This is a genomic window from Enterobacter cloacae complex sp. IR5459 (assembly GCF_049238005.1).
Classification (GTDB): Bacteria; Pseudomonadota; Gammaproteobacteria; order Enterobacterales; family Enterobacteriaceae; genus Enterobacter; species Enterobacter hormaechei_C.
In genome coordinates this window covers 1-57671 of the sequence record NZ_JBMKIG010000001.1, presented here as the reverse complement: position 1 = coordinate 57671, position 57671 = coordinate 1, and the positions used below count along the sequence as shown (strand labels likewise).

At 55.0% G+C, this 57671-nt stretch carries 50 protein-coding genes, 1 tRNA gene and 2 rRNA genes (1 of these 53 running past the window's edge); 25 read left to right on the top strand and 28 right to left on the bottom strand.

What is annotated here, in order from left to right; genetic code table 11:
• Positions 1 to 3806 carry the 3' portion of a glutamate synthase large subunit gene (gene gltB / locus ACOTX4_RS00265; protein ID WP_003860454.1) on the top strand. Its footprint begins 655 nt before the window's first position, so only the last 3806 of its 4461 coding nucleotides appear in the window; the start codon falls outside the window, past its left edge; its stop codon occupies positions 3804 to 3806.
• A gap of 9 nt (positions 3807 to 3815) precedes the next feature.
• The gene (gene gltD, locus ACOTX4_RS00260) at positions 3816 to 5234 is read left to right on the top strand and encodes a glutamate synthase subunit GltD (RefSeq protein WP_017382721.1); all 1419 of its coding nucleotides are present in this window, start codon (positions 3816 to 3818) and stop codon (positions 5232 to 5234) included.
• Between the two features lie 34 nt (positions 5235 to 5268).
• Here the strand turns inward: gltD and nanQ are convergent, their stop codons facing one another.
• The 10 genes from nanQ to zapE all read right to left on the bottom strand — a co-directional run bounded on the left by nanQ (position 5269) and on the right by zapE (position 13855).
• Positions 5269 to 5736, bottom strand: coding sequence for an N-acetylneuraminate anomerase (nanQ, locus tag ACOTX4_RS00255; protein WP_022651920.1), 468 nt, complete (start codon positions 5734 to 5736; stop codon positions 5269 to 5271).
• The gene (gene nanK, locus ACOTX4_RS00250; RefSeq protein WP_023314915.1) at positions 5733 to 6602 is read right to left on the bottom strand and encodes an N-acetylmannosamine kinase; all 870 of its coding nucleotides are present in this window, start codon (positions 6600 to 6602) and stop codon (positions 5733 to 5735) included. The genes nanQ and nanK overlap by 4 nt, the downstream gene beginning before the upstream one ends.
• A 46-nt stretch (positions 6603 to 6648) precedes the next feature.
• On the bottom strand, positions 6649 to 8139 hold the full coding sequence (locus ACOTX4_RS00245) for an MFS transporter (protein WP_045332470.1): 1491 nt from the start codon (positions 8137 to 8139) through the stop codon (positions 6649 to 6651).
• Positions 8140 to 8251: 112 nt separating this feature from the next.
• Complete coding sequence (nanA, locus tag ACOTX4_RS00240; protein WP_022651923.1) at positions 8252 to 9145, bottom strand: N-acetylneuraminate lyase; 894 nt, start codon at positions 9143 to 9145, stop codon at positions 8252 to 8254.
• Positions 9146 to 9267: 122 nt separating this feature from the next.
• Complete coding sequence (nanR, locus tag ACOTX4_RS00235; RefSeq protein ID WP_022651924.1) at positions 9268 to 10050, bottom strand: transcriptional regulator NanR; 783 nt, start codon at positions 10048 to 10050, stop codon at positions 9268 to 9270.
• Between the two features lie 102 nt (positions 10051 to 10152).
• Positions 10153 to 10650 carry a ClpXP protease specificity-enhancing factor gene (gene sspB, locus ACOTX4_RS00230; protein ID WP_026080566.1) on the bottom strand — a complete coding sequence of 166 codons (498 nt, stop codon included), beginning with the start codon at positions 10648 to 10650 and terminating at the stop codon, positions 10153 to 10155.
• A 5-nt stretch (positions 10651 to 10655) separates the two neighbouring features.
• On the bottom strand, positions 10656 to 11294 hold the full coding sequence (gene sspA, locus ACOTX4_RS00225; protein ID WP_003860438.1) for a stringent starvation protein SspA: 639 nt from the start codon (positions 11292 to 11294) through the stop codon (positions 10656 to 10658).
• Between the two features lie 307 nt (positions 11295 to 11601).
• Positions 11602 to 11994 (bottom strand): 30S ribosomal protein S9, encoded by a 393-nt coding sequence (gene rpsI, locus ACOTX4_RS00220; protein ID WP_003860436.1) that lies wholly within the window; start codon positions 11992 to 11994, stop codon positions 11602 to 11604.
• A 15-nt stretch (positions 11995 to 12009) separates the two neighbouring features.
• Entirely contained in the window at positions 12010 to 12438 is a 429-nt protein-coding gene (gene rplM / locus ACOTX4_RS00215) for a 50S ribosomal protein L13 (RefSeq protein WP_003860434.1), read from the bottom strand.
• 292 nt (positions 12439 to 12730) lie between these two features.
• Entirely contained in the window at positions 12731 to 13855 is a 1125-nt protein-coding gene (gene zapE / locus ACOTX4_RS00210; RefSeq protein WP_022651925.1) for a cell division protein ZapE, read from the bottom strand.
• A 189-nt stretch (positions 13856 to 14044) separates the two neighbouring features.
• Here zapE and zapG point away from each other — a divergent pair, with 189 nt between their 5' ends.
• The 3 genes from zapG to degS all read left to right on the top strand — a co-directional run bounded on the left by zapG (position 14045) and on the right by degS (position 17141).
• Positions 14045 to 14443 (top strand): Z-ring associated protein ZapG, encoded by a 399-nt coding sequence (gene zapG / locus ACOTX4_RS00205; RefSeq protein WP_003860432.1) that lies wholly within the window; start codon positions 14045 to 14047, stop codon positions 14441 to 14443.
• Positions 14444 to 14613: 170 nt separating this feature from the next.
• Entirely contained in the window at positions 14614 to 15981 is a 1368-nt protein-coding gene (gene degQ / locus ACOTX4_RS00200; RefSeq protein WP_006812158.1) for a serine endoprotease DegQ, read from the top strand.
• A gap of 92 nt (positions 15982 to 16073) precedes the next feature.
• On the top strand, positions 16074 to 17141 hold the full coding sequence (degS, locus tag ACOTX4_RS00195) for an outer membrane-stress sensor serine endopeptidase DegS (protein ID WP_003860430.1): 1068 nt from the start codon (positions 16074 to 16076) through the stop codon (positions 17139 to 17141).
• Between the two features lie 51 nt (positions 17142 to 17192).
• On the opposite strand, the gene mdh is transcribed toward degS, so the two are convergent.
• Positions 17193 to 18131 (bottom strand): malate dehydrogenase, encoded by a 939-nt coding sequence (gene mdh / locus ACOTX4_RS00190; protein ID WP_003860429.1) that lies wholly within the window; start codon positions 18129 to 18131, stop codon positions 17193 to 17195.
• A 397-nt stretch (positions 18132 to 18528) separates the two neighbouring features.
• On the opposite strand from mdh, the gene argR reads away from it, so the two are divergent.
• Positions 18529 to 18999, top strand: a complete 471-nt coding sequence (gene argR / locus ACOTX4_RS00185; protein ID WP_003860428.1) for a transcriptional regulator ArgR — start codon at positions 18529 to 18531, stop codon at positions 18997 to 18999.
• Between the two features lie 378 nt (positions 19000 to 19377).
• Entirely contained in the window at positions 19378 to 19641 is a 264-nt protein-coding gene (gene yhcN / locus ACOTX4_RS00180; protein ID WP_003860426.1) for a peroxide/acid stress response protein YhcN, read from the top strand.
• A gap of 59 nt (positions 19642 to 19700) precedes the next feature.
• Here the strand turns inward: yhcN and ACOTX4_RS00175 are convergent, their stop codons facing one another.
• The 5 genes from ACOTX4_RS00175 to aaeX form a co-directional block, all read right to left on the bottom strand.
• Positions 19701 to 19973, bottom strand: coding sequence for a barstar family protein (locus tag ACOTX4_RS00175; protein WP_003860424.1), 273 nt, complete (start codon positions 19971 to 19973; stop codon positions 19701 to 19703).
• Between the two features lie 45 nt (positions 19974 to 20018).
• Positions 20019 to 21473 carry an NAD-dependent succinate-semialdehyde dehydrogenase gene (locus tag ACOTX4_RS00170; RefSeq protein WP_045332468.1) on the bottom strand — a complete coding sequence of 485 codons (1455 nt, stop codon included), beginning with the start codon at positions 21471 to 21473 and terminating at the stop codon, positions 20019 to 20021.
• Positions 21474 to 21559: 86 nt separating this feature from the next.
• Entirely contained in the window at positions 21560 to 23527 is a 1968-nt protein-coding gene (aaeB, locus tag ACOTX4_RS00165) for a p-hydroxybenzoic acid efflux pump subunit AaeB (protein WP_063938160.1), read from the bottom strand.
• A 5-nt stretch (positions 23528 to 23532) separates the two neighbouring features.
• Positions 23533 to 24465: a p-hydroxybenzoic acid efflux pump subunit AaeA gene (gene aaeA / locus ACOTX4_RS00160; protein WP_003860417.1), complete on the bottom strand. Its 933-nt coding sequence runs from the start codon at positions 24463 to 24465 to the stop codon at positions 23533 to 23535.
• A gap of 7 nt (positions 24466 to 24472) precedes the next feature.
• Positions 24473 to 24676, bottom strand: coding sequence for a p-hydroxybenzoic acid efflux pump operon protein AaeX (gene aaeX, locus ACOTX4_RS00155; protein ID WP_003860416.1), 204 nt, complete (start codon positions 24674 to 24676; stop codon positions 24473 to 24475).
• 179 nt (positions 24677 to 24855) lie between these two features.
• On the opposite strand from aaeX, the gene aaeR reads away from it, so the two are divergent.
• Entirely contained in the window at positions 24856 to 25782 is a 927-nt protein-coding gene (gene aaeR / locus ACOTX4_RS00150; RefSeq protein ID WP_003860415.1) for an HTH-type transcriptional activator AaeR, read from the top strand.
• A gap of 49 nt (positions 25783 to 25831) precedes the next feature.
• On the opposite strand, the gene tldD is transcribed toward aaeR, so the two are convergent.
• The 8 genes from tldD to csrD all read right to left on the bottom strand — a co-directional run bounded on the left by tldD (position 25832) and on the right by csrD (position 38105).
• Positions 25832 to 27277, bottom strand: a complete 1446-nt coding sequence (gene tldD / locus ACOTX4_RS00145) for a metalloprotease TldD (protein WP_003860414.1) — start codon at positions 27275 to 27277, stop codon at positions 25832 to 25834.
• An 83-nt stretch (positions 27278 to 27360) separates the two neighbouring features.
• Complete coding sequence (gene yhdP / locus ACOTX4_RS00140) at positions 27361 to 31167, bottom strand: AsmA2 domain-containing protein YhdP (RefSeq protein ID WP_022651930.1); 3807 nt, start codon at positions 31165 to 31167, stop codon at positions 27361 to 27363.
• Positions 31168 to 31209: 42 nt separating this feature from the next.
• A complete protein-coding gene (rng, locus tag ACOTX4_RS00135; RefSeq protein ID WP_003860405.1) occupies positions 31210 to 32679 on the bottom strand; it encodes a ribonuclease G in 1470 nt (489 codons plus the stop codon).
• A complete protein-coding gene (locus ACOTX4_RS00130; RefSeq protein WP_003860403.1) occupies positions 32669 to 33262 on the bottom strand; it encodes a Maf family protein in 594 nt (197 codons plus the stop codon). Before ACOTX4_RS00130 ends, rng begins: the two co-directional genes overlap by 11 nt.
• A 9-nt stretch (positions 33263 to 33271) precedes the next feature.
• Positions 33272 to 33760: a rod shape-determining protein MreD gene (gene mreD, locus ACOTX4_RS00125; protein ID WP_003860402.1), complete on the bottom strand. Its 489-nt coding sequence runs from the start codon at positions 33758 to 33760 to the stop codon at positions 33272 to 33274.
• A complete protein-coding gene (gene mreC, locus ACOTX4_RS00120) occupies positions 33760 to 34776 on the bottom strand; it encodes a rod shape-determining protein MreC (protein WP_003860400.1) in 1017 nt (338 codons plus the stop codon). The genes mreD and mreC overlap by 1 nt, the downstream gene beginning before the upstream one ends.
• Before the next feature lie 62 nt (positions 34777 to 34838).
• Positions 34839 to 35882 (bottom strand): rod shape-determining protein MreB, encoded by a 1044-nt coding sequence (mreB, locus tag ACOTX4_RS00115; protein WP_000913396.1) that lies wholly within the window; start codon positions 35880 to 35882, stop codon positions 34839 to 34841.
• Between the two features lie 282 nt (positions 35883 to 36164).
• Entirely contained in the window at positions 36165 to 38105 is a 1941-nt protein-coding gene (gene csrD, locus ACOTX4_RS00110) for an RNase E specificity factor CsrD (protein WP_003860399.1), read from the bottom strand.
• Between the two features lie 182 nt (positions 38106 to 38287).
• On the opposite strand from csrD, the gene ACOTX4_RS00105 reads away from it, so the two are divergent.
• From ACOTX4_RS00105 to ACOTX4_RS00040, 14 genes are all read left to right on the top strand, one after another.
• Positions 38288 to 39262 carry an MDR family oxidoreductase gene (locus tag ACOTX4_RS00105; protein WP_032608003.1) on the top strand — a complete coding sequence of 325 codons (975 nt, stop codon included), beginning with the start codon at positions 38288 to 38290 and terminating at the stop codon, positions 39260 to 39262.
• A 77-nt stretch (positions 39263 to 39339) separates the two neighbouring features.
• Entirely contained in the window at positions 39340 to 40341 is a 1002-nt protein-coding gene (gene msrP, locus ACOTX4_RS00100) for a protein-methionine-sulfoxide reductase catalytic subunit MsrP (RefSeq protein ID WP_003860395.1), read from the top strand.
• Positions 40342 to 40941, top strand: a complete 600-nt coding sequence (msrQ, locus tag ACOTX4_RS00095) for a protein-methionine-sulfoxide reductase heme-binding subunit MsrQ (protein WP_032660525.1) — start codon at positions 40342 to 40344, stop codon at positions 40939 to 40941.
• A gap of 234 nt (positions 40942 to 41175) precedes the next feature.
• Positions 41176 to 41628 carry a type II 3-dehydroquinate dehydratase gene (aroQ, locus tag ACOTX4_RS00090; RefSeq protein WP_003860391.1) on the top strand — a complete coding sequence of 151 codons (453 nt, stop codon included), beginning with the start codon at positions 41176 to 41178 and terminating at the stop codon, positions 41626 to 41628.
• Between the two features lie 21 nt (positions 41629 to 41649).
• Positions 41650 to 42114, top strand: coding sequence for an acetyl-CoA carboxylase biotin carboxyl carrier protein (gene accB, locus ACOTX4_RS00085; protein ID WP_003860389.1), 465 nt, complete (start codon positions 41650 to 41652; stop codon positions 42112 to 42114).
• 10 nt (positions 42115 to 42124) lie between these two features.
• Positions 42125 to 43474: an acetyl-CoA carboxylase biotin carboxylase subunit gene (gene accC / locus ACOTX4_RS00080; RefSeq protein ID WP_003860388.1), complete on the top strand. Its 1350-nt coding sequence runs from the start codon at positions 42125 to 42127 to the stop codon at positions 43472 to 43474.
• A gap of 108 nt (positions 43475 to 43582) precedes the next feature.
• Entirely contained in the window at positions 43583 to 43825 is a 243-nt protein-coding gene (locus ACOTX4_RS00075) for a YhdT family protein (RefSeq protein ID WP_022651933.1), read from the top strand.
• The gene (gene panF, locus ACOTX4_RS00070) at positions 43815 to 45266 is read left to right on the top strand and encodes a sodium/pantothenate symporter (RefSeq protein ID WP_023323805.1); all 1452 of its coding nucleotides are present in this window, start codon (positions 43815 to 43817) and stop codon (positions 45264 to 45266) included. Before ACOTX4_RS00075 ends, panF begins: the two co-directional genes overlap by 11 nt.
• Positions 45267 to 45277: 11 nt before the next feature.
• Positions 45278 to 46159 carry a 50S ribosomal protein L11 methyltransferase gene (gene prmA / locus ACOTX4_RS00065; protein ID WP_017382703.1) on the top strand — a complete coding sequence of 294 codons (882 nt, stop codon included), beginning with the start codon at positions 45278 to 45280 and terminating at the stop codon, positions 46157 to 46159.
• A gap of 137 nt (positions 46160 to 46296) precedes the next feature.
• Positions 46297 to 47037, top strand: coding sequence for a carbonic anhydrase (locus tag ACOTX4_RS00060; protein ID WP_003860379.1), 741 nt, complete (start codon positions 46297 to 46299; stop codon positions 47035 to 47037).
• Positions 47038 to 47366: 329 nt separating this feature from the next.
• Positions 47367 to 48332, top strand: a complete 966-nt coding sequence (gene dusB / locus ACOTX4_RS00055) for a tRNA dihydrouridine synthase DusB (RefSeq protein WP_022651936.1) — start codon at positions 47367 to 47369, stop codon at positions 48330 to 48332.
• 23 nt (positions 48333 to 48355) lie between these two features.
• Complete coding sequence (gene fis, locus ACOTX4_RS00050) at positions 48356 to 48652, top strand: DNA-binding transcriptional regulator Fis (protein WP_000462905.1); 297 nt, start codon at positions 48356 to 48358, stop codon at positions 48650 to 48652.
• A gap of 178 nt (positions 48653 to 48830) precedes the next feature.
• Complete coding sequence (locus tag ACOTX4_RS00045) at positions 48831 to 48995, top strand: DUF2556 family protein (RefSeq protein ID WP_003860373.1); 165 nt, start codon at positions 48831 to 48833, stop codon at positions 48993 to 48995.
• A gap of 140 nt (positions 48996 to 49135) precedes the next feature.
• On the top strand, positions 49136 to 51220 hold the full coding sequence (locus ACOTX4_RS00040) for a putative bifunctional diguanylate cyclase/phosphodiesterase (RefSeq protein ID WP_063938158.1): 2085 nt from the start codon (positions 49136 to 49138) through the stop codon (positions 51218 to 51220).
• Here the strand turns inward: ACOTX4_RS00040 and envR are convergent.
• Positions 51215 to 51862 carry an acrEF/envCD operon transcriptional regulator gene (gene envR, locus ACOTX4_RS00035; RefSeq protein ID WP_045332461.1) on the bottom strand — a complete coding sequence of 216 codons (648 nt, stop codon included), beginning with the start codon at positions 51860 to 51862 and terminating at the stop codon, positions 51215 to 51217. The two genes, ACOTX4_RS00040 and envR, sit on opposite strands and share 6 nt — an antisense overlap.
• A gap of 398 nt (positions 51863 to 52260) precedes the next feature.
• Here envR and ACOTX4_RS00030 point away from each other — a divergent pair, with 398 nt between their 5' ends.
• The 3 genes from ACOTX4_RS00030 to ACOTX4_RS00020 all read left to right on the top strand — a co-directional run bounded on the left by ACOTX4_RS00030 (position 52261) and on the right by ACOTX4_RS00020 (position 56995).
• Positions 52261 to 53400, top strand: coding sequence for an efflux RND transporter periplasmic adaptor subunit (locus ACOTX4_RS00030; protein ID WP_032660585.1), 1140 nt, complete (start codon positions 52261 to 52263; stop codon positions 53398 to 53400).
• 11 nt (positions 53401 to 53411) lie between these two features.
• Positions 53412 to 56525 (top strand): efflux RND transporter permease subunit, encoded by a 3114-nt coding sequence (locus ACOTX4_RS00025; protein ID WP_421635342.1) that lies wholly within the window; start codon positions 53412 to 53414, stop codon positions 56523 to 56525.
• 248 nt (positions 56526 to 56773) lie between these two features.
• On the top strand, positions 56774 to 56995 hold the full coding sequence (locus ACOTX4_RS00020; RefSeq protein WP_003860364.1) for a lipoprotein: 222 nt from the start codon (positions 56774 to 56776) through the stop codon (positions 56993 to 56995).
• 340 nt (positions 56996 to 57335) lie between these two features.
• Here ACOTX4_RS00020 and rrf (ACOTX4_RS00015) read toward each other — a convergent pair.
• The 3 genes from rrf (ACOTX4_RS00015) to rrf (ACOTX4_RS00005) form a co-directional block, all read right to left on the bottom strand.
• Positions 57336 to 57451 (bottom strand): 5S ribosomal RNA (gene rrf / locus ACOTX4_RS00015).
• A 43-nt stretch (positions 57452 to 57494) separates the two neighbouring features.
• A tRNA-Thr gene (locus ACOTX4_RS00010) sits at positions 57495 to 57570 on the bottom strand.
• Positions 57571 to 57584: 14 nt separating this feature from the next.
• Positions 57585 to 57671: ribosomal RNA gene (rrf, locus tag ACOTX4_RS00005) — 5S ribosomal RNA — on the bottom strand; the annotation flags it as partial.

Sequence of the window (57671 nt, the reverse complement as noted above, 5' to 3'; positions counted from 1 at the left end):
CCACCAACACCGTTCCACGCTGGCCGCTGGCTCAGCCGTTCCGCTACCTGGCGCACAACGGTGAGATCAACACCATTACCGGCAACCGCCAGTGGGCCCGCGCCCGTACCTATAAGTTCCAGACCCCGCTGATCCCGGACCTGCACGATGCCGCACCGTTCGTCAACGAAACCGGCTCGGACTCCAGCTCCATGGATAATATGCTGGAGCTGCTGCTGGCGGGCGGGATGGATATCGTGCGCGCCATGCGTCTGCTCGTGCCACCGGCCTGGCAGAACAACCCGGATATGGACCCTGAGCTGCGCGCGTTCTTCGACTTTAACTCCATGCACATGGAGCCGTGGGACGGCCCGGCGGGCATCGTGATGTCCGACGGTCGTTTTGCCGCCTGTAACCTGGACCGTAACGGTCTGCGTCCGGCGCGCTACGTTATCACCAAAGACAAGCTCATCACCTGCGCCTCTGAAGTCGGCATCTGGGATTACCAGCCTGACGAAGTGGTCGAAAAAGGCCGCGTCGGTCCGGGCGAGCTGATGGTGATCGACACCCGCGGTGGGCGTATTCTGCATTCCGCCGAAACCGACAACGATCTGAAGAGCCGCCATCCGTACAAAGAGTGGATGGAGAAAAACGTGCGTCGTCTGGTGCCGTTTGAAGATCTGTCGGACGAAGAAGTGGGCAGCCGCGAGCTGGACGATGACACCCTCGCGAGCTTCCAGAAGCAGTTTAACTACAGCGCGGAAGAACTGGACTCGGTTATTCGCGTTCTCGGCGAAAACGGCCAGGAAGCGGTCGGCTCAATGGGTGACGATACCCCGTTTGCCGTGCTTTCCAGCCAGCCACGCATTATTTACGACTATTTCCGTCAGCAGTTTGCGCAGGTCACTAACCCGCCAATAGACCCGCTGCGCGAAGCCCACGTCATGTCGCTGGCCACCAGCATCGGCCGTGAGATGAACGTATTCTGTGAAGCCGAAGGCCAGGCGCACCGTCTGACCTTTAAATCACCGATCCTGTTGTACTCCGATTTCAAACAGCTCACCACCATGACCGAGGAGCACTATCGCGCCGACACGCTCGATATCACCTTCGACGTGACCGAAACGAGCCTCGAAGAGACGGTGAACGCGCTGTGCGACAAAGCCGAGCAGATGGTACGTAACGGCACCGTTCTGCTGGTGCTGTCTGACCGCAACATCGCGAAAAACCGTCTGCCGGTGCCTGCCCCCATGGCGGTGGGGGCTATCCAGACGCGTCTGGTGGACAAGAGCCTGCGCTGTGATGCCAACATCATCGTTGAAACCGCGAGCGCGCGCGACCCGCACCACTTTGCGGTGCTGTTAGGCTTTGGCGCCACGGCGATTTATCCGTACCTGGCCTACGAAACGCTGGCACGCCTGGTAGATACCCGCGCGATCGATAAAGACTACCGTGCTGTGATGCTGAACTACCGTAACGGCATCAACAAAGGTCTGTACAAGATCATGTCCAAAATGGGCATCTCGACCATCGCCTCTTACCGCTGCTCGAAGCTATTTGAAGCGGTCGGCCTGCATAACGAGGTCGCCAACCTCTGCTTCCAGGGCGTGGTCAGCCGTATCGGTGGCGCCGGTTTTGCTGACTTCCAGCAGGATCTGGTGAACCTGTCGAAACGCGCCTGGCTGGCACGTAAGCCGCTGGAACAGGGCGGCCTGCTGAAATATGTCCACGGGGGTGAGTATCACGCTTATAACCCGGACGTAGTGCGCACGCTGCAACAGGCGGTGCAGAGCGGCGAGTACAGCGATTATCAGCAGTATGCTGAGCTGGTGAACAACCGTCCCGCGGCGACGCTGCGCGATCTCATTGCCCTCAATCCGGGTGAGGAAGCGGTCAGCATTGACGAGGTTGAACCCGCGTCTGAGCTGTTCAAACGCTTCGATACCGCGGCGATGTCCATCGGCGCGCTGAGCCCGGAAGCCCACGAAGCGCTGGCGGAAGCCATGAACAGCATCGGCGGCAACTCCAACTCCGGCGAAGGCGGTGAAGATCCGGCCCGCTACGGCACCAACAAAGTGTCCCGTATCAAGCAGGTGGCGTCCGGTCGCTTTGGCGTAACGCCTGCGTACCTGGTTAACGCCGACGTGATCCAGATTAAGGTCGCTCAGGGGGCAAAACCGGGTGAAGGCGGTCAACTGCCGGGTGATAAAGTCACCCCGTACATCGCTAAGCTTCGCTACTCGGTGCCAGGCGTGACGCTGATCTCCCCGCCGCCGCACCACGATATTTACTCTATCGAGGATCTGGCGCAGCTGATTTTCGACCTGAAACAGGTCAACCCGAAAGCGATGATCTCCGTGAAGCTGGTTTCCGAACCGGGCGTTGGCACCATTGCCACCGGCGTGGCGAAAGCCTATGCGGATCTGATCACCATCGCCGGTTACGACGGCGGCACCGGCGCAAGCCCGCTCTCCTCCGTGAAATATGCGGGCTGTCCGTGGGAGCTCGGCCTGGTGGAAACCCAGCAGGCGCTGGTCGCTAACGGCCTGCGTCACAAGATCCGTTTGCAGGTGGACGGTGGGCTGAAAACCGGCCTCGACATCATCAAAGCGGCGATTCTGGGAGCGGAAAGCTTCGGCTTTGGTACCGGCCCAATGGTTGCGCTCGGCTGTAAATACCTGCGTATTTGCCACCTGAACAACTGTGCAACGGGCGTTGCTACCCAGGACGAAAAGCTGCGTAAGAACCACTATCACGGCCTGCCGTTCAAAGTGACCAATTACTTTGACTTCATCGCCCGTGAAACCCGCGAGCTGATGGCGCAGCTGGGCGTGAAGCGTCTGGTGGATCTGATTGGCCGTACCGACCTGCTGAAAGAGCTTGAGGGCTTCACGGCCAAGCAGCAGAAGCTGGAGCTGTCCAAGCTGCTGGAAACCGCTCAGCCGCATCCTGGCAAAGCGGTTTACTGTACCGAGAACAACCCGCCGTTCGATAACGGCGTGCTGAACGCACAGCTGCTGCAACAGGCGAAGCCGTATGTGGATGAGAAGCAGAGCAAAACGTTCTGGTTTGATATCCGCAACACCGACCGTTCCGTGGGTGCGTCTCTCTCCGGTTACATCGCGCAAACGCACGGTGATCAGGGTCTGGCGTCGGATCCGATTACCGCGCATTTCAGCGGTACCGCGGGTCAGAGCTTCGGCGTGTGGAACGCGGGTGGCGTTGAGTTATACCTGACCGGTGATGCCAACGACTACGTCGGAAAGGGCATGGCGGGCGGTCTGCTGGCGGTGCGTCCTCCGGTTGGTTCAGCCTTCCGCAGCCATGAAGCAAGCATCATCGGCAATACCTGTCTGTACGGTGCAACCGGCGGTCGTCTGTTTGCCGCGGGCCGTGCGGGCGAGCGTTTTGCGGTGCGTAACTCCGGCGCCATCACCGTGGTGGAAGGCATCGGCGATAACGGCTGTGAATACATGACGGGCGGAATTGTGTGCGTCCTGGGTAAAACCGGCGTGAACTTTGGCGCGGGCATGACGGGCGGTTTTGCCTACGTCCTGGATGAAGACGGTGAGTTCCGCAAACGCGTGAACCCTGAGCTGGTGGAAGTGCTGGACGTTGATACTCTGGCCATCCACGAAGAACACCTGCGCGGCTTAATTACCGAACACGTGCAGCATACCGGTTCTTCGCGCGGCGAAGAGATCCTGGCCAACTGGCCGGCGTTCTCTGCGAAATTCGCGCTGGTTAAGCCGAAGTCCAGCGATGTTAAAGCCCTGTTGGGTCACCGTAGTCGTAGCGCAGCAGAGCTGCGCGTGCAGGCGCAGTAAGGAATTCAGATGAGCCAGAACGTTTACCAGTTTATCGATCTTCAGCGTGTTGATCCGCCAAAGAAACCGCTGAAGATCCGTAAAATTGAATTTGTTGAAATCTATGAGCCGTTTTCAGAAGGCCAGGCCAAAGCACAGGCAGACCGCTGCCTGTCCTGCGGTAACCCTTACTGCGAATGGAAGTGTCCGGTCCATAACTACATCCCGAACTGGCTGAAGCTGGCCAACGAAGGGCGTATTTTTGAAGCCGCCGAGCTGTCTCATCAGACCAACACCCTGCCGGAAGTGTGCGGCCGCGTGTGCCCTCAGGATCGTCTGTGTGAAGGCTCCTGTACGCTGAATGACGAGTTTGGCGCAGTGACCATCGGCAACATCGAACGCTATATCAACGATAAAGCGTTCGAGATGGGCTGGCGTCCGGATATGACCGGTGTGCGTCAAACCGACAAGCGCGTGGCGATTATCGGTGCGGGCCCGGCAGGCCTGGCCTGTGCGGACGTGCTGACCCGTAACGGCGTGAAGGCGGTGGTCTTCGATCGCCACCCAGAGATTGGCGGCCTGCTGACCTTCGGTATCCCGGCCTTCAAGCTGGAGAAAGAGGTCATGACCCGCCGCCGCGAAATCTTCACCGGCATGGGCATTGAGTTCAAACTCAACACCGAAGTGGGCCGCGACGTACAGCTCGACGACCTGCTGAAGGATTACGACGCCGTGTTCCTGGGCGTGGGAACCTATCAGTCCATGCGCGGTGGTCTGGAGAACGAAGATGCGCCAGGCGTGTACGACGCGCTGCCGTTCCTGATTGCGAATACCAAACAGCTAATGGGCTACGGCGAGACCGCCGATGAGCCGTTCGTCAGTATGGAAGGCAAACGCGTGGTGGTGCTGGGCGGCGGTGATACCGCGATGGACTGCGTGCGTACCTCCATTCGTCAGAATGCGGCGCATGTCATCTGTGCCTACCGTCGTGACGAAGAGAACATGCCGGGTTCTAAACGCGAAGTGAAAAACGCGCGTGAAGAGGGCGTCGAGTTCCAGTTCAACATCCAGCCTCTGGGTATTGAAGTGAATGCCAACGGTAAAGTGAGCGGCGTGAAGATGGCGCGCACGGAGATGGGTGCGCCAGATGCGAAAGGCCGTCGTCGCGCGGAGATCGTGGCCGGTTCTGAACACGTGATCCCGGCTGACGCCGTGGTGATGGCGTTTGGTTTCCGTCCTCACAGCATGGAGTGGCTGGCGAAGCACAGCGTAGAGCTGGACTCTCAGGGTCGCATAATTGCGCCAGAAGGCAGCGATAACGCGTTCCAGACCAGCAACCCGAAAATCTTCGCCGGTGGCGACATCGTTCGCGGCTCTGACCTGGTGGTCACGGCGATTGCCGAAGGCCGTAAAGCGGCTGACGGGATCATGAACTTCCTGGAAGTGTAAGAGACAAGCCGGATGGACATCCCATCCGGCTTTTTTATGCGGTTAACAGGCTGGCCCGGACTTTTACCACGGCTTTTTTAATTTCCCCCTCCGATTCAACAAGACATCCCGGCTTATGCGGCTCACCCGGCATAAAGACCACGAACATACCAGGCTTTAATACAATGGATTGTTCATCATTGATGTGGCGGCAAAGCTGATAATCTTCTGCGCTATGCATTTCTTCACACGCCCGCGCGGACCCCATAACCCCAAAAAAGATGCGTTCTTCTCCAGCGAGCAGAAGCTGAATATCAATATACTGTGTGTGCAGTTCCGCCTTTTTCTGCTTCGGCTCTTGCGTGGCAAACTGCATCACGTTCATAAAGATATCCGTGCCCTGGAGTTCATAATGACCAGGGCGTTTCTCTTCTGGCCGTGCCGCCACGGCCAGCGTGAGGGCATTGATCAGAACCCCGGTCAGGCCAGATGTCGCCAGCGACTGCAACTCTCCCAGCATCATAACGCGTCTCCATGTGCTAACAACGCCGCACCTAACAGCCCGGCATCGTGGCGATAGTGTGCAGGCCGAAGTGCGGCCTGATAGACGGCGGGCTCCCGCGACAGATACGCCTCCACGAGCCCCAGATACCCCTCTGCCAGCCCCACGCTGCCTCCAATAACTACAATCTGGCAATCAGTCACGGCTTTGACATCGGCAATAAGACGCGCCAGCGTCTGCGCTGAACGCGCAATCAGCGCCTGTGCCTTTGGATTACCTTGCGCTGCAAGGCTGAATATCGCTTTCGAATCCAGCCCGGACAATACGCCTTCTGCCTGAGCAGCGATGCCGCGCCCCGAGGCGATAGCCTCAACGCACCCTCTTCGCCCGCAGCCACAACGCGGACCGGCGGGATCGGCCAGCGTGTGACCCAGATGTCCAGCCAGACCGCCGCTGCCCGTTTGCAGTGTTCGATTGAGGACCACGCCACCACCGACACCGGTTGAGACGGTCAGAAAGACCATATCGTCATCATCCGGCAAGGCGCAGAACTCAGCCCAGGCGGCGGCCTGCGCGTCGTTGATCGCCATCACCGGCAGATCGGTTATTCCCGAGAGAAATTCCACCAGTGGAAATTCCGCCAGCCCGCCCAGATTAGACGGATTAATGGAGGTCAAAATACCGTTGTGAATGATCCCGGTTGATGCCACCGCGACCCGCGTTGCCTGCGCCGTAAAGGGTGCAATCAGCGTTTGTAGCGCAGCCTGCAACGCCTCCGGCGTCTGGCTGGCAGGCGTCTGACACTCGCGACGGGCAGTAATGGTCTGCCCCTCCACGCACGCAGCCGCGAGTTTGGTGCCGCCAATATCAATAGCCAGGGTTGTCATTTCACCGCCTCGCACTGCTGTCTTCTGGTTTAGCAATGACATCAGCTTATCCTTTGTGTTTGATCAGACCGCTTTTACTGGCACCAAAAGGGAGTGCGCCACTCAGCGGTTTACCGTCAATAGCATCATGCGTACGCAGGGCTTCTGGCCTGATCCAGCGCTGAACGCGGGAGGGCATATCCAGACCAATAAGCAAGATCACCACAAACGTCAGGCCAAAGGAGAGCGACCCCAGGGCCGTGCCCAGCGCCATATCCTGCGACAGCAGCGCGCCAATCACCGGGGCAATCGCGCCGCCCAACGCGCCAACGTTGTAGGTAAAACCCAGACCCGCCGCACGCTGGTCGGTATCGAAATAGCCGCCGATGAGTTTGGGTAAGATCCCGGAGATCCCCTGCCCCAGCATCTGCTGGAAAAAGAGTAACAAGCCCAACACCCAGACATTGGCGCCGCCAATCGCAAAGACGGGAACAATCAGGAGCTGTGAGGCCAACAGGCTACAGACATAGGCCTTGCGGGTGCCAAGCCAGTCACCGAGAAAACCACCCACGCAGCAGCCTACCGCCGCGCCGAAGCCGCTAAAGAACAGCACCTTCGCCACCGTTGACGGATCATAGGCCAGGTCGGTTTTCAGATAAGTGGGTAATAGCGCCTGAATCGGCCAGGAGTAGAGAAAGGCGAAGAGCACGACAACCATCAACGTGACGCCCGTCGGCCAGCGTTTGCCGCTGCTTTGCACCATAAAGCTGATAAAGACGATGGCGCACAGCAGGCCGAGAATAACGACCAGCCCCGCGTTGTTGAGTTCGCCTGCAAAACAGAACCACAGCGCCGTACCGGCAAACAGCGTCATCGCCATATTGATGACGCTGTATTTGCCGCGATACAGAATATCAACCATGGTGCGCACCGGGGCTTTGCCTTCGTGCTTCGCTTTCCAGTCCTCAGCTTCCGGAATATTTTTCCGCAGCCACAGGGCAAAGACGATGGGCAGAATGCCGATAAAGAACAGCGCCCGCCAGCCCCAGACGGGCACGACAAGGCTGTAGACCTGGGCCGCAACCACGGCGCCGACGGAGAAACCGGAAATCAGAAAACCACTCGCCTTGTTGCGCAGGTGCTTTGGCCAGCTTTCAATCACATAGGTTGCGCTGGAGCCATATTCCCCCGCCATCCCCATGCCTATCACCATGCGGGCGATAAACAGGGTGACGTAACCCGGCGCAAAACCGCAGGCCAGCGTACCGCAGGAAAAGAGCACGATGCTGGTGATCATCGCCAGCTTGCGGCCATAGCGGTCGCCCATGGCGCCCAGCAGCAGGCCGCCGAACCAGCGCGATATAAAGGCCGCCGAAATCAGGCTCGCCGCTTCCACTGTTGTCAGGGCAAACTCGCTTTTTATTTCTGTCAGGACTAAGGCTATCAATACAAAATCGAAGCCATCAAGCAGATATCCCAGCCAGGCGGCGGAGAAGGCGCGCCACTGAGGACGGGTAAGATGGCGGTACCACGGGATGCTTTGGGTAGACTTACTCATTTCACTCTCCCGACGATTTCTCTGTCGTTTTGCCGGATGGCGGCTGCGCCTTATCCGGCCTACGTAGCATGTTTTTGTAGGCCGGATAAGGCGAAGCGCCCCCGGCTATGCGTTAGCGTTTTTCCGCCATTAGCTGCTCCGCCAGCGCTTTCAGCTCAGGCACGAATTTTTCATCCACAGGGGCAAACGGCTTACGGCACAGCGGCACGGATACCACGTCCATATAGTGCAGAACCGTTTTCAGACCACGGAACACCCCGGCTTTAATAAGCAGATCGATCACCTTGTTGCATTCGCTTTGCAGGCGCTGTGCGGTGGCGTTATCCCCTTCACGAACCGCTTTAGCGATCGCCTGGTAACGCCAGCCCATAATGTTGTAGGTGCTGCCGATCCCCCCGTCCGCGCCGGCCAGCAGGCCGGAGGCGAAGATCTCGTCATAACCGTTGTAGAGCACCAGATCCGGGTGCGCGCGACGGATCTGCTCCATCTGGAAGAGATCGCCGGAGGTTTGCTTCAGCGCGCCGACGCCAGGCAGCGTCACCAGCGTGTTGATCTGATCCAGCGTTAACTTAACGCCGCTCAGCGCCGGGATGTTGTAAACCACCATCGGTAAACCGTCAGCGGAGTCAATAATTGCACGGTAGTGGTCACAATGTTCTTCAAAGCTAAAGGGATAGTAAAACGGTGTGACGGCGGATACAGCGTCAAAACCGACGCGGGCGGCGGCCATGGCTAACTGCTGGCTTTCCGCCGTGCTGACGCAGCCAACATGGGCGATGAGCGTGATTTTCCCTTTCGCCTCTTCCGCCACAATCTCCATCACCTGCTCTCGTTCCGAAAGGCTCTGTACAAAGGCCTCTCCCGTTGAACCGCCGACGTACAGCCCATCGATACCTTGTTCAATATTGAACTGCACCAGACGGCGCAGGCTTTCTTTATCCAGCATCTGCTCAGAGTTAAACGGGGTCAGGAGTGCGGCCATTACGCCGCGTAATTGCGTTGCCATAGTTACCTCAATCGATCGTGTGTTTTTTATAACGACATACCTTTATACCTGTTATACCAGATCAATTAAGCAGCAGTGGAATACAGAACGCTTATATTGCGATCTGCTTCACTAAAGGATCGTTATTTTTTGGCTTTTGAATGCTGGCCGAAAGCGTGCCAGGTGGCGGAGACGCTGTTAAGGTGAGTTTGCAACGCCCGATCCGCTTCATCGGGATCGCGGCGGCGAATCGCATCCACAATTGCGATATGCTGGCGATAGCTGACTTCATTATGCTGATAAAGCTCTGCGTCCGGCACTTTAGGACGCGCCGCAATTAACCAGTCAAGCAGCGCAACGTGGATCGCATTGAAGATCGGATTGCCGGGGATCTCCGCCAGCACGCGGTGAAAATCGACATCGGAACGAATAAATAGCGTGTTGTCATCCAGGGACTGGCTGTTGATCTCCAGGGCTTTTGTGAGCTGCGCAATCTGATCGTCAGTGGCATATTCTGCGGCATAACGAACAAGGCTGGATTCAAAGAACAGGCGAAGCTGCTCGAAATGGGCAATACCGCTGGGCTGGGTCAGAAAGTCTTTCGCCATTCCCGACAATTCACTGATGATGGTATCGGCAGACGGCATGGTTACGCGGGCACGTTCACCGTTGTTAATCTGCACCAGCCCTTTACGCTTTAGCGCCGCCAGCGCTTCGCGCACCGAGGGGCGACCCACGTTGAAGAACTCCATCAGTTCGCGCTCGGAGGGTAACTGCTCTCCCTGGGCAAATTCCTTCCGACGGATCATCTGCTCCAGCTCTTCTTCCACCATATCAGACAGTTTTTTGCGCGCCAGCGGCCGACGGCGCAGGCTGCGGCCAATGGTTTCATCAGAGTTTTCAGCTTTAAGATCAGTCGGTTTCATTGCAGTCCGGTGCCATTGAAGGAAAACAGTTCATCATAACACAGGAAATTAGAGGGGGCGAAAAGGGACGGAAAGCAAAACAGGCCCGTCGGGCCTGTTTGTTTATTTCACAACGCGCAGTGCGGGACGACCACCGCGTGGTGGTGGCTCGTCATCCGGATCGGTGTCGTCATTATGATCGGGTTTATCGCCATCGATGACAGACATTACCGTGTCGCTTTCGCGTTCATCGGATGCCTCATCATCATTCAGGCTGGCAACCTCTTCATCATAAGCCGCTTCCGGCTCAAACATGGTGCCCGCACCGTTTTCACGGGCGTAGATAGCCAGCACAGCTGCCAGCGGCACGGAAACCTGACGCGGCACGCCGCCGAAGCGCGCATTAAAGCGCACTTCGTCGTTCGCCAGCTCCAGGTTACCCACTGCGCGTGGCGCAATATTCAGTACAATCTGTCCGTCGCGCGCGTATTCCATTGGAACCAGCACGCCCGGCAACGTCACATCCACAACCAGGTGCGGCGTGAGCTGGTTATCCAGCAGCCATTCATAGAAGGCGCGCAGCAGATACGGACGGCGTGGTGAAAGTTGTGACATTTCCACAGTCATTAGCCTCGGCCGAGACGCATTTCACGTTCCGGTTCAGTTAAGGATGCCAGGAAAGAGTCGCGTTCAAAGACGCGAGTCATGTAGCCTTTCAGCTCTTTCGCGCCAGGACCGCTGAACTCTACGCCCAGGGTTGGCAGACGCCACAGCAGCGGAGCCAGGTAGCAATCTACCAGGCTGAACTCGTCGCTCAGGAAGAAAGGCTTTTGACCAAATACCGGCGCAATCGCCAGCAGCTCTTCACGCAGCTGTTTACGTGCAGCATCCGCTTCAGAAGAGGAACCGTTGACAATAACGTTCATCAGCGAGTACCAGTCTTTCTCGATACGCTGCATGTACAGGCGGCTTTCACCACGCGCAACAGGATAAACAGGCATCAGCGGCGGATGCGGGAAACGCTCATCCAGGTATTCCATAATGATACGGGATTCCCACAGGGTCAGCTCGCGATCCACCAGCGTCGGTACGCTTTGGCTCGGGTTGAGATCGATCAGATCCTGAGGCGGGTTATCCTTTTCCACATGCTCGATCTCAAAACTGACACCCTTCTCGGCCAGCACGATACGAACCTGATGGCTATAAATGTCAGTAGGACCAGAAAACAGCGTCATTACCGAACGTTTGTTGGCAGCGACAGCCATGAAAACCTCCAGGTATATTCAGAATTTTTACTGCTACCAGCCCAACGGGGCCAGCCAGATGATGTATCGCCCATCCCAGAGAAGACACATTGTTCAAGAATCGAACAAAAATCGAGTATTCACCGATATTTGGGCAGAAAATTGGATGATAGTTTACCAGATTTTGATGGCTTTGTGGTGAGGGGATTCCGGAAATGTGGAAAAAGAGAAGATATATGAAATGTTACTGTGGATAACCTGCGTATTATCCATAAAAAAACCCGCCGAAGCGGGTTTTTCGCCAATCGTTCTGCGTAAGCAGAATGGATTAACGTTTGGAGAACTGTGGACGACGACGTGCTTTACGCAGACCCACTTTCTTACGTTCAACCTGACGCGCGTCACGAGTAACGAAGCCAGCTTTACGCAGTTCAGAACGCAGGGATTCGTCGTACTCCATCAGAGCGCGGGTGATACCGTGACGGATCGCACCTGCCTGACCGGAGATACCACCACCTTTAACGGTGATGTACAGATCCAGTTTTTCTACCATATCAACCAGTTCCAGCGGCTGGCGAACTACCATGCGGGCAGTTTCGCGACCGAAGTATTGTTCCAGAGAACGCTGGTTGATTACGATTTTACCACTGCCCGGTTTGATGAAAACGCGAGCTGCGGAACTTTTGCGGCGACCAGTGCCGTAGTATTGATTTTCAGCCATTGCCTATAATCCCGATTAGATGTCAAGAACTTGCGGTTGCTGTGCCGCGTGGTTGTGCTCGTTGCCTGCGTAAACTTTCAGTTTACGGAACATAGCACGACCCAGCGGGCCTTTTGGCAGCATGCCTTTAACCGCGATTTCAATCACACGCTCAGGACGGCGGGCAATCATCTCTTCAAAGGTCGCTTCTTTGATACCACCGATGTGGCCGGTGTGGTGGTAGTACATTTTGTCAGTACGCTTGTTGCCGGTAACAGCAACTTTGTCAGCGTTCAGAACGATGATGTAATCACCGGTATCAACGTGCGGAGTGTATTCCGCTTTATGCTTACCGCGCAGGCGACGAGCCAGTTCAGTAGCCAGACGGCCCAGAGTTTTACCGGTCGCGTCAACAACATACCAGTCGCGCTGTACGGTTTCTGGTTTAGCTGTAAAAGTTTTCATTAAAAGCTTACCCAAATAATAAGTTACACGTTGGTGAACACCCAAACGTTTAGTCAGTTGAGGTTCACACGACAAAGTCCGGCAAACCTACCCCTTCGAATAGCACATGCCGACACATAGAAAGTTTCGGGAAAAAAACCTTCTCGTAACGTGGGGTCGCAAGATTATAGAGAAGTTGAGGTCAAAGATCGACCCTTAAATGTGATTTGGAATGGGTTTTTCGGGGTTGCGTACTGTGCGGTCTGGTGCCCTCACCCCCTGCCCCTCTCCCACGGGGAGAGGGGAGCATTTATTACGGCATATGCTCACGCTTGAGGTACTCTTCGCTCTGCATCTCTTGCAGGCGCGACAGGCAGCGCTGGAACTCAAACTTCAGGCGCTCGCCCTGATAGATCTCATATAAAGGCACCTCGGCGCTGACCACCAGCTTAACGTGGCGCTCGTAAAACTCATCTACCAGCGCGATGAAGCGGCGCGCTTCGCTCTCCATGAGTGGGGTCATAACGGGTACATCCCACAACATAACGGTATGGAACAGACGTGAAAGCGCAATGTAGTCATGCTGGCTGCGGGCGTCCACGCAGAGCGTTGCAAACGAGACGGCCAGCGTCTGGTTCTCTACGCCAAGCGTCGACAACGGGCGATGATTAATCTCCAGCGCTGGCGCCTTATCCCGCGGCGCCCCTGCCAGCGCCAGCCACAGTTTATCCATCTCGCTGGCTGTGTCGGCGTTCAGCGGTGAAAGCCACAGGTGCGCCTGCGTTAATGTGCGCAGACGATAATCGACGCCGGCATCGACATTCATGATGTCGCAGTGCTGCTTAATGGCATCTATGGCTGGCAGGAAACGCGCCCGCTGAAGACCATTGCGATAAAGCTCATCCGGCGGGATATTTGAGGTCGCCACCAGGGTGATCCCACGCGCAAACAGCGCTTTCATGAGGCCCCCCAGCAGCATGGCATCCGTAATATCGGAAACAAAGAACTCGTCGAAGCAGAGCACGTCCGTTTCCGCCTTGAAGCGATCGGCCACAATCTCCAGCGGGTCGGTTTCGCCCTGGAGCGCAGTCAGCTCTTCATGGACCCGCAGCATAAAACGGTGAAAGTGCAGACGCTGCTTACGCGTGCCGGGCAGGCTCTGGTAGAACATGTCCATCAGCCAGGTCTTACCCCGCCCAACGCCACCCCACATATATAATCCACGAACCGGTGCGTTTACCGTGGGCTCTTTTTTGCCCAGTAAACGGCCGAATGCCGCCTTCAGCCCACTGCTCTGCACCGCATCGGCGGGTTTCGCCAGAATTTCCTGATAAATCGTGTCCAGGCGGTTAACCGCTTCACGCTGGACATCATCCGGCTGGTGTGTGCCCTCGCTCAGGGCCAGTTGGTAACGCGATGAAGGGGACAGGTTTTGCATGATGTTGTTGTTATTCCTTTAGTTAAACCTCACCAGCGCGCGTGGCTGATGAAAAAAAGGCCGTTCTACACTACGCGATGATACGTCAGGATTCCACTTCTGCGGAAATAGCGGTTATAGTGGCATAATCAGGCACAGGCAGGAGCCGAGCCAACACCCTACGGAACAACAAGACAACGGGAGAAGTTCATGACCTGGGAATATGCGCTAATCGGTTTAGTCGTCGGCATCATCATTGGTGCTGTGGCCATGCGTTTCGGTAACCGCAAATTGCGTCAGCAGCAGTCACTGCAATACGAACTGGAAAAGAACAAAGCCGAACTGGAAGAATATCGCGAAGAGCTGGTCAGCCACTTTGCCCGTAGCGCTGAGCTACTGGACAACATGGCGACAGATTATCGCCAGCTCTACCAGCACATGGCGAAAAGCTCCAGCAGCCTGCTGCCGGAAATGACCGCGGAGACCAACCCCTTCCGCAATCGTCTGGCTGATTCTGAAGCCGGTAACGATCAGGCTCCGGTTCAGATGCCACGCGACTATTCAGACGGCGCGTCCGGCCTGCTGCGCGGTGGCGTAAAACGCGATTAATCGCACAACCTGAATAAATTTTACGGGCGCACCTTATGCGCCCGTCCTTTCTTCCCGTCCCCAGCTATTATTTAGTCAAACACCTCATTGTTCAGCGGTTGAAAATTCAATAACATCAAGATGTTTTTGGGGCCGTTCTTTTTCATTCCAGGATACGAGAGTCAGCATCGATGAAGAAAAAAAACCAGCTGTTGAGCGCCTTAGCGTTAAGTGTCGGGTTATCTCTCTCGGCGTCCTTCCCCGCCAGTGCGGCACTGCCTTCGCAGGTGCCTGGACAAGAAGCCATTCCCAGCCTTGCGCCGATGCTTGAAAAAGTCCTGCCTGCGGTAGTCAGCGTTCAGGTGGAAGGGACGGCACGCCAAAGCCAGCGTATTCCCGAAGAGCTGAAGAAATATTTTGGCGAAGACGCGCCGGATCAGCAGGCTCAGCCGTTTGAAGGTCTGGGCTCAGGGGTGATTATCGACGCGGCTAAGGGCTATATCCTGACCAATAACCACGTGATCAGCCAGGCCGATAAAATCAGCGTTCAGCTGAACGATGGCCGGGAGTTTGACGCCAAACTGATCGGCGGTGACGATCAGAGTGATATCGCCCTGCTACAGGTACAAAACCCCAGCAACCTGACCCAGATCGCCATTGCTGATTCCGATAAGCTGCGCGTCGGTGATTTTGCTGTCGCGGTCGGTAACCCGTTCGGCTTAGGCCAGACCGCCACCTCCGGAATTGTCTCCGCCCTGGGGCGCAGCGGCCTGAATCTCGAAGGGCTGGAAAATTTCATCCAGACCGATGCCTCCATCAACCGGGGCAACTCCGGCGGTGCGCTGCTTAATCTGAACGGTGAGCTGATCGGCATCAACACCGCTATCCTCGCGCCAGGCGGCGGCAGCATCGGGATTGGTTTTGCCATTCCGAGCAACATGGCGAAAACTCTGTCTCAACAGCTGATTCAGTTTGGCGAGGTTAAGCGCGGTCTGCTGGGCATCAAAGGCATGGAGATGAGCGCCGATATCGCCAAAGCCTTTAAGCTCAACGTCCAGCGCGGGGCGTTTGTCAGCGAAGTGCTGCCCAACTCAGGCTCTGCGAAAGCGGGCGTGAAATCCGGTGACGTTATTGTCAGCCTGAACGATAAACCGCTGAGCAGCTTCGCTGAATTACGTTCGCGTATTGCCACCACGGAGCCTGGCGCTAAAGTGAAGCTGGGCCTGATCCGCGAGGGCAAACCGCTGACCGTGGAAGTGACGCTGGACAAGAGCACCTCCTCTTCCGCCAGCGCAGAACAGATCTCCCCGGCTCTACAGGGCGCTACGCTGAGCGATGGTCAGCTTAAAAACGGCACGAAAGGCATTTCTGTCACTACCGTTGAGAAGAGCAGCCCGGCCGCGCAGGCAGGTTTGCATCAGGACGACGTGATCGTGGGCGTGAACCGTACTCGCGTGCAGTCTATTGCCGAAATGCGTAAGGTGCTGGAGAGTAAACCGGCGGTCATTGCCCTGCAAATTATCCGTGGCAACGATACCCTCTACATTTTACTGCGTTAACCATTTGCGACTCCGGGCATCGCCGCTGCGTGTGATGTCCGGATAACTCATGTTATGCTGCAAACCGTTCCTTTTTTAACGACACACGCATCATGCTTTTAAAGCTCTTTCGTTCAATTGTCATTGGTTTGATCGTTGCCGGTCTGCTGCTGGTGGCTATGCCATCTTTACGCCAGTTCAACAAACTGTCGGCTCCTCAGTTCGACAGCACGGATGAAACGCCTGCGACGTACAATCAGGCGGTACGCCGTGCCGCCCCCGCCGTGGTTAACGTCTATAACCGCGGGCTTAACAGTTCTGCTCATAACCAGCTGGAGATCCGCACGCTCGGTTCCGGTGTGATCATGGATGACCGGGGCTACATCATCACCAATAAACACGTCATTAACGATGCCGACCAGATTATCGTCGCCTTGCAGGATGGCCGCGTGTTTGAAGCCCTGCTGGTGGGGTCGGACAGCCTGACCGATCTGGCGGTGCTGAAGATCAACGCCACCGGCGGTCTGCCGACTATCCCGATTAATCGCAAACGAACGCCGCATATCGGCGATGTGGTACTGGCGATCGGTAACCCGTACAACCTGGGCCAGACCATCACTCAGGGGATCATCAGCGCGACCGGTCGAATCGGCCTGAACCCGTCAGGGCGGCAGAACTTCCTGCAAACCGATGCCTCTATCAACCACGGTAACTCCGGCGGTGCGCTGGTGAACTCTCTGGGCGAACTGATGGGCATTAACACCCTCTCCTTCGACAAGAGCAACGACGGCGAAACACCGGAAGGGATTGGCTTTGCCATTCCATTCCAGCTGGCGACCAAGATCATGGACAAGCTGATCCGCGATGGCCGCGTGATCCGTGGCTACATCGGTATTGGTGGGCGTGAAATCGCACCGATGCATACGCAGGGCGGTGGTATCGATCAGATCCAGGGGATTGTGGTCAACGAAGTGGCGCCTGGCGGCCCGGCGGCCAATGCAGGTATCCAGGTGAACGACGTTATCCTTTCCGTCAACGGTACGCCAGCGGTCTCTGCGCTGGAAACCATGGACCAGGTGGCTGAGATTCGCCCGGGCTCCATCATCCCTGTTGAAGTCATGCGTAATGACAAGAAGCTGACGATCCAGGTCACCATCCAGGAATACCCGGCCACTAACTGACGGGCATAAAAAAACGGAGCTTAGCGCTCCGTTTTTTTTACCGGGACAAGATCACTTGTTAACGAACTCTTCGCCCAGCGTGATGTCTTTCTTCAGCGTATCCAGCATGCCTTCCATCGCGTTTTGCTCAAACGCGCTCAGCGTGCCGATAGACTTACGCTCTTCAACACCGTTTTTACCCAGCAGCAGCGGCTGAGAGAAGAAGCGCGCGTGTTCACCGTCGCCTTCAACATAGGCGCATTCAACAACGCCTTTTTCGCCCTGCAACGCGCGAACCAGAGACAGGCCGAAACGTGCCGCCGCCTGCCCCATAGACAGGGTTGCAGAACCGCCACCCGCCTTCGCTTCCACCACTTCGGTGCCTGCGTTCTGAATGCGTTTAGTCAGGTCAGCCACTTCCTGCTCGGTGAAGCTCACGCCCGGGATCTGCGACAGCAGAGGCAGGATGGTCACGCCAGAGTGACCGCCGATAACCGGCACTTCCACTTCCGTTGGCTGCTTGCCTTTCAGCTCAGCCACGAAGGTGTTGGAGCGGATGATATCCAGCGTAGTTACGCCGAACAGTTTGTTCTTGTCGTAAACGCCTGCTTTCTTCAGTACTTCTGCTGCGATGGCAACGGTGGTGTTCACCGGGTTGGTGATGATACCGATGCACGCTTTCGGGCAGGTTTCAGCGATCTGCTGAACCAGGTTTTTCACGATGCCCGCGTTGACGTTGAACAGGTCTGAACGATCCATACCCGGTTTACGTGCAACACCCGCGGAGATCAGCACCACGTCGGCACCCTGCAACGCAGGACGCGCATCTTCACCGGAGAAGCCTTTGATTTTCACAGCTGTCGGGATGTGGCTCAGGTCAACCGCCACACCTGGGGTTACCGGAGCAATATCGTACAGGGAGAGTTCTGAGCCTGAAGGCAGTTGGGTTTTCAGTAGTAGGGCAAGCGCCTGGCCGATACCACCAGCAGCGCCGAGGACTGCGACTTTCATCCTAAACTCCTTATTATGGTTAACTTAAGTATCTGTAACTCCGTTGCGGCGACCATAATTCAGCACGTCATTAATTACAATTTTCATCGCTAAAGAATTTGAGGTCGCACGTCTTTCACCTTCACCTGAATACTATCGGGCTGTAGGCAACAACGAATTAAGAGGGGGTTACAATACACCCTGCCACGCCACCAAAACAACATCATTTTGATAACATTTAATTTACTTTTAAGGTTATTTGCGCGGCGTGACCCAGGCATGTTTTCCGATAACGAAATCTGATAAAATCTCTCCCTTTCATAACATTATTTCAGCCTGGCGTCAGGTAGATAATTTGCATAAAAATTCATCCACATGCATAATAATGTTGTTTCTATCGTCATATTCCGGGTGACTTATGCGAAGCTCGTCTAAGCAAGAAGAATTAGTGAAGGCGTTTAAAGCGCTACTCAAAGAAGAGAAATTCAGTTCTCAGGGAGAAATTGTTCAGGCGTTGCAGGAACAAGGCTTCGACAACATCAACCAGTCGAAGGTCTCTCGCATGTTAACCAAGTTTGGAGCGGTGCGTACGCGCAACGCCAAAATGGAAATGGTTTATTGCCTGCCTGCTGAACTTGGCGTGCCAACGACCTCCAGCCCGCTGAAAAACCTGGTTCTGGACATCGACTATAACGATGCCGTGGTCGTGATCCACACCAGCCCGGGCGCAGCCCAGCTGATTGCCCGCCTGCTGGACTCGCTGGGTAAAGCAGAGGGGATCCTCGGAACCATCGCCGGTGATGACACCATTTTTACCACCCCGGCAAATGGTTTCTCGGTGAAAGACCTCTACGAAGCGATTCTGGTCCTGTTCGAACAGGAGCTGTAATTGTCTGCCCCGTAGCGCCTGACTGCGGGGATCATTCTGCTGCTTCCGCGTTTTACCCTGCTTTTCTCTGCCTGCTGTTTTTGCAAATAGTGCTTTTTACCACCTGTTAACATTCATTCAGTGAATGATCTGCCGCAAAATCGCACAAAAAATCAAATTGATCTATCGCTTTGATTTAGACAAGAAAAAACCATAAACCTCGCATTGTGGCGCTCCTTTTTATGCATTCGCGTTATAAAAAATGATTTTTTTAACACGTAATAACAGGCGAAACCATTAGTCTGGTATTAATTTTTTGCGTGATTAGTGTATACTTGATTTTGTGATGAGGGTCACAGAACAAAGACCCCAGTAAAATAATTGACGAGGTAAATAATCATGAAAATTAAAACCACTGTAGCTACCCTGAGCGTACTGTCAGTCCTGTCATTCGGTGCGTTTGCAGCCGACACCATTAATGCCGAACAGGCACAATCCCGTCAGGCTATCGGGACTGTTTCTGTTGGTGCCATCGGTACGTCTCCGATGGACATGCACGAAATGCTGAACAAAAAAGCGGAAGAACAGGGTGCGTCATCTTATCGCATCATCGAAGCGCGCAGTGGCGACCACTGGCACGCTACCGCAGAACTGTACAAATAAACCCTCGTCGTATCTCATCATACGACTTGCCCCTGACCTCCCGGTCAGGGGCTTTTTTATCACTGGCGCACGTTGAAACGCAGTTGCCCTTCCAGCTCCTCCTCCGCTTCATCAAACAATAAAATCAATGCGCCAAAGCGTCTGCGCAGTTTTTCAGGCAGATGGGTAAATTCGATTTCCAGCGGTAACGGCAGCCTGTCGCCGGTAACCACATCCCACAGCATATCAAGATTGCTTACGCTGCCCCGCTCCAGGTCGAACGCCCGAATAAACTCGCGATAGAAGTCTTCCTGACTCTCAATTTCGTCAAAATCAAAGGTATAAATTTTCATTGCCAGCCACCCGGTACAGGCGGGCGGCAAATGCCGCCCTGTCTATTATAATCCCCCGATATGCAGGGTTTTAACTTCCAGAAACTCCTCCAGCCCCAGCACGGACCCCTCGCGGCCCAGCCCGGACTCTTTTACGCCCCCAAACGGACCCAGTTCGGTCGAGACCGCACATTCATTAATTCCGATCATGCCGCTCTCAATGGCCTGTGAGACGCGGAACACGCGCGAAAGATTCTGGGTATAAAAGTAGGCCGCCAGCCCGTAAGGCGTATTGTTAGCGCGCATAACCACTTCGTCTTCCGACGTGAAGCGGAAGCAGGCGGCTACGGGACCAAAGGTCTCCTCTTCTGCCAGCTTCATGCCTTCATGGCAGTCACCGAGTACGGTTGGCATCCAGAAGTTGCCGCCAAGTTCGTGCGGTTTACCCCCAGCCAGCACCGTGGCGCCCTTCGCTACCGCGTCTTCGACGTGCTCACGCACTTTCTCGACAGCCGAAGGCTCAATCAGCGGGCCGACAACGACGCCCTCGTCCAGACCGTTACCCACCTTCAGCGCCTTCACCGCATCGGCAAGTTGATTGACGAACTTGTCATAGACCGTCTCCTGAATATAGAAACGGTTTACGCTGACGCAGACCTGCCCGGCGTTACGGAACTTATTGGCGATCGCGCCTTTGACGGCGGCATCAATATCCGCGTCCTCGAAAACGATATACGGCGCATTACCGCCCAGCTCCATCGATACCTTTTTCATGGTCTCTGCGGAATTGCGAACCAGCGTTTTCCCGACGGCGGTTGAACCCGTAAACGAGATTTTGCGCACGTCATGACTGGCCATAATGGCGTCGCTAATTTCTGAGGTGCTCCCCGCGACCGCATTCAGCACACCATCCGGCACACCGGCCTGCTTCGCCAGCGTCAGCAGCGCAAAGGCGCTCAGCGGCGTGTTGTTTGCAGGTTTGATCACGCCGGTACATCCTGCTGCCAGCGCCGGGCCGAGCTTACGGGTGAGCATAGCCATCGGGAAATTCCATGGCGTGATAGCAGCAACCACCCCGACAGGTTCACGAGTGGCCAGAATACGGGAGCCAGGTTTAACCGGAGGAATGATTTCACCGTTGGCGCGCTTGGCCTGCTCGGCAAACCACTGAATGAAGCTGGCAGCGTAGTCCACCTCACCTTCAGCCTCTTTCAGCGGCTTGCCCTGCTCGGTAGTCATCAGCCGCCCGAGCCAGCTTTTGTTCTCGATAATCAGTTCATACCAGCGATAGAGGATCGCGGAACGCTCTTTTGCCGTTTTTGAGCGCCATGCGGGAAAGGCCTTCGTCGCGGCCACAATGGCCTCTTCGGTTTCGGCTTTTCCTGCTTTCGCCACTTTCGCAATGACCTCGCCCGTGGCCGGGTTTAGCACATCAAACGTGGTGTCGAGTGTTTTCCAGATACCGTTGACCAGATACCCGGTCTGAAAAAGAATACTGTCCTGAAGAGCCTGGGTTGTCATGTGTCCTCCCTTCCTGAATGTTTGAACCTGCAAAAATAAGTATAGCCACAAAAAAACCGACGCTTTTGGCGTCGGTTTTCTCTTCGTTAGCTGTCTGTCAGCGCATTCTGGTAGCGGTGCAGTATAAACACCAGCCGCTCTACCGGCTCGGTAACCTGCGGCGGCGCTTCCCAGATCCGCAGTTTCTCCTGGTAGATATCCAGCTCCTCCAGCAGTTGCTTAAAGTAGCGGCGACGTTTGTCATCACTGGATGCCGATATCACATGGTCCGCCGTGCGCCGTAGCTGGCGGTGGAAGGCGGACAAATCGTCGTTGATCGGCACTGGCGCGTTCCGCAGACGCTGGTGCGCGATAATCATGGTTAACGCCAGGCGGAAGCGGGCGACATCGCCCGGGAATTTATTCAGCAACAGGAACAGCTGCTGATAGAGCGCCGGCAGGTGGTTCTCCTTGCGCCGCGCGGTGTTGGTGGTCAAGGACGATACGGCGGCCGATACAAACTGATTCAGCAGCACGCGCCCTGTCCGCGCCTGAGAGTTATCCCGCACCAGCAGGATCACCATCATTGCCAGGAAACAGCCCACCAGCTGACCTAGTGCGCTATCCAGGAACTGACTGAAATGGAAGGTCATCGGGTTATCCAGCACGATGATGTTAATCGTACTCGCCAGTGCGCCTAACGATCCCAGACGGCGTTTTTGTACCTCAATCCCGATAAAGAACGCCATCACCGCCAGGCTGATGCAGAGCAAAAGCATGCTTTGCTGCGTCGAGGGAATAATCACCAGGAAGTAGAGCGCGCCAATGGGTAACGCCGCAATGGTGCCGTACAGAAAATCGATCGCGACCATGCGCGGGTTGGGCAGACGCATCGCCAGCGCGGTGACGACGGCAATCATCACCATCGCGCCGCTGCCAGACGTCCAGCCGGTCCACAGCCAGAACAGCGTGCCGAGTATACAGGCCAGGGTGGTACGCCAGAAGTTAACCATCGCATGATGGCGCTCGGCGGATTCAGGTTTGATCACCACTTCGCCCTGTAACACCTCTTCTTCCGCCGCACTGATTTTGGTGTTGCTAATCACGCCGCGTTTCAGGAGCAGGTAGCGCGTTGCGGCGCCTACCCAGGTATAAATGGTGACTGGCGTATCCCGTTCTCCTGTCCACGCAATCACACGACGCATGCGTTTAAGCTGTCGATGCACGTCCTGCACCGTCTCCACAGGCTCATCAAACAGTTCGCGGAAAGTATCCGTTACCACTTCGGGGCGGGTGTTCTGAATCAGGTAGGTTTCACACGCCTGGGTGATCAGCGTTAACGAGACGGTATTGATCGCTTTCAGACGACGGTTGGCCCGCTCCCAGCGGGAAGACTCCATATTGAGGTTACTGCGCATCCCTTCCAGCGCCTGCGTGCGGCGCACCAGCGCACTCCAGGCCTTGTCGACCTCTTCGCTGTCGCCGTGCTTAATGCACAGCTGCATGAGCTGGTACTGAGCAACAATCAGCGCGTCCAGCTCACGATCGACTTCCTGCTTGATGGATCGCGGAGAGAAGAGCAGGTCTGCGACAATCGCGCAGACGATACCAATGACAATCTCGCTGCAACGTTCCACGGCGAACTGCGGAGCAAGCAGCGGTTCACTCTGAATGGTGATGATAATAATCAGCGCGGTATATCCCGCCAGACCCCAGGCGTACGAGTTCTCCACCTTCACCAGCGAAGAGACCCAGGTGCAAAAACCCGCCCAGATACAGCATACAATCAGCATCAGCAGCGGCGTGCGGATCATCAGGATGATAATGGTCAGGGCGGCGATACAGCCGATAAAGGTGCCGATAATACGCAGCATCCCGCGATAGCGAATTGCCCCGGAGTAAGGTTCGCCACCCGCCGCGAAGGCAGGACCGGCGGCGACGATCGCGGCGGTCAGAACGGCCCAGCGCGGCGTTTCAAGCTGGAAATGGAAGCCAACAAACAGCGCCAGCACAATGGCGCATGCCAGCTTCACGGCGAAGCGGATGTGCTGGCTGGCGATGGAAAAAATGCCCATAGCGATCAACCAAACTCGCGCAGGCGATGGGCGATTTGACGGAAGATCGAATCCTGGCTGGCATCACGGTCTTTTTCACCCGTGATCACCACCGTCGCCGTGGTGCCTGCGGGCCAGAGGTTACTCTGCTGCTCATCCAGACGAATGCGTACCGGTACGCGCTGCGCCAGACGAACCCACTCGAGGTTAGAATCGACGGTCGCCATTCCTTTTGAATCATTGGTACTGCTGGAGTTGGTCACCCCCGCGGCCACGCTGTCCACGGTTCCCTTCAGGACCCGGTTGCTGCCGAGCGGCGTGATTTCGGCGCGATAGCCCGGACGCACGCCTTCCAGCTTGGTCTCTTCCATATAGGCGAGGACGTAGAAAGAGTTCTGTTTCACCAGCGCCACGGCCGTAGAGCCGCGCGTGATAAACTCGCCCGCATAGACATTGAGGTTGGTCACCCAGCCATCGGACGGGGCGCGGATAACGGTACGTTCCAGATCGAGCTTCGCCAGATCGCGCGTCGCCTGCGCTTTTGCCAGCTGATGCAGCACGGTTTGCAGCACGTTATTGGACTGGTCAATCTCTTCCCGGGACATGGCCTGGATGCCCAGCTTGTTACGGCGTCCTGCTTCACGGCGTTTTTCAGAGGCCAGCGCGTTGTAATACGCCACGTCGGCTTCCGCTTCTTCCAGCGCTTTTTGATAGCGCGGCTGGTCGATGGTGAACAGCACCTGATCTTTTTTCACCAGTTGGTTATCGTGGACGTTGACTGCCGTAATGAGACCGGCGACATCGGGCGCTATCGCGACCACCTCCGCGCTGAAACGCGCATCGCGCGTCCACGGGGATTCGGTGTAATAAACCCAGGCGCGAAAAATAGCGATGAACGCCAGGATGACCAGCGCCATAGTGATGGCAGTGCGGGAGATTTTTCTTGTTAGCGTTTTCACATCAACCTCAGACAAACATGCGCGATATTAAATAGAACAGGCAGCAATACAGCGCGGTATTGAACAATGCAGGATGCCAGACGAAATCATAAATCCCGGTAGGGACCAGCACCTTGCGCACCAGCCAGAAGATCGCCAGTGATAAAAGAAGCTCGAAAAATATCGGTGGGAACGACAAACCGAACACCACGATAACGGGAAACAGACTCATGTTGACCTTGATTAAAGAGAGTGCAGGTTACTGGATTTTTATGCTCGCGCCGCCGCAGGAGAGCAAGAATTGCCGGGCGAGAGTGGCGCAGCCGTTATGTAATTAATAATATATTAACGTAACTGTTGTGCTGTTATCTATCATATGTGATCTAAATCACTTTTAAGCCAGAGTGAATAATGGAACGTCTAAAACGCATGTCCGTCTTTGCGAAAGTGGTTGAGCAAGGCTCTTTTACCGCCGCAGCACGTCAGCTACAAATGAGCGTCTCATCCATTAGTCAGACAGTGTCAAAACTGGAAGATGAGCTTCAGGTGAAGCTGCTCAACCGCAGCACCCGCAGCATCGGGCTGACGGAAGCGGGTAAAATTTACTATCAGGGCTGCCGTCGAATGCTGCATGAAGTGCAGGACGTTCACGAGCAACTCTATGCCTTTAACAACACGCCTATCGGCACGCTGCGTATCGGGTGTTCTTCAACTATGGCACAAAATGTTCTCGCTGCCATGACGGCGGAAATGCTGAAAGAGTATCCCGGTTTAACCGTTAATCTGGTTACGGGCATTCCGGCACCGGACCTGATTGCCGATGGGTTAGACGTGGTGATCCGCGTTGGCGCGTTGCAGGACTCTAGCCTGTTCTCGCGTCGACTGGGCAGCATGCCGATGGTGGTCTGCGCTTCGAAAAGCTACCTGGCACAGTATGGCGTGCCGGAGAAACCTGCCGATCTGAGCAACCACTCGTGGCTGGAATACAGCGTTCGGCCAGATAACGAATTTGAACTGATCGCGCCGGAAGGGCTTTCCACTAAACTGCTGCCTGAAGGCCGCTTCGTCACCAACGATCCGATGACCATCTCACGCTGGCTGGTGGCCGGGGCCGGGATCGCCTACGTACCGCTGATGTGGGTGATCAACGAGATCAACAGCGGCGTGCTGGAGATCCTCTTCCCGCGCTACCAGTCCGATCCGCGTCCGGTGTACGCGCTCTATACGGAAAAGGACAAGCTGCCGCTGAAGGTGCAGGTCTGTATTAACTATCTGACGGACTATTTTGTGGAAGTGGCGGAGCTGTTTCAGGGCATGCGGGGCAGAAGGAAAGAGTAGGCTTTTCCCCTCTCCCCGTTGGGGAGAGGGTTAGGGTGCGGGGGAAAATTTACGCCGTGCCGCCCACCGTCAGATTATCTACTTTCAGCGTAGGCTGACCGACGCCCACAGGCAGGCTCTGGCCCTCTTTGCCGCAAACGCCCACGCCGTTATCCAGCTTCAGATCGTTACCGACCATGGAAATCTGCTGCATGGCCTCAATGCCAGAGCCAATCAGGGTTGCGCCTTTCACCGCTTTGGTCACTTTGCCCTTCTCAATCAGATACGCCTCTGAGGTAGAGAAGACAAATTTGCCGGAGGTGATATCCACCTGACCGCCGCCAAAGTTTGGCGCGAAGATCCCGTAATCAACGGATTCGATAATCTCCTGCGGCGTGGATTTGCCCGGCAACATGTAGGTGTTGGTCATGCGCGGCATCGGCAGGTGCGCGTAGGATTCACGACGGCCGTTACCCGTTGGCGCTACGCCCATCAGGCGCGCGTTAAGCTTGTCCTGCATGTAGCCTTTCAGTACGCCGTTTTCGATCAGCACGTTGTACTGGCCCGGCGTGCCTTCATCGTCGATAGAAATCGAGCCGCGACGGTCGAGCATGGTGCCATCATCCACCACGGTACACAGTTCGGAGGAGACAAGCTGCCCCATCTGACCGCTGAATACGGACGTCCCGCGACGGTTGAAATCACCCTCAAGGCCGTGACCGACCGCTTCGTGCAGCAGCACGCCAGGCCAGCCTGCGCCCAGAACCACCGGCAGCGTACCGGCAGGAGCCGCCACGGCAGACAGGTTGACCAGCGCCATGCGCACGGCTTCTTTTGCCCACGCATCCGCGCGCGCTTCGCCGTCAACGTCGCCGAGGAACCAGTCGTAGCCAAAACGACCGCCGCCACCGCTTGAGCCGCGCTCGCGCTTGCCGTCGTCTTCAACCTGCACGCTGATAGAGAGACGCACCAGCGGGCGAACATCCGCCGCCAGGGTACCGTCCGTCGCCGCCACCAGGATCAGTTCATAAACACCGGTCAGGCTGGCAGAGACTTCCTGCACGCGTTTATCCGCCGCGCGAGCCACTTTGTCCACGCGACGCAGGATGTCGAGCTTCTCTTCGCGGCTCATGCTTTGCAGCGGGTCGATGCTGGTATAGAGCGCAGCGTGCTGCACTTCACCCAGCGTTTTCACGCGACCATCTCCGGTATCACGCACAATGGTGCGCGCGGCCTGCGCGCTCTGCTCAAGTGCGGCGAGGCTAATCTGATCGGCATAAGCAAAACCGGTTTTCTCCCCGCTGACGGCGCGCACGCCGACGCCCTGGTCGATGTTGTAAGAGCCATCTTTAATGATGCTGTCTTCTAAAACCCAGGATTCGTGATAGCTCGACTGGAAATAGAGATCGCCGTAGTCGAGGCGGCGTTCGGTCAGTTGACCAAGAATGGAGAACAGGTCCTGATGGCTCAGGCCGTTCGCTGCGAGCAAATGTTCACTTACCAGGTTCAGACTCATCTATTGCTACTCGTTCGTTGCCGCCCGTGGCGGTATAAAGATCGTATTTATTGAGAGTGAGGCAATTACCTGCCCACGTCAAATCATTGCGGTGCTTCTTTGCGCGGCTGGCGCAGCACCTCGTTAATCTGCGGTTTATCGACCGGACCGGTAATGCGATAGCGCAGAATAGAGACCTTGCTCCACAGCGGCCCCAGCACTTTACTGGCGGCAAACACCGCCGCACCGACAATCGGGTTCACCACAAAGGCCGCCGCAACGCCCACGCTTGCGGAAATTTCCGGCGCCACCACGGCTTCCATATCCAGTTCGCGACGCACGAGGTTGACCGAGCCTTTCATGGCGATATCCGCTTCCAGGCCATCCACCAGCGTATCGTCCGTATGCAGAACGCCGTCTTTGATCCACGCCGTACTGCGAATGGAATCGTAGTAGAAACCTTCGCTGAAGGTGTCGCTGAAATCGAAGCGCAGCTTGCGCAGCAGCGCATCAAAACTCAGCAGGCGCAGGATCTGCCCGGCGCGCCCCGTGCTCACGTCGGCAATCTCACCCTTACCGAAGTTGGTTTTCAGGATGCCGTTAAGCGAAGCTTCATCGGGTGTCCACGGCGCAGCGCGCCAGTGCAGATCGTAATTCACATCGAAGGACGATCCGCGAAGCGGCGTGCTAATGCCGAAGAAGTTAGCCGCGGCGTCCAGCTTATTGCCTTTAATATCGCCTTTCAGCGAGGTGCGTTGTTCACCCGGTTTGTTCACCCATTCGCCCGCGGCAGTCATGCGGCCAAAGCCGGTATCCACCAGCCCACCAGAGAGGCTCAGCGTATTTCCCTGAATGGCAAAATCACCGTCGATACGGCCATATTTCTGTCCCCACAGCCAGCACTCCGCGCAGCGCAGCTGGAGATCGGGCCAGCCGCTGAAATCCACGCGCGACGTCCCATTGCCACTGACAGGAGAAGTGCTTGTCGACTCTGCTTTAGACGCCGTAAAGGTCGGATTGTAATAGAGATAACGGATAGCCGCCTGCCATGGCGCGTGATCGCGCATGATCAACGAACCGTTGATCTCACGCCCCTGCGCCTCGACCTTTGAGCCGTTTACCGTCGGCCGGGAGACAATACTCAGGTTGTTCCACTGCTGCCCGCCCAGCGTCAGCGCAGGCGTGCGCAAGGTAATGGACTGCGGGAACTGCGCCGTTTGGTCGACGTTTTGCCCGACACCTTTCTGGAACAGTGCCAGCCACTCTGCGCCATCCATCGGCGGGAGATTCAGTTCAACGCCCGCCTGCTCCGGCAGCGGCGGCGTGGTACGGCTGTCCGTCGTCCAGATCGCCCTGTCCAGCGTCAGCTTGCGGTTAAGCAGCCAGCGGCTGTTGAAGTGGTTTGTTCCGCCCGCGTTTCCGGTTAAATCGAAGCTGTTAAGGTTGCCCGCAACCTTAACGTTGACGGGCAATGCTTCACCGCTTTTTTTATTCAGCGGCGCGGGAAGCTGGCTGCTGAGGTTTTTTAGATCGCCCGTAATGTCGACGTTATAGCGCGCACCGGCATGATAAGGCAGGTCGATGGCGACCTTGCCATTCCATGACACCGCACCGTCCACCGCATTCTCAATCGGCTTCGGCAGAACATCCATGCGTGACGGCTGCCAGTTCGCGTCCATATTGACCGCCACCTGGTAGGCTTTATCGCCCTCGGTGGTGGAGAAATCGATATTAACGGGTTGATTGAACCAGGTCGCTTTAAGCGGCTCACTTTTCAGCGTGCCGTTAACAAAGCTGAACTGACCGCTGAGGTTTTTCAGGGTGCTGTCCAGCGGCTTGATATAGAGGCTGTTGTTATTAAGGCGAACGTCGCCTTTGGCGGTGGTCAATTCACCGTCCAGCGGGATATCCAGATGTAAGCGAGCATTCACATCGCCATCTAACTGCAACTGCTGAAGGGTGGCTGCCAGGGAGTCATTCAGCGGCGTATCTTCAAAGTACGGGCCAACCGCTTTACCCGGCCCCTTAATATCCGCATCAATCAGCAGCTTCTCTTTGGAATAATCCGGGATGTTTGCCGTCAGGTTGCTTGCCGTTACGCCGCCCAGCGCGACGCTGTCCGTCTTCATCCACAAGCCGTCATTCAGGAAGTTGAGTTCAATATCCAGATTCTTCAGCGCCGGCCAGTCTGGCTGGAAGGCATAGGTGGCGTTGCGTAGCGGCACCAGAACCTGGAACTGGCCTTCGTTGTGCTTATACGGGAACAGGTGCGGGTTGCCGCCGTAGACCAGCGTGGCGTTATCCGCCTGGCCGCCCTGAATAGCGCCGCTGAGATAGTCCACCAGCGCTTTCCCCATCAGGTTTTCCGGGAAGTAGCGCCACGCCTGCGAACCGTCATCCGTGCTGATGCCCGCCAGAATACCCAGCCACGGCTCATCGCCTTCAGGCTGTAGATAACGGAAATTACCGCGGGCATGTACCGCTTTGGCTTTTACATCAATATCGCGGCCATCGAGCTGAAAACCTTTGTCATTCTTCAGCCAGTTGAGAGTGGCATTTCCCTTTTCGATCTCCAGTGGCGCACGGAAGACCGTTTCGTACGGCATTTTCGCGTCCTGCATTTCTGCCGTCAGCCTGCCGCTTTCCACGCTGCCTTCCAGTTTACCGCTGAAGTGCTCGGCACCCGGCAGCAATTTCCACTGTTTCCATGCGAGATTTTTCCATGCCGCCTGAAAACGCGTCTTTTCCGTAGCCTGGAGCGGAATATCCAGCGCCAGTCGGTTTATCTGCCCGCTCGGCTGCGTCGCCAGCCAGATTTCGCCCAGCTCCGGTGAAAGTTTTGCGGCCATTGAACGCAGCCCTTCGATCGCCGTCAGATCCAGGTTACTGGCGCGGATACGCAGCTCGTCGCTGCGTTTACCGTTTATCCCGCCGACGTCCTGTTCCGGCATCCACGCCAGCGTCAGCGCGCCGCGCGGCCAGGGTTTGTTATCCATGGAGATGCGCGTATCCGGAATGGCGAACTGCCAGCCGCCTTTATCCTGCGTCACGTGTGCGGTGAGGTTATCGACGGAAAGTTGATGCTGATGGTTTTCCCCTTTCCAGCTCGCGCCCCCCTGCTTAAGCCAGATATCGCCGCTGGCGAACGCCCCGTTCGTCAGCGTCATCCAGCCTTCCAGGCTGAAGCGCGCGGTCTCCAGCTGCATGTTCTGCTGTAGCCACTCACCGAGCCACGGCTTCACGTCCACGTCGTCCGCCTGTAGCCAGACCCTGCCGTTGTTCAGCAGGCCATTGTCGTCACGCAGATCCATCCGCACCTGCATAACCCCGTGCTGCCCGTTCAGGCTGGAGAGATTCACCTGCCCCTCGGCGCGGTGGCGATCTTTCCCGTTTAACCAGGTCAGCTGTGGGATCGCCAGCTCAGCGCGCTGACCGGAAAGAGTAATAAAGCTCACTTCGCTGTCGCGCAGATCGAAATGATCGAACTGCCGCAGGAACAGATCGCTGATACGGCTGGTTTCCAGCCCTCGATCGCTGTCGCCGCTTTGCAGCGGCGTGTTAGTCATCAGCTGAAGTTGCCAGAAGGTGAGATCGCGAAACTGCCAGCGCAGATGCAGCAGGCTTTGCCAGACATCCAGCGCCAGGGTGACGCGTTTGATTTTGAGGTGGCCGCCATCTTTCAGGCTGGCGCGGATATCCCGCGCATCTAGCGTCGGGCCAAAGTTCTGCCAGCTTGCCTCGATATGACTCACGTCCACCGGCAGGCCGGTGGCGGATTCGATTTTTGCCAGTATCTGCGGACGCCAGCTGTCCAGATGCGGCAAGGCGAGACGCAGCCCGCTCACGAGCAACGCGACAATCACGACCAGCGTTGCCCCTGTAAGCAGTAAAATCCCCGGCAATCGCCTCACGCGTCTCTCCTTGTCAGCCTTAAATCTCGCAGCGAACTGCGTTTACATCATGACGACGTCAAACTGCTCCTGGTTATAGAGCGGCTCAATTTGCACTTTTACCTGTTTGCCGACAAAGATTTCCACTTCCGCCAGCGCGTGCGACTCTTCCCCTTTCAGGGCCTCCGCCACCGCAGGGGAAGCATAGACCAGAAAACGGTCTGAGTCGTAGGCATGATGGACACGGACAATTTCACGCATGATCTCGTAGCAGACCGTCTCCACCGTCTTTACCGTTCCGCGTCCATGGCAGGTTGGACACTCATTACACAGGACATGTTCCACGCTTTCGCGGGTCCGTTTCCGGGTCATTTCCACAAGACCGAGCTGCGAGAAGCCATTGATGCTGGTTTTCACGCGGTCCTTACTCAGCGCCTGCTCCAGAGAGTGCAGCACGCGACGGCGGTGATCTTCATTGTTCATATCGATAAAGTCGATGATGATAATGCCGCCCAGATTACGCAGGCGAAGCTGACGCGCGATGGCCTGCGTCGCTTCGATGTTGGTGTTGAAGATGGTGTCATCGAGGTTGCGATGGCCGACAAACGCGCCGGTGTTGATATCGACGGTGGTCATCGCTTCGGTTTGATCGATGATCAGATAGCCACCCGATTTCAGCTCAACCTTACGCTCCAGCGCACGCTGGATTTCGTTTTCAACGTCATAGAGGTCAAATATCGGCTGGCGTCCGGTGTAATGCTCCAGCAGACCCGGCATTTCCGGGATGTACTCGGCGGTGAACTCCAGTAAGGCTTCGTACGTCAGACGGGAGTCCACGCGGATGCGGTCAAGCTGGGCATCGGCGAAATCACGTAATACGCGCTGAGCGAGCGCCAGCTCACCGTACAGCCGGTAGCGGGTCTGGTTGCGTTTTTTACGCTCCATCACTTTGGTCCAGACGCGCTTCAGGTAGGCCGCATCCGAGGCGAGATCTTCTTCGCTGATCCCTTCCGCCGCGGTACGGATAATAAACCCGCCCTGCTCGTCGCAGTAGGCGCTGACCACCTTTTTCAGGCGCTCACGCTCGCTTTCGCTCTCAATACGCTGTGACACGCCGACGTGCGACGCCCCCGGCATAAAGACCAGATAGCGTGAAGGCAGGGTGATGTCGGTGGTCAGACGCGCGCCTTTAGTGCCCAGCGGATCTTTTACCACCTGCACCATCAGATCCTGGCCCTGACGCACCAGCTCAGAGATGTCGCGCACGGCAAACTGCTTTTGCTCTTCGCCTGCCACACATTCGGTGTGCGGCATGATATCGGAGGCATGTAAAAACGCCGCCTTATCGAGCCCAATATCTACAAAAGCCGCCTGCATACCCGGCAGGACACGACTGACACGACCTTTGTAGATATTGCCTACGATTCCGCGTCGCGCTTCACGCTCAATATGAATTTCCTGAAGAATGCCACCATCAATGTAGGCCACACGGGTTTCCGATGGCGTTACGTTTACCAACAATTCAGCCGTCATAATTATCCCTTCCCTCACGCAGTGAGTTAAAATTGCTCAGCAACTCATACGTTTCCACCAGCGGTAAGCCGACTACGGCGTGATAGCTGCCATTTATCTTCCTGACAAAACAGCCACCCAACCCTTGAATACCGTATGCACCTGCTTTATCCATAGGTTCACCGCTGGCGATATAGCCGGCGATCTCCTCGTCGGTGAGTACTCTGAACGTCACTTCCGTTACCACAAGGCAATCCAGAACGTACTGGCTGTCTGCCAGCGCTACCGCCGTCATCACCTGATGGGTTTGTCCGGACATGTTACGCAGCATCCGCGCCGCATGGTCTGCGTCGCGGGGTTTCTCAAGCACCTCACCATTGAGAATGACAATGGTATCCGCACCCAACACCGGTAAGTCACGCGGCACGCATGCCACGCCCGCCTGCGCTTTTTCACGCGCCAGACGAGAGACATACTGCTGAGCGCTTTCACCCTCAGCGCGTTTTTCTTCAATACCGGTAACGATGCGTTCGAAGGAGACACCCAACTGCGCGAGCAGTTCCTGGCGACGCGGAGAACCGGAGGCAAGATACAAAGACGTCATAGAAACCTTTTATTGCACGGCAAACTGCTGGCGAATTTTACGCATCAGCAGGAACAGCCACGGCCAGAGCACACCGTTTACTACACTACTCCAGAACACTTCCGGTCGGAAAGAGACGTTGATCACTAAAAACTCTGCCCAGAAAACAACGATATCCGCAGCGAGCGACAACAACATCACCACCAGCGCCTGTTGCCAGAGCGCAAGGTTACGAAAGAGCTGGAATTTGAGTGCGACGAGATACGCAATAATGCTCATGGATAAGGCGCGGACGCCAAGCGTAGAGCCACTGATAAGATCCAGTATGGCACCCATCACAAAACCTGTGCCGACATTTACGCGGTGCGGCAGGGCAAGGATCCAGTAGAGCAAAATGAGCAATACCCAGTTTGGCCGGAAAACAAGAATGTCGTCCGGCCAGGGCATAATTTGCAGCAACAGTGCAACGAGGAATGAGAGCCAGATTACCCAGCGCCCCTGGCTACGATAACTGGCCACTACTGCCCTCCACCCGAGACTTGCGGCGGTGGCGGCGCATCCGGCAGCGGCTGCGTTAACCCCGTCGCCGGAGCCGGTACGGGTGCAGGTGGTCCCATCGCATCCGGCGCAGGCAGTACCTGCGGCATCATCTGCATCAGGCGTTCATTCGCCACGCGATGCACATCTTCCGGGGTCATCGGGTTAGCTCCGTTACGATCGGCGCCCCACAGCAGCAGCAGGTAGCGCAAACGCTGCAAGCCGGCCGTTGGACGCGCCTGAATCACGGTGTAGGCACGCTGAGTGTCGAGCTTCACGGAAGAGACAACCGCAACCGGGTAGCCCTCAGGGAAACGACCGCCCAGACCGGACGTCACTAGCACGTCGCCCACGCGGATATCCGTGTTGGCGGGCAGATGTTCCAGTTGCAGATCGTCCGTGCAGCCGTTACCGGCGGCAATCACGCGAATATCGTTACGCAGCACCTGAATCGGCAGTGCATGGGTGGCATCGCAAATCAGCAGCACGCGGCTGGTCAGTTTGGCAACCGCCACAACCTGGCCCACGACGCCTTTATCGCTGATGACAGGCTGACCTTCGTATACGCCGTTCACGCTGCCTTTATCAATCACCACCTGATCGCTGTACGGATCGTTTACGGTGGAGATCACCTGGGTGACCATTTTCTGTTCATCCTGGCGCAGCGGCGAGCCAAGCAGTTCACGCAGGCGTGCGTTTTCCTGCTTATATTGCCCCAGCATCAGCAGCTCGCTGTTTTTCAGCAGCAGTTCCTGGCGTAACGCACGGTTTTCGAGTTCGAGCTGGTCACGCGATGAGAGCGTTTGCGACACGGAGTCGAGCAGTTCACGGGGACCATTTGAAATAAAGTAGAAAGGACTGACGGCGGTATCCATGTACGTTCGGATCTGGCTGAACGTACCGAGGCGGCTATCGGCAATAATGACCCCGAGCGCAACCAGAACCGCCAGGATCAGGCGAAACTGTAGCGACGGGCCACGGCTAAAAATTGGCTTCATAGGCTATGCGTATTCTCGCGTCAGAGAGAAAGGGTAGCAAATTGCTACCCTCTCACACCCGACTACTCTTCGCTAAACAAGTCGCCGCCGTGCATGTCGATCATTTCCAACGCCTTGCCACCACCACGGGCGACGCAAGTCAGTGGATCTTCTGCAACTACGACAGGAATACCTGTCTCTTCCATTAACAGGCGGTCGAGGTTACGCAGCAGCGCACCCCCACCGGTCAGAACCATACCGCGCTCGGAGATATCGGAGGCTAGCTCTGGCGGGCACTGTTCCAGCGCAACCATCACCGCGCTCACGATACCGGTCAGTGGCTCCTGCAACGCTTCCAGGATTTCGTTGGAGTTCAGGGTGAATCCACGTGGCACGCCTTCCGCCAGGTTACGACCGCGAACTTCGATCTCGCGCACTTCATCACCCGGGTAGGCAGAACCGATTTCGTGCTTGATGCGCTCTGCGGTCGCTTCACCGATCAGAGAGCCGTAGTTACGGCGAACGTAATTGATGATAGCTTCGTCGAAACGGTCGCCGCCGATACGCACGGAAGAGGAGTACACCACGCCGTTCAGGGAGATAACGGCCACTTCAGTGGTACCGCCACCGATATCCACCACCATAGAACCGGTTGCTTCAGAAACCGGCAGACCCGCACCAATTGCCGCAGCCATCGGTTCTTCAATCAGGAAGACTTCACGCGCACCGGCACCCTGAGCAGATTCACGGATTGCACGGCGTTCAACCTGGGTCGCGCCAACCGGCACACACACCAGCACGCGCGGGCTTGGGCGCATGAAGCTGTTGCTGTGAACCTGCTTGATGAAGTGCTGAAGCATTTTTTCGGTCACGAAGAAGTCAGCAATAACGCCGTCTTTCATTGGGCGGATCGCGGCGATGTTGCCCGGCGTACGGCCCAGCATCTGCTTCGCATCATGACCTACTGCGGCCACGCTTTTTGGCGAGCCGGCACGATCCTGACGAATGGCCACAACGGAAGGCTCATTCAATACGATGCCTTGTCCTTTTACATAAATAAGGGTATTCGCGGTACCCAGGTCAATGGACAGGTCATTGGAAAACATGCCACGAAATTTTTTCAACATACTAAGGGATAATCCTGAAAGCTGGGGCGGAAAACAAAATCCGCTTACTTTACCAACCACACGCAGCAGCGACAAGGCGCAAAAATCGTCTGCTACGGTGAAAATTAGTGCAGCACGTTTCCTTTGTTACAAATTCATCCCCTGAATCCCTCAGGGCTGAGTAAACAGCAGCGTCCCTCACTTTCACTTGTAACCCATTAAAGGTCGTTCACTGGCTTTTATGCTCGTCTTACTCAAAGCTACAGGCGCGATATTCTACGTGAAAACAAAGTAAACGGCAGGTCAAACAGAGTATCTTTGCAAATATTTTTTCACATTGGTGTCAAGCGGCTGAGAGGCGGCAAAAAAATCCCCCTGACCGCCCGTCACGCCGCGCTCTGTCAACATCTGCCATTCACTTCGTGAACGTACGCCTGTGGCAAATACTTGCGTTTGCGTTCCTTTGCACGCTTCCACCAGGCTTTGTACCAGCAGCTGGTTTTCCGTGCGTTTTTCAATATTCCTTACCAGACCCGGATGCAGCTTCAATAATTCAACATCCAGCTCTTTGATCCAGCTGGTGCTCACCAGCGTCAGACCCGCCTGGGTTACCGCCACGCGAGCCCCAAGCGCATTGATTAAACGCACCACCGGGCGCAACCGGCTGATGTGTTGACCTACATCTGCCTCTGCAAGTTCAAAAATAATGCGTTTGCGTTGCGATTTTTCGCATTGCATTAACGTGTCACGTAACCAGCGCTGAAAGCGCGGACGGATCAGCGATTCGACGGTCACCTGTAAAGCCAGATTTTCTTCAGGCCAGTACGATAAAAACGGAATGAGGCGGGTGATTTGCTGACGGTCATACTCTTCGGACAATCCGAATTGCAACACCATGGGCAGATATTCTGCGGAGATAACCTCTTCGGTGCCATCAAAAATACGGCACATCAGCTCACGATGATGGACATGACCACTCTTCATGACCGCCGGTTTTTGATAGATGCGCGGTCCGCCCCGGCTCAGCATCTGTTCAATCAGGGTTCGCCAGCGCACGTTGCCGCGCCCTTTCTCCGGCAGCGTATCATCATAGACCGCCCAGCCGTTCGCCCCCTGCAATACGGCGTTACGCGTTGCCGCTTCCGCATGTTCCATCACCTGCTCCGTCGACTGACCGCCGCGCCAGGCACAGATGCCTATATGCACCATGTCGTCTCTGTCGAGCATTTTGCTCTGGGGCAGCGCATCGACGGCTTTCAGCAGCTGACTGGCGATACTCTCGGATTCCTTTAAGGTGCGATGCGGCAGCAAGACGGCAAAGTCGCTGCGGTGGTAGCGTGCCAGTAACGCGCCGGGGTAGCGCATAATAAAGGTGGACAGCAGGTTAATCAGCGTAAAGAGGTTCTCTTCCGCCACGCGCTGACCCCAGGTATCACGGAGCAGATCAAAGTCGGGCAGGCGAATCATCATTACCACGCCATGCGTACCCACCTTTTCGGGGTCATCAAGAAGCGTAGCCAGCTGATTATCAAAGAAGAGACGGTTGTTGAGGCCCGTTTTGTTATCCTGCGCGGCATAAGAGCGAATCAACGTGTCCATACGGCTACGCTGATCGCTGGCAAACTGGATTTCGGAGAGCAGCACGTCCAGGGCGCTACTGGTGCGTGATGGCCATTCATAAACCGATCCCCGCACCTGCGGACCCCGCTCGCCATTCAGTATCCGCACGGAGCGTGTTTCCAGCAGTTCCTGGCCGGAAAGTTGACGACGCTGCCAGCGAACGGCGAGGAAAATCAGCAGTACGATAAAAGCAACGGCGATGGTTAAGGGCGCGGTGGTCATAAGCGAGCGTAAATAGTTGCTCATCGGATCCTGGTACATCAGATGAATTGTCATACCCGGATGTTTAAGTGAATTAACCGTGACGTCCCGATACTGATCTACCGTGCCGGCAGGACGATAGCTGCCCTGGCGGGTATGGCTGAAAACGGTCTGCTTCCCCTGTTTAATGTCGATCTGCACTATATCCACAGGCACCATTAACTCATCCAGCTCACGCGAAAGCGCCGGGAAGGAGGACGTTATCAGGCGAGTGTCGATAACCGATGCAACCGATTCAACCCGGTTAACCAGCTTATCCTGGATGGCATTGTAAAAGCTCAGCGAGCAGCCGATTAGCGTGACAAATATGGTCAGCCCCGTCAGCAAGGTAATAAAAGCTGAGAACTTCGTCGTTAATCGCATCCTTGAGATTACTCCGTGGGTTGAAGGGGGGCAAGTGAGCACTAACTTGCATTTTAAATGCGACATACTACCAAACCTGGTGTATCTGGCAATTTATTGCGTTAAATCGGCACTGCGTTTCATTGAGCGAGTATAGTCATCAGGACATATTTTCCCATCATCAAACCTAGTGAGGACCCTGTATGCAGGCTTTGATCTTAGAACAGCAGGACGGCAAAACCGTTGCCTCGGTGCAAGCCATTGAGGAGAACCGCCTGCCGGAGGGCGACGTGACCGTAGATATCGACTGGTCCAGCCTGAACTATAAGGATGCACTGGCGATTACGGGAAAAGGTAAAATCATCCGAAATTTCCCGATGGTGCCAGGAATCGACTTTGCAGGCCGCGTGCATACCAGTGAAGATCCGCGTTTTCACGCCGGACAGCAGGTGCTGCTCACCGGCTGGGGCGTAGGTGAAAACCACTGGGGCGGACTGGCAGCACAGGCGCGCGTCAAAGGTGACTGGCTGGTCCCGATGCCGAAAGGCCTGGACGGTCGTAAGGCGATGATCATCGGCACGGCAGGCTTCACCGCCATGCTGTGCGTGATGGCGCTGGAAGAGGCCGGGATTCGTCCTGACTCGGGCGAAATTGTCGTCACCGGCGCCAGCGGCGGCGTGGGCAGCACGGCCGTCACGCTGCTGCACAAGCTGGGGTATCAGGTCGCCGCCGTCTCTGGCCGCGAAAGTACGCATGATTATCTACGTCAGCTGGGCGCAAGCCGTATTCTGAGCCGCGACGAATTCGCCGAGACCCGCCCGCTGGAAAAACAGATCTGGGCTGGCGCAGTAGATACCGTCGGCGACAAAGTGCTGGCGAAGGTGCTGGCGCAAATGAATTACGGCGGCTGCGTGGCGGCCTGTGGTCTGGCGGGTGGTTTTGCCCTGCCGACGACGGTGATGCCATTTATTCTGCGTAACGTGCGTCTTCAGGGTGTCGATTCGGTCATGAGCCCAGCCGAGCGGCGGGCTGAGGCCTGGGAACGTCTGGTGCAGGATCTGCCAGCCTCATTCTATGAGCAGAGCGCCACTGAGATCACCCTGAGCCAGGCGCCAGAGTTCGCCAATAAAATCATGGACAACCAGTTCCACGGTCGTGCGCTGGTTAAAATCGCCTAATCTTCAAATTTTCGTGACATATTCGCGCTAACCCTCCTCCTCCGTCATGCTTAGAAAAACGCCTGACGGAGGATGCCATGAAAACCCGAAAACTGACGGAAGCCGACGTAACGTCTGAATCTGTCTTTATGCTACAGCGCCGCCAGATCCTGAAAATGCTTGGCATCAGCGCCACTGCCCTGACGCTCACCCCTGCGGCCCATGCCGATCTGCTCGACTGGTTTAAGGGCAACGATCGCCCGAAAGCCCCCTCCGGCGCACCGCTTGACTTCACCAAACCGGCACAGTGGCAGAATAAACTGACGCTGACGCCGGAAGATAAAGTCACCGGCTATAACAACTTCTATGAGTTTGGTCTTGATAAGGCCGATCCTGCCGCCAACGCCGGGAGCATGAAAACCGATCCCTGGACGCTGAAGATAGATGGCGAGGTGGCAAAACCGCTGACCCTGGATCATCATGACCTCACCACCCGCTTCCCCCTTGAAGAACGCATTTACCGTATGCGCTGTGTGGAAGCCTGGTCGATGGTGGTGCCGTGGGTAGGTTTCCCTTTGCATAAACTGCTGGCGCTGGTTGAGCCCACCAGCAACGCGAAGTATGTTTCTTTCCAGACGCGCTATGCCCCGGACGAGATGCCAGGCCAGAAGGATCGGTTTATCGGCGGCGGGCTGGAGTATCCCTACGTTGAAGGTTTACGTCTCGACGAAGCCATGCATCCGCTTACGCTGCTCACCGTCGGGGTTTATGGCAAAGCGCTGCCGCCGCAAAACGGGGCGCCCATTCGCCTGACCGTACCGTGGAAATACGGTTTCAAGGGCATCAAATCGATCGTCAGCATTAAGCTCACCCGTGAACGCCCCCCCACCACCTGGAACCTGGCAGCGCCTGACGAGTATGGTTTTTTTGCCAACGTTAACCCGCACGTTGACCATCCGCGCTGGTCGCAGGCAACAGAACGTTTTATCGGTTCCGGCGGCGCGCTGGATGTTAAACGCCAGCCAACGCTGCTATTTAACGGCTATGCGGATGAGGTGGCATCCCTCTACCGTGGTCTGAACTTACGGGAGAACTTCTAAGTGCGTTTAACGGCAAAGCAGATAACCTGGCTGAAGGTACTCCTGCATTTAGCCGGATTTCTCCCCTTTATCTGGCTCTTCTGGGCAGCCAGCCAGGGACAGTTCAGTGCCGATCCGGCGAAAGATATTCAGCATTTTACGGGTCGGATGGCTCTGAAATTTTTGCTGGCGACCTTGCTCGTCTCACCGCTGGCGCGCTACGCTAAACAGCCATTATTGATACGCACCCGTCGGCTTTTAGGGCTATGGTGTTTCGCCTGGGCAACGCTGCATCTCACCAGCTACGCCCTGCTGGAACTGGGCATTAACAACCTGGCACTCCTTGGCAGCGAACTGGTGACGCGTCCCTATCTGACGCTGGGTATCGTAAGCTGGCTGGTTTTACTGGCGCTGACGCTGACATCCACGCAGTATGCGCAGCGAAAACTGGGTCGACGCTGGCAACTACTGCATAACTTCGTCTATCTTGTCGCGATCCTCGCCCCTATTCATTACCTGTGGTCGGTGAAGATTTTATCCCCTCAGCCGGTCATCTACGCCCTGCTGGCCCTGGCCCTTTTAGCGTGGCGTTACAAGAAGTTCCGCCAGTGGTTGCGATAGTTCACGAAACTGTGCGTTTTCCCGCAGATTATTTATCAACCGCGAATCTTTTTCGGATAGCGGTTGATAATCTTCCCTGATAAGACCAGTATTTAGCTGCCAAATGCTACGAAATCGTTATAATGTGCGACTTCGGTTTTCCGGACAGGGGTTTTAGGCCTCTGAAAGGGTGACAATTGCGCTTTGAGGGTATATGTTGTTTTTTACCCGAAAATCGCAGGAGATAGCGGCATAATGGCTGATAAATTCCAAATTTTAGTTTTAAACGGACCGAACCTGAACATGCTCGGCACCCGTGAGCCAGAGAAGTACGGCACGCTAACATTGAGCGAAATTGTTAACCGTCTGAGTACGGAAGCAGCGTCGCTGAATGTGGATTTGGACCATTTTCAGTCTAACGCGGAGTACGCAATCATCGACCGTATTCATCAGGCTAAAGACACTGTGGACTATATCCTGATCAATCCGGCCGCGTTTACGCACACCAGTGTTGCTATACGCGACGCACTGCTCGCGGTGAGTATCCCGTTTATCGAGATCCACCTGAGTAACGTGCACGCCCGAGAGCCGTTCCGCCACCACTCCTACCTGTCAGATATCGCCGCTGGCGTGATTTGTGGGCTGGGTGCAGACGGCTATTCATACGCTTTACAGACAGCGGTAAAACGCTTGTCACAATCACACTAAACAAGAGTACGGAACCCACTCATGGATATTCGTAAGATTAAAAAACTGATCGAGCTGGTTGAAGAATCAGGCATCTCCGAACTGGAAATTTCTGAAGGCGAAGAGTCTGTACGCATCAGCCGTGCAGCCCCAGCCGCTAGCTTCCCGGTAATGCAGCAAGCTTATGCTGCGCCAGTGCAGCAGCCTGCGCTCTCCGCAGCCGTTGCGCCAGCGGCAGCAGAAGCGGCACCTGCGGCTGCAACAGAAATCAGTGGTCACATCGTACGTTCCCCAATGGTTGGTACTTTCTACCGCACCCCGAGCCCGGACGCGAAGGCGTTCATCGAAGTGGGTCAGAAAGTCAACGTAGGCGATACCCTGTGCATCGTTGAAGCCATGAAAATGATGAACCAGATCGAAGCAGACAAATCAGGTACTGTGAAAGCGATCCTGGTCGAAAGTGGTCAGCCGGTAGAATTTGACGAGCCGCTGGTCGTCATCGAGTAACGAGGCGAACATGCTGGATAAAATTGTTATCGCCAACCGTGGCGAGATTGCACTGCGTATTCTTCGTGCCTGTAAAGAACTGGGCATCAAGACCGTGGCCGTGCATTCAAGCGCGGATCGCGATTTAAAACACGTATTGCTGGCGGATGAGACGGTCTGTATCGGTCCGGCTCCGTCCGTAAAAAGCTATCTGAACATCCCGGCGATCATCAGCGCCGCCGAAATTACTGGCGCGGTCGCGATTCACCCGGGTTATGGTTTCCTCTCTGAGAACGCCAACTTTGCTGAGCAGGTTGAACGCTCTGGCTTTATCTTCATTGGCCCGAAAGCTGACACCATTCGCCTGATGGGTGACAAAGTGTCTGCCATCACCGCGATGAAAAAAGCTGGCGTGCCAACCGTACCGGGCTCTGACGGCCCGCTGACCGACGATATGGATGCTAACCGCGCCCATGCTAAACGCATTGGCTATCCGGTGATCATCAAAGCGTCCGGCGGCGGCGGCGGTCGCGGTATGCGCGTTGTACGCAGCGATGCTGAACTGGCGCAGTCCATCTCCATGACCAAAGCGGAAGCGAAAGCGGCTTTCAGCAATGACATGGTGTACATGGAAAAATACCTGGAAAACCCACGCCACATCGAAATTCAGGTGCTGGCTGACGGTCAGGGTAACGCGATCTATCTGGCAGAACGTGACTGCTCCATGCAGCGTCGTCACCAGAAAGTCGTCGAAGAAGCGCCAGCGCCGGGCATTACGCCGGAACTGCGTCGCTACATCGGTGAGCGTTGCGCCAAAGCGTGTGTCGATATCGGCTATCGCGGGGCGGGTACCTTTGAGTTCCTGTTCGAAAACGGCGAGTTCTACTTCATTGAGATGAACACCCGTATTCAGGTTGAACACCCGGTTACCGAAATGATCACCGGCGTTGACCTGATTAAAGAACAGCTGCGTATCGCAGCCGGTCAGCCGCTGTCCATCAAACAGGAAGAAGTTGTGGTTAAAGGCCATGCGGTAGAGTGCCGTATCAACGCCGAAGACCCGAACACCTTCCTGCCAAGCCCGGGTAAAATCACGCGTTTCCACGCGCCGGGTGGCTTTGGTGTGCGCTGGGAGTCCCATATCTACGCCGGTTACACCGTACCGCCGTACTATGACTCAATGATCGGTAAGCTGATCTGCTACGGCGAAAACCGTGACGTGGCCATTGCCCGCATGAAGAACGCCCTTCAGGAGCTGATCATCGACGGGATCAAAACCAACGTTGATCTCCAGATGCGCATTATGAGCGACGAGCACTTCCAGAATGGTGGGACTAACATCCACTACCTGGAGAAAAAACTCGGTCTGAACGAGAAGTAAGAGATCAGTGTTGCTAAAAGGCCGGATTATCCGGCCTTTTTTATTTCTGGGGATCGCTAAGCCCCATCATGTACAATCCCCGCTTTCTTCATCCACAAGGGACAAAAAATGGACAAACGTTTTGTTCAGGCCCATAAAGAAGCGCGCTGGGCGCTGTGGCTGACCCTTCTCTATCTCGCCGCATGGTTAGTAACTGCTTACTTACCTGATTCGGCGATTGGCATTACCGGCCTCCCGCACTGGTTTGAAATGGCCTGCCTGCTGCTGCCGCTGATGTTTATCCTGCTGTGCTGGGCGATGGTGAAATTCATCTATCGCGATATTTCACTGGAGGACGATGATGCAGCTTGAAGTCATTCTGCCCCTTATCGCTTACCTGTTCCTGGTGTTTGGCCTGTCGGTTTATGCGATGCGTAAACGTTCGACCGGCACCTTTCTGAACGAGTATTTCCTCGGGAGCCGCTCAATGGGTGGCGTCGTGCTGGCCATGACGCTGACCGCTACTTACATCAGCGCCAGCTCGTTTATCGGTGGCCCGGGCGCCGCTTATAAGTACGGGCTGGGCTGGGTACTGCTGGCCATGATCCAGCTGCCTGCCATTTGGCTCTCTCTGGGCATATTGGGTAAAAAGTTTGCCATTCTGGCCCGTCGCTACAATGCCGTAACGCTGAACGATATGCTGTTTGCTCGCTATCAGAGTCGCTTGCTGGTATGGCTGGCAAGCCTGAGTCTGCTGGTGGCGTTTATTGGCGCAATGACGGTGCAGTTTATCGGCGGCGCACGTCTGCTGGAGACGGCAGCCGGTATCCCCTATGAGACGGGCCTGGTCATTTTCGGTGTGAGTATCGCGCTGTATACCGCGTTTGGCGGGTTCCGCGCCAGCGTACTCAACGACACGATGCAGGGGATGGTGATGCTCATTGGCACTCTCGTTCTGCTGGTGGGTATCGTGCATGCCGCAGGGGGCCTGAGCCATGCGGTTGAAACCCTGGAAGCGATCGATCCGAAACTGGTCTCGCCGCAGGGGGCGGATGATATCCTCTCTCCAACCTTTATGACCTCGTTCTGGGTGCTGGTGTGCTTTGGCGTGATTGGCCTGCCGCATACTGCCGTGCGCTGCATCTCATATAAAGACAGCAAAGCGGTGCACCGCGGGATCATTATCGGGACAATTGTGGTGGCGATCCTGATGTTTGGTATGCACCTGGCGGGCGCGCTGGGCCGCGCGGTTATCCCTGACCTTACCGTACCGGATCTGGTCATTCCGACCCTGATGGTGAAAGTGCTTCCGCCGTTTGCCGCCGGGATTTTCCTCGCCGCACCCATGGCGGCCATTATGTCGACCATCAACGCTCAGTTGCTGCAAAGTTCCGCTACGATCATTAAAGATCTCTATCTGAATTTGCGCCCTGAACAGGTCGAAAATGAGCGACGCCTCAAGCGTATGTCGGCGGTGATTACCCTGGTGCTGGGGGCGTTACTGCTGCTGGCCGCGTGGCGTCCACCGGAGATGATCATCTGGCTAAACCTGCTCGCCTTTGGCGGGCTGGAGGCCGTTTTCCTGTGGCCGCTGGTGCTGGGGCTGTACTGGGAACGCGCGAATGCCGCGGGTGCATTAAGCGGCATGATTGTCGGGGGCGTCCTGTATGCCGTTCTCGCCACGTTTAAAATTCAGTATCTGGGCTTCCATCCGATCGTGCCTTCGTTACTGTTAAGTTTACTGGCGTTTGTGGTGGGAAACCGTTTTGGTCGACCGGTGCCACAAACTGCCCTGATTTCTACTGACAAATAAAGAGTTTTGCCATGCCGTGGATCCAATTAAAACTGAACACAACCGGCGCGAACGCCGAAGAACTGAGTGATGCGCTGATGGAGGCCGGTTCGGTCTCTATCACCTTCCAGGACACGCATGACACGCCGGTCTTTGAGCCGCTGCCAGGCGAAACGCGCCTGTGGGGTGATACGGACGTTATCGGCCTGTTCGATGCAGAAACCGATATGAAAGAGGTCGTGGCGATTCTGGAAAACCATCCGCTGCTTGGCGCGGGTTTCGCGCATAAAATTGAACAGCTGGAAGACAAAGACTGGGAACGCGAGTGGATGGACAACTTCCATCCGATGCAGTTTGGTCAGCGTCTGTGGATCTGCCCAAGCTGGCGTGAAGTGCCCGATGAAAACGCCGTCAACGTGATGCTGGATCCGGGTCTGGCGTTCGGCACCGGTACCCACCCGACAACCTCCCTGTGCCTGCAATGGCTGGATGGCCTGGATCTGGAAGGCAAAACCGTGATCGACTTCGGTTGCGGATCCGGGATCCTTGCTATCGCAGCACTGAAACTGGGCGCGGCAAAAGCCATCGGGATCGACATCGATCCGCAGGCGATTCAGGCCAGCCGTGATAACGCCGAGCGTAATGGCGTTTCCGATCGCCTTGAACTGTATCTGCCCGATGCACAGCCAGAGGCGATGAAAGCCGATGTGGTGGTCGCGAATATCCTGGCTGGCCCATTACGCGAGCTGGCGCCGTTAATCAGCGTGCTGCCGGTTGAAGGCGGTCTGCTGGGCCTGTCCGGTATCCTTGCCAGCCAGGCAGACAGCGTCTGTGAAGCCTACGCCGATCTCTTTGCGCTCGACCCGGTGGTCGAGAAAGAAGAGTGGTGTCGCATCACCGGTCGTAAAAAATAAGCGTTTGGCGTGGTCGTCTGACCACGCCTTTTCCCTTCGGTTTTTTCTCCCGCCTTCTTCCTTTCTTCGATAAAATAACCCCACAAATCAAAATGTTAATTATTGATTTGGATTATAAAATTCACAGGAAGAATATGATGAAACACATTTCAGGCAAGGCAGCGCTGCTGGCGCTGAGCATGATTTCGGCTACGGCTTACGCATCACACTGGAGCTATCAAGGAGAAGGCGCACCGGAACACTGGGGCGAACTGGACGAGGCGTACAAGACGTGTAAAAGCGGAATGTATCAGTCGCCGGTCAACATAGATAACACGGTCAAAGCCCACATCTCTCCGCTGGAAACGCACTATATCGACGGCCCGGTCATTCTGACAAATAACGGCCATACTATCCAGGCGAGTGAAAATGCCGATACACGCGACAGCATCACGCTTGATAAACAGCGCTGGACGTTACAGCAGTTCCATTTCCATGCACCATCCGAAAACACGGTGCACGGTAAAAAATACGCAATGGAAATGCATCTGGTCCATAAAAACGCTGACGGCGAACTGACGGTCGTTGCCGTTATGTTCGATCAGGGCGCTGCAAACACTGAACTGGATAAACTCTGGGGCGTGATGCCGGGACAGGTTGACCAGAACGTCACGATTAAGCCAACCCTTGATATGAATAAATTACTGCCCGCGGATAAAACTTACTGGCGTTTTAGCGGCTCTCTGACCACCCCACCGTGTTCAGAAGGGGTAACGTGGCTGGTCCTCAAGCATCCGCTGACCGTCTCTGCTGAACAGCTGCAAAAATTTACTCACACTCTGCACCACGAAAACAGCCGCCCGGTTCAGCCGCTTCATGGCCGTCTGGTTGTTGAATAAGTCGATTTTTTACGTTGATATCCTGTGCTGAAATGCGACGCAGATCGCAAAGAAGCGCCATAATCTGCTGCTTATAGCAGCAGATTATCCCGAACAATTGATCCATTTATTCAGAAATGATGAGAAGTTACGGGAAATTGTAAGCGCCCACAAAATGTTCATTTATTCATAACACAATGATTTAAATAGCGAATAATCTTATCCCAAAAGAATGACTGGCGATTCCTTGATCTACAACAGAGGATTGTTCAAAGTTTGGCCTTTCATCTCGTGCAAAAAATGCGTAATATACGCCGCCTTGCAGTCACAGTATGGTCATTTCTTAACTCATGCGCATCGGACACCACCAGCTCAGAAATCGCCTGATCGCAGCCCCAATGGCAGGTATTACCGACCGGCCGTTCAGGACGCTGTGCTACGAGATGGGAGCAGGATTAACCGTTTCCGAGATGATGTCGTCTAACCCGCAGGTTTGGGAAAGCGACAAGTCCCGCCTTCGGATGGTGCACGTGGATGAACCAGGTATCCGCACCGTGCAAATTGCCGGAAGCGTGCCTGAAGAAATGGCAGATGCCGCGCGTATTAACGTGGAAAGTGGCGCCCAGATTATTGATATCAATATGGGTTGCCCGGCCAAAAAGGTGAATCGCAAGCTTGCAGGTTCAGCCCTTCTGCAATACCCCGACCAGGTGAAGTCAATCCTGACGGCGGTTGTCAGCGCAGTGGACGTTCCTGTTACGTTGAAGATTCGCACGGGTTGGTCGCCGGAACACCGTAACTGCGTAGAGATTGCCCAACTGGCCGAAGACTGTGGCATTCAGGCCCTGACCATTCATGGACGCACTCGCGCCTGTTTGTTCAACGGTGAAGCTGAATACGACAGCATTCGGGCAGTTAAGCAGAAAGTTTCCATTCCGGTTATCGCGAATGGCGACATTACTGACCCGCTTAAAGCCAGAGCTGTGCTCGACTATACGGGAGCTGATGCTCTGATGATAGGACGTGCCGCTCAGGGAAGACCCTGGATCTTTCGGGAAATCCAGCATTATCTGGACACTGGGGAGCTGCTTGCCCCGCTGCCTCTGGCAGAGGTCAAGCGCTTGCTTTGTTCGCATGTTCGGGAATTGCATGACCACTACGGCCAGGCAAAAGGGTACCGAATTGCGCGTAAACACGTCTCCTGGTATCTCCAGGAGCACGCTCCAAATGACCAGTTTCGGCGCACATTCAACGCCATTGAGGATGCCAGCGAACAGCTGGAGGCGTTGGAGGCATACTTCGAAAATCTTGCGTAATGAAATAAAGAGCTGACAGAACTATGTTCGAACAACGCGTAAATTCTGACGTACTGACCGTTTCTACCGTTAACTCTCAGGATCAGGTGACTCAAAAGCCCCTGCGTGACTCGGTTAAACAGGCACTGAAGAACTATTTTGCTCAACTGAACGGTCAGGATGTTAATGACCTGTATGAGCTGGTACTGGCTGAAGTTGAACAGCCACTGTTGGACATGGTGATGCAATACACCCGTGGTAATCAAACCCGCGCTGCCCTGATGATGGGCATCAACCGTGGTACCCTGCGTAAGAAACTGAAAAAATACGGCATGAACTAATTTCGATTAGCTAACTGCTTGTTTAAAAAGGCGCTCTTCGGCATGGGGAAGCGCCTTTTTTATCGTTCGGGCGAGCAACCGTCAACGCTTTGTAAACCTTCCCTTTCCCCACTTTTCAACGCCCGCTTTTCGTGTATATTTCCACCAACTTACAGGCTCTCTTTTCGCGGAATGACACATGATTCGTAAATACTGGTGGCTGGTCGTTTTTGCTGTCTCTGTTTTCATTTTCGATGCGCTGCTGATGCAGTGGATTGAACTGATGAGCACTGAAACCGATAAATGTCGCAATATGAATTCCGTGAACCCGCTTAAACTGGTCAACTGCTCAGAGCTGGACTAACCGCTTCCATCCTGTATAAAACCCTGTTAACACCCAATAAAAACAGGGGCTTAAATCACTTTTCGTCATTTCCTGACGATGATAATGTCTGTCCCCTTTCCAATCGCTCTTGCTTAACGTCTCACACGAGTGAACAGACCATGCTGGTTAGCCAATACAACCAAATCCTCGTAGTCATCTCCTTTGTTGTTGCCATTCTTGCCGCCTATACCGCACTGAATATGGCTGCGCGCGTTGCCGGAAGCCAGGGCGTCGCTGCACGCGTCTGGCTGGCAGGTGGCGGTGTTTCGATGGGGATTGGCGTGTGGGCGATGCATTTCATCGGTATGCTGGCGATGGATCTTTCCATGAGCATGAGTTACAACGCGGCCCTGACCGTGCTTTCGATGGTTATCGCCATTAGCTCGTCAATGTTTGCCCTGTGGCTCGTTAGCGGCGAGCAGCTACGTTTGCGCCGGCTGCTGCCTGGCGCCGTCGTGATGGGAACGGGCATTGTTGCCATGCACTACACCGGTATGGCTGCCCTGGAGGTCACACCGGGTATTGTCTGGGATAAAACGTGGGTGGCTATCTCTGTGGTCATAGCCCTTGCCGCTTCACTGGCCGCTCTTTGGCTGACGTTCCGTTTACGTCAGGAAGCCGCACGAATGGCGTTGATGCGGCTGGGGGCGGCGATCACCATGGGCATCGCTATCGCTGGCATGCATTACGCTGGCATGGAAGCAGCACAATTTCCGATGTCGACGATGGTCCACCATCATGGCATTAACGGGAGCTGGCTGGCGATATTGGTTAGCGTGGTCGCGCTCGCTATTCTGGGGATTACGCTGCTGGTGTCGATGTTCGATGCCCGCCTTCAGGCTCGTACCTCGCTGCTGGCCTCATCACTGGCAGAAGCTAATCGTGAACTCGCACAGCTGGCGTTGCATGATACGCTGACGCGATTACCCAATCGTATTCTGCTTGAGGATCGCCTCGATCAGGCCATCAGCAAGGCCGATCGCGAAGGAAGCCCTTTCGCGCTGATGTTTATGGATCTCGACGGCTTTAAAACCGTCAACGATGCCTATGGTCATGATGTCGGTGACAAGCTTCTGGTAGCGGTGACTCAGCGTTTGCTGTTGCAGTTGAAAGGTCAGTACACGCTGGCGCGTATCGGTGGGGATGAATTCGTGCTGCTGGCCGAAACCGCCACCCCGGATGATGCTGCCTCACTGGCAAATTCACTGGTGCGCGTCATTGATAGCCCGTTCCATCTCGATCCTTACGAACTGATGGTCACCCTGAGCATTGGCATTGCGCTCTATCCACACGATGGCAAAACCGATCGTGAACTAATGTTTAACGCTGATGCTGCGATGTACCACACGAAACATATGGGTCGCAACGGCTATCACTTCTTCCAGCCGTCAATGAATACGCTGGCGCAGACGCATCTACAGCTGATGAATGATCTGTGGCAGGCCATCGACCATGATGAGTTACGCCTGCTTTATCAACCTAAATTCCACGCCCCTGCCGGGCCGGTCATCGGGTTCGAAGCGCTGTTACGCTGGCAGCATCCCAAACAGGGATTACTCTCCCCCGACCTGTTTCTACCGCTGGCAGAGAAAACAGGGCTGATTATTCCGATTGGAAACTGGGTAATCGACGAGGCCTGCCGCCAGCTGCGTGAATGGCATCTTCAGGGCCACACGGACTGGTCAATGGCGGTGAATCTTTCTACGTTGCAGTTCGAACAGCCGTCGCTGGTTAAAACGGTTCTCGATTGTCTGACGCGCCATAGCGTGCCGCCCGGCATGTTGATCCTGGAGGTGACTGAAACCACGGCAATGAGCAATCCGGACGAAAGCGTACGCGTCCTGACAGCGCTGACGGATGCGGGAGTAAAAGCCTCAATAGACGATTTTGGTTCAGGTTACTCAAGCCTTCTCTATCTTAAGCGGCTTCCCGCCTGCGAGTTGAAAATCGATCGCGCTTTTGTGAAAGAGTTAAGTGGAGAGAGCGAAGATGCGACAATTGTCTCGGCGATTGTCGCCCTGGCAAAAACGCTGAATCTGAAGGTCGTGGCGGAAGGGGTCGAAACCGCAGCGCAGCAGACCTTCCTGACAGAACTGGGATGCAATACGCTACAGGGTTATCTGCTGGGCAAACCAATTACCGCGCAAGCTATTATGGAACAGTGCCAGCACGGGGAGATGTCGCCACCCCGGGCGCAGTCATAAGGCTGTATCGTAAACCACTGGCGCCACTCGGGTGATATTTAGTGTCGCCAGAATATTATCCACCAGCGCCGGTGCTTGTTTGTACAGATTAAAACTGGTGTTATCCATTAACCAGTTTTTAATGACTCCGCTAAAAAAGGCATGGAAAACAATCAGCGCCAGTTCAATATTAGTTTGCGAAGAGATAATGTTATGAGCAATGCATCGATTAAGCGTCTTGCGAAGATAATCATCGTTTAAACCGATCCGCTTGCGTATTTCACATTCTGAAATCACATCGTCATGAAATTCACACTTATGATACAGAATTTGTAAAAGCGCATACTGTCGGGGTTCGCTCGCAATATATTGCAGCGCAACAATAAATTGTTCACGAAGCATTAACAAAGGGTCGTCATTTTCGGAAAGCATTAGCCTGTCACGAATGATTTCACGCAGCGGCAATTGCTGTTCCCATATTGCGTTAAATATTTCCGCTTTACTCGAGAAATGCCAGTAAACCGCCCCGCGAGTGAGTTGAGCTGCATCGGCAATGTCGGTAAGCGTGGTGCTGGCCACGCCACGCGTCGCGAATAGCCTGATAGCGGCTTCAATCAGCTGCTGGCGGGTCTTTTGAGCCTCTTCTTTCTTTTTGCGCGCCATTACCTGCTACTCGTTACTTACAAGATTGATACGTTATCAAAGGATATTGCCGTGGTCGTGTCAGACAAAGTATTAACCAAAATCCGTGTTAGTTTTGCACAAAAAAAGTCAATTCGTTTAATTTATAAACCTCGTGAATAAATTGAATATATTAAATACATAAAACATATGTATAGCTTTCACCAAAAAGCATTTCGTTGATTATCCTGACAGAAATAGAGTGTCGAATGCACTGGGTCAGATTCCGATTTTTACTTTTTAAAAGCTCCATCAGCACTTATAAATTAAAAAACATTAAATACCCTCATTATTATACGCAGCTACATTTCTTTTTTTGCCTCACACCCTTTCACCGATTCATGACAAATATCGGTTCAGGGGTAGTTTAAGGAACAGTAATGACGAATCACTTCAGATGCTTACCCTTATCCGGTTTCATTGTCTGTGCCGCGCTGCTTACCGGGTGCGATGGGCAAGAAAACCCACAGCAGCATGCGCAAGCTCCTCAGGTCAGTGTTCATATTGTTAAAAGCGCGCCACTGGCCGTAAAGACAGAATTGCCTGGCAGAACTGACGCGTATCGTGTTGCGGAGGTTCGTCCCCAGGTAAGTGGTATCATTCTGCACCGTAATTTTACCGAAGGCAGCGACGTCAAAGCGGGTGAATCCCTTTATCAGATCGATCCGGCCACGTATCAGGCAGCCTACGACAATGCGAAAGGTGAACTGGTAAAAGCACAGGCGGCGGCCAATATCGCTCATCTGACGGTGAAACGTTACGTTCCGCTGGTCGGTACGCAATATGTGAGCAAGCAGGAGTACGATCAGGCGGTGGCAACCGCCCAGCAGGCGGATGCGAGCGTCGTTGCCGCGAAGGCTGGCGTTGAAAGCGCGCGGATCAACCTAGCTTATACCAAAGTCACATCCCCAATCAACGGGCGTATAGGTAAATCCAGCGTCACCGAAGGGGCGTTGGTTACTAATGGTCAGTCGACTGCACTGGCGACGGTTCAGCAGCTCGATCCCATTTATGTCGATGTGACGCAATCCAGCAGCGATTTTATGCGTCTGAAGCAGCAGACGAGCCTGCAAAAGGGAGACACCAGCAGCGTCGAGTTGCTGATGGAAAATGGCCAGCCTTATCCACTGAAAGGAACGCTCCAGTTCTCTGATGTCACGGTAGATGAAAGTACCGGCTCAATCACCCTTCGCGCCCTCTTCCCTAACCCTCAGCATATGCTGTTACCGGGTATGTTTGTCCGTGCACGCATTGACGAAGGTACACAGCCTGATGCCATTCTTGTTCCCCAGCAGGGGGTAACCCGTACACCGCGCGGGGATGCCACCGTGCTTGTGGTAAACGATAAAAACCAGGTGGAATCGCGCACTGTCGTTGCACCGCAGGCGATTGGCGATCGCTGGCTGATCACGGAAGGCCTGAAAAACGGCGACCGCGTCATTATCAGCGGCCTGCAAAAAGTTCGCCCTGGCGTTACCGTCGTGGCTATTCCTGATACCGCCGCGACTCCAGCCAGTTAAGGAATAACGACATGGCTAATTTCTTTATTCAACGGCCTGTTTTCGCCTGGGTACTCGCCATCATTCTGATGATTGCGGGCGGGCTGGCCATTTTAAAACTGCCGGTGGCGCAATATCCGACCATTGCGCCGCCAGCGGTGGCGGTGACAGCAACCTACCCTGGCGCTGATGCCCAGACGGTACAGGACACCGTAACTCAGGTTATCGAACAGAACATGAACGGTATCGATAATTTGATGTACATGTCGTCCACCAGTGATTCCGCCGGTAACGTCACCATTACGCTGACGTTCGAGTCGGGTACGGATCCTGATATCGCGCAGGTGCAGGTTCAGAACAAACTCCAGCTCGCCATGCCGCTGCTGCCGCAAGAAGTGCAGCAGCAGGGGATTGGCGTGGAGAAATCCAGCAGCAGCTTCCTGCTGGTTGCAGGCTTTGTGTCGGACAATAAAAATCTCACGCAGGATGATATCTCCGACTATGTCGCTTCTAACGTAAAAGATGCGATCAGCCGTACTTCCGGCGTCGGTGACGTGCAACTGTTCGGTGCCCAGTATGCAATGCGCATCTGGCTGGACAGCAACGCGATGAACAAATATCAGCTCACGCCGCTGGATATCATTAACCAGCTGAAAACACAGAACGACCAGATTGCTGCGGGCCAGTTGGGAGGAACGCCGTCCGTACCAGGGCAGCAACTGAACGCCTCAATTATTGCTCAAACACGCTTGAAATCGCCGGAGGAGTTTGGTCGTGTGACGCTGAAGGTGAACCAGGACGGTTCAATGGTCCACCTGAAAGATGTGGCACGCATTGAGCTGGGTGGCGAAAACTACAACATGGTCACCAAAATCAATGGCCAGGCAGCAACGGGGCTGGGGATCAAGCTGGCGACTGGCGCAAACGCGCTGGATACCGCTGCCGCCATCAAGAGTAAACTGGCGCAGTTGCAGCCCTTCTTCCCTCAGGGTCTGAAAGTCGTGTATCCGTACGACACCACACCTTTCGTGAAGATCTCCATCCATGAAGTGTTGAAGACGCTGTTTGAAGCGATTGTTCTCGTGTTCCTGGTGATGTACCTGTTCCTGCAAAACCTGCGGGCAACGCTTATTCCCACTATCGCCGTTCCCGTGGTGTTACTGGGCACCTTTGCGGTACTGGCTGCGTTCGGGTTCTCCATTAACACCCTGACGATGTTCGGGATGGTATTGGCGATAGGTCTTCTCGTCGATGACGCCATCGTGGTAGTCGAGAACGTAGAACGCGTCATGGTTGAGGACAAGCTGCCGCCAAAAGAGGCGACTCAGAAGTCAATGGAGCAAATCCAGGGCGCTCTGGTGGGCATTGCCATGGTGCTTTCGGCGGTATTTATTCCGATGGCATTCTTTGGTGGTTCAACCGGGGCTATCTATCGCCAGTTCTCGCTGACCATTGTCTCCGCGATGGCCTTGTCGGTACTGGTGGCGTTGATATTAACGCCTGCTCTTTGTGCAACGCTGCTCAAACCGGTTTCCAGCGAACATCATGAAAAGAAAGGTGGTTTCTTCGGCTGGTTTAACGCGCTCTTTGATAAGAGTGTGGAGCACTACAGCAACAGCGTGAGCGGCATTTTACGTAAGACCGGCCGCTATCTGCTGGTTTACGTCATCATCGTCGGCGGCATGGCAGTTCTGTTCCTGCACCTGCCTTCCTCCTTCCTGCCGGAAGAGGATCAGGGTGTGTTTATGACGATGGTTCAGTTGCCGGCAGGGGCGACGCAGATGCGTACCCAGCAGGTACTCGATCAGGTTCAGGATTATTACCTGACGAAAGAGAAAGCGAACGTTGAATCGGTCTTTACCGTAAACGGGTTTAGTTTTAGCGGACAGGGTCAGAACTCCGGTATCGCTTTCGTCAGCCTGAAGCCATGGGAAGAGCGTCCGGGCAAGGAAAACGGCGTTGAGGCGATTGTCAGCCGCGCGACGAAAGCGTTCAGCCAGATCAAAGACGGCCTTGTATTTCCGTTTAACCTGCCTGCCATTATTGAACTGGGTACCGCAACAGGCTTTGACTTTGAACTGATAGACCAGGCAAACCTGGGACATACGCAGTTAACGCAGGCGCGTAACCAGCTGCTGGGCATGGTGAGAGAACATCCTGACTTACTGGTCCGCGTGCGTCCTAACGGACTGGAAGATACGCCACAGTTCAAGCTGGACGTCGATCAGGAGAAGGCACAGGCGCTGGGTGTGAGCGTGTCTGACGTCAATCAGACTATTTCAACAGCCCTGGGTGGCACCTATGTGAACGACTTTATCGATCACGGACGGGTGAAAAAAGTTTATGTCCAGGCTGATGCTCGCTTCCGTATGCTACCCGGAGACATTAACGGCCTGTATGTGCGTAGCGCTAACGGCGAAATGGTGCCTTTCTCTGCCTTTAGCAGCTCTCACTGGGTGTACGGTTCACCGCGTCTGGAACGTTACAATGGGATGCCATCAATGGAGATCCTCGGTGAGTCTGCACCAGGCAAAAGTACCGGTGAGGCAATGGCGCTGATGGAAAACCTTGCGTCAAAACTGCCGTCCGGCATCGGCTACGACTGGACGGGGATGTCTTATCAGGAACGACTTTCCGGGAATCAGGCTCCGGCGCTGTACGCCATTTCACTTATTGTGGTGTTCCTGTGTCTGGCGGCTCTCTATGAAAGCTGGTCAATTCCATTCTCGGTCATGCTGGTTGTGCCTCTGGGGGTGATCGGTGCGCTTCTGGCTGCATCAATGCGAGGGCTGAACAATGACGTTTACTTCCAGGTTGGTCTGCTTACAACAATTGGTTTATCAGCCAAGAACGCCATACTGATCGTTGAGTTCGCCAAAGATCTCATGGATAAAGAAGGCAAAGGGATTATCGAAGCCACGCTTGAAGCCTCGCGTATGCGTCTGCGTCCTATCCTGATGACTTCCCTGGCATTCATCCTTGGTGTTATGCCTCTGGTCATCAGCAGCGGTGCAGGTAGTGGTGCACAAAATGCGGTCGGGACGGGCGTGATGGGCGGGATGCTCTCAGCCACCCTGTTGGCCATATTCTTTGTTCCTGTTTTCTTTGTGGTTGTCCGGAGACGATTTACAAAGCACAAGGATTAATGAAAATCATAAAGGCACCTCTGGTGCCTTTTTTATTTCCTGAAAACAATGTAAAAACACATTCCCTCTTCACATTTCCTCCATTAATAATTACTGCCCGCGCTTTTTTCTTCATAATTTTTACAATCCACACAAATTGAGATTATTCCACGTGCTGCATGGTATTAGTGCGGTGGTAAAATAATCATCGATTCGTTAATTGCCGCATCGGCTCTTTAGCGAATAGGCGATCATATTGAGGTAACATCATGAAAAGATTCCTTTCCGTTGCACTTCTCGCTGCGCTGCTTGCTGGTTGCGCGCACGATTCTCCATGTGTACCGGTATACGACGATCAGGGGCGACTGGTTCACACCAATACCTGTATGAAGGGCACTACCCAGGATAACTGGGAAACAGCAGGTGCGATTGCTGGTGGCGCCGCGGCAATCGCTGGCCTGACACTCGGTATTGTCGCCCTCACTAAATAAGGCTTCTAAAAGCGCGGCGATGGCCGCGCTTTTATTTTTTCCTGATATAAGAAACGTATATTCCCCATCGCAAATAACATCAGATATTAATTAAATTCAATACGCTACCTTACTCCTCGCTATATCCCTTACCTGTACAGCATTTGGCATAACATTTAATTCATTTAACACTACTGCGAGCCAGCAGAATGCATTTCACAACTACAGTTTCAGTACGGTAAAGCGCTACGTCCGTAGGGTATTAACGGCACCAGTGAGAACATCGAATGAGGGAATTGGTTTAGCTGGAGATATAACGCAAAAAGGCCATCCTTTCGGATGGCCTTTCTACTTGTTTGATGTCTGGCAGTTCCCTACTCTCACATGGGGAGACCCCACACTACCATCGGCGCTACGGCGTTTCACTTCTGAGTTCGGCATGGGGTCAGGTGGGACCACCGCGCTAAAGCCGCCAGACAAATTCTTTTACTTCTTGCCGAACTTTAACCTAAGTATAAAGTGGTGCTGATACCCAGAGTCGAACTGGGGACCTCACCCTTACCAAGGGTGCGCTCTACCAACTGAGCCATATCAGCACGCTAAATTTGATGCCTGGCAGTTCCCTACTCTCACATGGGGAGACCCCACACTACCATCGGCGCTACGGCGTTTCACTTCTGAGTTCGGCATGGGGTCA

Bases quoted from the DNA above. Each gene is read 5' to 3' on its own strand.
- gltD (WP_017382721.1), top strand. From the start codon at position 3,816: ATGAGCCAGAACGTTTACCAGTTTATCGATCTTCAGCGTGTTGATCCG.
- nanQ (WP_022651920.1), bottom strand. From the start codon at position 5,736: ATGATGCTGGGAGAGTTGCAGTCGCTGGCGACATCTGGCCTGACCGGG.
- nanK (WP_023314915.1), bottom strand. From the start codon at position 6,602: ATGACAACCCTGGCTATTGATATTGGCGGCACCAAACTCGCGGCTGCG.
- ACOTX4_RS00245 (WP_045332470.1), bottom strand. From the start codon at position 8,139: ATGAGTAAGTCTACCCAAAGCATCCCGTGGTACCGCCATCTTACCCGT.
- nanA (WP_022651923.1), bottom strand. From the start codon at position 9,145: ATGGCAACGCAATTACGCGGCGTAATGGCCGCACTCCTGACCCCGTTT.
- nanR (WP_022651924.1), bottom strand. From the start codon at position 10,050: ATGAAACCGACTGATCTTAAAGCTGAAAACTCTGATGAAACCATTGGC.
- sspA (WP_003860438.1), bottom strand. From the start codon at position 11,294: ATGGCTGTCGCTGCCAACAAACGTTCGGTAATGACGCTGTTTTCTGGT.
- rpsI (WP_003860436.1), bottom strand. From the start codon at position 11,994: ATGGCTGAAAATCAATACTACGGCACTGGTCGCCGCAAAAGTTCCGCA.
- rplM (WP_003860434.1), bottom strand. From the start codon at position 12,438: ATGAAAACTTTTACAGCTAAACCAGAAACCGTACAGCGCGACTGGTAT.
- zapE (WP_022651925.1), bottom strand. From the start codon at position 13,855: ATGCAAAACCTGTCCCCTTCATCGCGTTACCAACTGGCCCTGAGCGAG.
- zapG (WP_003860432.1), top strand. From the start codon at position 14,045: ATGACCTGGGAATATGCGCTAATCGGTTTAGTCGTCGGCATCATCATT.
- degQ (WP_006812158.1), top strand. From the start codon at position 14,614: ATGAAGAAAAAAAACCAGCTGTTGAGCGCCTTAGCGTTAAGTGTCGGG.
- degS (WP_003860430.1), top strand. From the start codon at position 16,074: ATGCTTTTAAAGCTCTTTCGTTCAATTGTCATTGGTTTGATCGTTGCC.
- mdh (WP_003860429.1), bottom strand. From the start codon at position 18,131: ATGAAAGTCGCAGTCCTCGGCGCTGCTGGTGGTATCGGCCAGGCGCTT.
- argR (WP_003860428.1), top strand. From the start codon at position 18,529: ATGCGAAGCTCGTCTAAGCAAGAAGAATTAGTGAAGGCGTTTAAAGCG.
- yhcN (WP_003860426.1), top strand. From the start codon at position 19,378: ATGAAAATTAAAACCACTGTAGCTACCCTGAGCGTACTGTCAGTCCTG.
- ACOTX4_RS00175 (WP_003860424.1), bottom strand. From the start codon at position 19,973: ATGAAAATTTATACCTTTGATTTTGACGAAATTGAGAGTCAGGAAGAC.
- ACOTX4_RS00170 (WP_045332468.1), bottom strand. From the start codon at position 21,473: ATGACAACCCAGGCTCTTCAGGACAGTATTCTTTTTCAGACCGGGTAT.
- aaeB (WP_063938160.1), bottom strand. From the start codon at position 23,527: ATGGGCATTTTTTCCATCGCCAGCCAGCACATCCGCTTCGCCGTGAAG.
- aaeX (WP_003860416.1), bottom strand. From the start codon at position 24,676: ATGAGTCTGTTTCCCGTTATCGTGGTGTTCGGTTTGTCGTTCCCACCG.
- aaeR (WP_003860415.1), top strand. From the start codon at position 24,856: ATGGAACGTCTAAAACGCATGTCCGTCTTTGCGAAAGTGGTTGAGCAA.
- tldD (WP_003860414.1), bottom strand. From the start codon at position 27,277: ATGAGTCTGAACCTGGTAAGTGAACATTTGCTCGCAGCGAACGGCCTG.
- rng (WP_003860405.1), bottom strand. From the start codon at position 32,679: ATGACGGCTGAATTGTTGGTAAACGTAACGCCATCGGAAACCCGTGTG.
- ACOTX4_RS00130 (WP_003860403.1), bottom strand. From the start codon at position 33,262: ATGACGTCTTTGTATCTTGCCTCCGGTTCTCCGCGTCGCCAGGAACTG.
- mreC (WP_003860400.1), bottom strand. From the start codon at position 34,776: ATGAAGCCAATTTTTAGCCGTGGCCCGTCGCTACAGTTTCGCCTGATC.
- mreB (WP_000913396.1), bottom strand. From the start codon at position 35,882: ATGTTGAAAAAATTTCGTGGCATGTTTTCCAATGACCTGTCCATTGAC.
- csrD (WP_003860399.1), bottom strand. From the start codon at position 38,105: ATGCGATTAACGACGAAGTTCTCAGCTTTTATTACCTTGCTGACGGGG.
- ACOTX4_RS00105 (WP_032608003.1), top strand. From the start codon at position 38,288: ATGCAGGCTTTGATCTTAGAACAGCAGGACGGCAAAACCGTTGCCTCG.
- msrP (WP_003860395.1), top strand. From the start codon at position 39,340: ATGAAAACCCGAAAACTGACGGAAGCCGACGTAACGTCTGAATCTGTC.
- aroQ (WP_003860391.1), top strand. From the start codon at position 41,176: ATGGCTGATAAATTCCAAATTTTAGTTTTAAACGGACCGAACCTGAAC.
- accB (WP_003860389.1), top strand. From the start codon at position 41,650: ATGGATATTCGTAAGATTAAAAAACTGATCGAGCTGGTTGAAGAATCA.
- accC (WP_003860388.1), top strand. From the start codon at position 42,125: ATGCTGGATAAAATTGTTATCGCCAACCGTGGCGAGATTGCACTGCGT.
- ACOTX4_RS00075 (WP_022651933.1), top strand. From the start codon at position 43,583: ATGGACAAACGTTTTGTTCAGGCCCATAAAGAAGCGCGCTGGGCGCTG.
- panF (WP_023323805.1), top strand. From the start codon at position 43,815: ATGCAGCTTGAAGTCATTCTGCCCCTTATCGCTTACCTGTTCCTGGTG.
- prmA (WP_017382703.1), top strand. From the start codon at position 45,278: ATGCCGTGGATCCAATTAAAACTGAACACAACCGGCGCGAACGCCGAA.
- ACOTX4_RS00060 (WP_003860379.1), top strand. From the start codon at position 46,297: ATGAAACACATTTCAGGCAAGGCAGCGCTGCTGGCGCTGAGCATGATT.
- dusB (WP_022651936.1), top strand. From the start codon at position 47,367: ATGCGCATCGGACACCACCAGCTCAGAAATCGCCTGATCGCAGCCCCA.
- fis (WP_000462905.1), top strand. From the start codon at position 48,356: ATGTTCGAACAACGCGTAAATTCTGACGTACTGACCGTTTCTACCGTT.
- ACOTX4_RS00045 (WP_003860373.1), top strand. From the start codon at position 48,831: ATGATTCGTAAATACTGGTGGCTGGTCGTTTTTGCTGTCTCTGTTTTC.
- ACOTX4_RS00040 (WP_063938158.1), top strand. From the start codon at position 49,136: ATGCTGGTTAGCCAATACAACCAAATCCTCGTAGTCATCTCCTTTGTT.
- envR (WP_045332461.1), bottom strand. From the start codon at position 51,862: ATGGCGCGCAAAAAGAAAGAAGAGGCTCAAAAGACCCGCCAGCAGCTG.
- ACOTX4_RS00030 (WP_032660585.1), top strand. From the start codon at position 52,261: ATGACGAATCACTTCAGATGCTTACCCTTATCCGGTTTCATTGTCTGT.
- ACOTX4_RS00025 (WP_421635342.1), top strand. From the start codon at position 53,412: ATGGCTAATTTCTTTATTCAACGGCCTGTTTTCGCCTGGGTACTCGCC.
- ACOTX4_RS00020 (WP_003860364.1), top strand. From the start codon at position 56,774: ATGAAAAGATTCCTTTCCGTTGCACTTCTCGCTGCGCTGCTTGCTGGT.